This window comes from Serratia sp. M24T3 (assembly GCF_000257645.1).
Classification (GTDB): domain Bacteria; phylum Pseudomonadota; class Gammaproteobacteria; order Enterobacterales; family Enterobacteriaceae; genus Rouxiella.
On the sequence record NZ_AJHJ01000014.1, the window covers coordinates 57,672 to 99,891 of the forward strand.

Annotated in this window: 38 protein-coding genes and 1 pseudogene; 23 read left to right on the top strand and 16 right to left on the bottom strand. The window is 49.3% G+C overall.

All coding sequences use genetic code 11. The features are described 5' to 3' along the window. The first annotated feature begins 61 nt into the window (after positions 1-61). The 6 genes from SPM24T3_RS12880 (at position 62) to xdhC (ending at position 8,398) form a co-directional block, all read left to right on the top strand. Positions 62-1,249, top strand: coding sequence for an ROK family transcriptional regulator (locus SPM24T3_RS12880; protein WP_009637202.1), 1,188 nt, complete (start codon positions 62-64; stop codon positions 1,247-1,249). A 141-nt stretch (positions 1,250-1,390) separates the two neighbouring features. Then, positions 1,391-2,716 (top strand): guanine deaminase, encoded by a 1,326-nt coding sequence (guaD, locus tag SPM24T3_RS12885; RefSeq protein WP_009637203.1) that lies wholly within the window; start codon positions 1,391-1,393, stop codon positions 2,714-2,716. A gap of 128 nt (positions 2,717-2,844) precedes the next feature. Next, on the top strand, positions 2,845-3,474 hold the full coding sequence (locus SPM24T3_RS12890; protein WP_009637204.1) for a TetR family transcriptional regulator C-terminal domain-containing protein: 630 nt from the start codon (positions 2,845-2,847) through the stop codon (positions 3,472-3,474). 224 nt (positions 3,475-3,698) lie between these two features. Further along, positions 3,699-5,177 carry a xanthine dehydrogenase small subunit gene (xdhA, locus tag SPM24T3_RS12895; RefSeq protein ID WP_009637205.1) on the top strand — a complete coding sequence of 493 codons (1,479 nt, stop codon included), beginning with the start codon at positions 3,699-3,701 and terminating at the stop codon, positions 5,175-5,177. Beyond that, complete coding sequence (xdhB, locus tag SPM24T3_RS12900; protein WP_009637206.1) at positions 5,170-7,599, top strand: xanthine dehydrogenase molybdopterin binding subunit; 2,430 nt, start codon at positions 5,170-5,172, stop codon at positions 7,597-7,599. Before xdhA ends, xdhB begins: the two co-directional genes overlap by 8 nt. A 13-nt stretch (positions 7,600-7,612) precedes the next feature. Further along, positions 7,613-8,398: a xanthine dehydrogenase accessory protein XdhC gene (gene xdhC / locus SPM24T3_RS12905; RefSeq protein ID WP_009637207.1), complete on the top strand. Its 786-nt coding sequence runs from the start codon at positions 7,613-7,615 to the stop codon at positions 8,396-8,398. 68 nt (positions 8,399-8,466) lie between these two features. On the opposite strand, the gene SPM24T3_RS12910 is transcribed toward xdhC, so the two are convergent. Continuing rightward, entirely contained in the window at positions 8,467-9,402 is a 936-nt protein-coding gene (locus SPM24T3_RS12910) for an NADP-dependent oxidoreductase (RefSeq protein WP_037378472.1), read from the bottom strand. 58 nt (positions 9,403-9,460) lie between these two features. On the opposite strand from SPM24T3_RS12910, the gene SPM24T3_RS12915 reads away from it, so the two are divergent. Together SPM24T3_RS12915 and SPM24T3_RS12920 are read left to right on the top strand one after the other, a co-directional pair. Beyond that, complete coding sequence (locus SPM24T3_RS12915) at positions 9,461-10,384, top strand: LysR family transcriptional regulator (protein WP_237713046.1); 924 nt, start codon at positions 9,461-9,463, stop codon at positions 10,382-10,384. Positions 10,385-10,493: 109 nt separating this feature from the next. Then, positions 10,494-11,375 carry a helix-turn-helix transcriptional regulator gene (locus SPM24T3_RS12920; protein WP_009637210.1) on the top strand — a complete coding sequence of 294 codons (882 nt, stop codon included), beginning with the start codon at positions 10,494-10,496 and terminating at the stop codon, positions 11,373-11,375. Between the two features lies 1 nt (position 11,376). Here the strand turns inward: SPM24T3_RS12920 and SPM24T3_RS12925 are convergent, their stop codons facing one another. The 3 genes from SPM24T3_RS12925 to SPM24T3_RS12935 all read right to left on the bottom strand — a co-directional run bounded on the left by SPM24T3_RS12925 (position 11,377) and on the right by SPM24T3_RS12935 (position 14,833). Next, complete coding sequence (locus SPM24T3_RS12925) at positions 11,377-13,032, bottom strand: iron ABC transporter permease (RefSeq protein WP_009637211.1); 1,656 nt, start codon at positions 13,030-13,032, stop codon at positions 11,377-11,379. A gap of 56 nt (positions 13,033-13,088) precedes the next feature. Beyond that, on the bottom strand, positions 13,089-14,021 hold the full coding sequence (locus SPM24T3_RS12930) for an ABC transporter substrate-binding protein (protein WP_369699990.1): 933 nt from the start codon (positions 14,019-14,021) through the stop codon (positions 13,089-13,091). Between the two features lie 71 nt (positions 14,022-14,092). Then, positions 14,093-14,833, bottom strand: coding sequence for an ABC transporter ATP-binding protein (locus SPM24T3_RS12935; protein WP_009637213.1), 741 nt, complete (start codon positions 14,831-14,833; stop codon positions 14,093-14,095). On the opposite strand from SPM24T3_RS12935, the gene SPM24T3_RS12940 reads away from it, so the two are divergent. From SPM24T3_RS12940 to SPM24T3_RS12955, 4 genes are all read left to right on the top strand, one after another. Further along, the gene (locus SPM24T3_RS12940; RefSeq protein WP_009637214.1) at positions 14,832-15,077 is read left to right on the top strand and encodes a hypothetical protein; all 246 of its coding nucleotides are present in this window, start codon (positions 14,832-14,834) and stop codon (positions 15,075-15,077) included. The genes SPM24T3_RS12935 and SPM24T3_RS12940 overlap by 2 nt on opposite strands. A 57-nt stretch (positions 15,078-15,134) precedes the next feature. Next, on the top strand, positions 15,135-16,238 hold the full coding sequence (locus tag SPM24T3_RS12945; protein WP_009637215.1) for an FAD-binding oxidoreductase: 1,104 nt from the start codon (positions 15,135-15,137) through the stop codon (positions 16,236-16,238). Between the two features lie 5 nt (positions 16,239-16,243). Further along, on the top strand, positions 16,244-16,795 hold the full coding sequence (locus SPM24T3_RS12950; RefSeq protein ID WP_009637216.1) for a DNA-3-methyladenine glycosylase I: 552 nt from the start codon (positions 16,244-16,246) through the stop codon (positions 16,793-16,795). A gap of 257 nt (positions 16,796-17,052) precedes the next feature. Beyond that, positions 17,053-17,982, top strand: coding sequence for a VirK/YbjX family protein (locus SPM24T3_RS12955; RefSeq protein ID WP_009637217.1), 930 nt, complete (start codon positions 17,053-17,055; stop codon positions 17,980-17,982). A gap of 158 nt (positions 17,983-18,140) precedes the next feature. On the opposite strand, the gene SPM24T3_RS12960 is transcribed toward SPM24T3_RS12955, so the two are convergent. Beyond that, the gene (locus SPM24T3_RS12960; protein WP_009637218.1) at positions 18,141-19,109 is read right to left on the bottom strand and encodes a GlxA family transcriptional regulator; all 969 of its coding nucleotides are present in this window, start codon (positions 19,107-19,109) and stop codon (positions 18,141-18,143) included. A 131-nt stretch (positions 19,110-19,240) separates the two neighbouring features. Between SPM24T3_RS12960 and SPM24T3_RS12965 the strand changes: the two genes are divergently transcribed. Next, a complete protein-coding gene (locus SPM24T3_RS12965; RefSeq protein WP_009637219.1) occupies positions 19,241-19,882 on the top strand; it encodes an HD domain-containing protein in 642 nt (213 codons plus the stop codon). A 9-nt stretch (positions 19,883-19,891) separates the two neighbouring features. Here the strand turns inward: SPM24T3_RS12965 and yqfB are convergent, their stop codons facing one another. Further along, positions 19,892-20,209, bottom strand: coding sequence for a N(4)-acetylcytidine aminohydrolase (gene yqfB / locus SPM24T3_RS12970; protein ID WP_009637220.1), 318 nt, complete (start codon positions 20,207-20,209; stop codon positions 19,892-19,894). Between the two features lie 104 nt (positions 20,210-20,313). Next, positions 20,314-22,527: a M66 family metalloprotease gene (locus tag SPM24T3_RS12975; protein WP_009637221.1), complete on the bottom strand. Its 2,214-nt coding sequence runs from the start codon at positions 22,525-22,527 to the stop codon at positions 20,314-20,316. 620 nt (positions 22,528-23,147) lie between these two features. Between SPM24T3_RS12975 and SPM24T3_RS12980 the strand changes: the two genes are divergently transcribed. Beyond that, entirely contained in the window at positions 23,148-24,047 is a 900-nt protein-coding gene (locus SPM24T3_RS12980; RefSeq protein WP_009637222.1) for an alpha/beta fold hydrolase, read from the top strand. A 63-nt stretch (positions 24,048-24,110) separates the two neighbouring features. Here SPM24T3_RS12980 and SPM24T3_RS12985 read toward each other — a convergent pair whose 3' ends face one another. Further along, entirely contained in the window at positions 24,111-24,956 is an 846-nt protein-coding gene (locus tag SPM24T3_RS12985) for a hypothetical protein (protein ID WP_237713047.1), read from the bottom strand. A gap of 78 nt (positions 24,957-25,034) precedes the next feature. Then, positions 25,035-25,184 (bottom strand): annotated as a pseudogene (locus SPM24T3_RS26155) (RHS repeat-associated core domain-containing protein); the annotation flags it as partial. 109 nt (positions 25,185-25,293) lie between these two features. Here SPM24T3_RS26155 and SPM24T3_RS12990 point away from each other — a divergent pair. From SPM24T3_RS12990 to SPM24T3_RS13010, 5 genes are all read left to right on the top strand, one after another. After that, the gene (locus SPM24T3_RS12990; protein ID WP_157135295.1) at positions 25,294-25,833 is read left to right on the top strand and encodes a GNAT family N-acetyltransferase; all 540 of its coding nucleotides are present in this window, start codon (positions 25,294-25,296) and stop codon (positions 25,831-25,833) included. Between the two features lie 144 nt (positions 25,834-25,977). Next, positions 25,978-26,403, top strand: coding sequence for a DUF2231 domain-containing protein (locus SPM24T3_RS12995; RefSeq protein ID WP_009637225.1), 426 nt, complete (start codon positions 25,978-25,980; stop codon positions 26,401-26,403). A 12-nt stretch (positions 26,404-26,415) separates the two neighbouring features. Beyond that, positions 26,416-27,738, top strand: a complete 1,323-nt coding sequence (locus tag SPM24T3_RS13000; protein WP_009637227.1) for a sorbosone dehydrogenase family protein — start codon at positions 26,416-26,418, stop codon at positions 27,736-27,738. Positions 27,739-27,994: 256 nt separating this feature from the next. Then, positions 27,995-28,405 carry a hypothetical protein gene (locus tag SPM24T3_RS13005; RefSeq protein WP_009637228.1) on the top strand — a complete coding sequence of 137 codons (411 nt, stop codon included), beginning with the start codon at positions 27,995-27,997 and terminating at the stop codon, positions 28,403-28,405. 41 nt (positions 28,406-28,446) lie between these two features. Continuing rightward, a complete protein-coding gene (locus tag SPM24T3_RS13010) occupies positions 28,447-29,016 on the top strand; it encodes a YMGG-like glycine zipper-containing protein (protein ID WP_009637229.1) in 570 nt (189 codons plus the stop codon). A gap of 82 nt (positions 29,017-29,098) precedes the next feature. On the opposite strand, the gene SPM24T3_RS13015 is transcribed toward SPM24T3_RS13010, so the two are convergent. Then, positions 29,099-30,976 carry a potassium transporter Kup gene (locus SPM24T3_RS13015; protein WP_009637230.1) on the bottom strand — a complete coding sequence of 626 codons (1,878 nt, stop codon included), beginning with the start codon at positions 30,974-30,976 and terminating at the stop codon, positions 29,099-29,101. A 362-nt stretch (positions 30,977-31,338) separates the two neighbouring features. Then, positions 31,339-33,126, bottom strand: a complete 1,788-nt coding sequence (locus tag SPM24T3_RS13020) for a sigma-54-dependent Fis family transcriptional regulator (RefSeq protein WP_009637231.1) — start codon at positions 33,124-33,126, stop codon at positions 31,339-31,341. Positions 33,127-33,415: 289 nt separating this feature from the next. Here SPM24T3_RS13020 and SPM24T3_RS13025 point away from each other — a divergent pair, with 289 nt between their 5' ends. After that, entirely contained in the window at positions 33,416-34,936 is a 1,521-nt protein-coding gene (locus tag SPM24T3_RS13025; RefSeq protein ID WP_009637232.1) for an aldehyde dehydrogenase family protein, read from the top strand. 29 nt (positions 34,937-34,965) lie between these two features. After that, positions 34,966-35,991, top strand: a complete 1,026-nt coding sequence (gene adhP, locus SPM24T3_RS13030; RefSeq protein ID WP_009637233.1) for an alcohol dehydrogenase AdhP — start codon at positions 34,966-34,968, stop codon at positions 35,989-35,991. Positions 35,992-36,073: 82 nt separating this feature from the next. Here adhP and SPM24T3_RS13035 read toward each other — a convergent pair whose 3' ends face one another. The 4 genes from SPM24T3_RS13035 to SPM24T3_RS13050 all read right to left on the bottom strand — a co-directional run bounded on the left by SPM24T3_RS13035 (position 36,074) and on the right by SPM24T3_RS13050 (position 39,160). Beyond that, the gene (locus SPM24T3_RS13035) at positions 36,074-36,538 is read right to left on the bottom strand and encodes an SRPBCC family protein (protein ID WP_009637234.1); all 465 of its coding nucleotides are present in this window, start codon (positions 36,536-36,538) and stop codon (positions 36,074-36,076) included. Between the two features lie 605 nt (positions 36,539-37,143). Beyond that, on the bottom strand, positions 37,144-37,536 hold the full coding sequence (locus SPM24T3_RS25135; RefSeq protein WP_009637235.1) for a hypothetical protein: 393 nt from the start codon (positions 37,534-37,536) through the stop codon (positions 37,144-37,146). A 112-nt stretch (positions 37,537-37,648) separates the two neighbouring features. Next, complete coding sequence (locus SPM24T3_RS13045) at positions 37,649-38,467, bottom strand: hypothetical protein (RefSeq protein ID WP_009637236.1); 819 nt, start codon at positions 38,465-38,467, stop codon at positions 37,649-37,651. Between the two features lie 60 nt (positions 38,468-38,527). Then, on the bottom strand, positions 38,528-39,160 hold the full coding sequence (locus SPM24T3_RS13050) for a DapH/DapD/GlmU-related protein (protein WP_009637237.1): 633 nt from the start codon (positions 39,158-39,160) through the stop codon (positions 38,528-38,530). A 151-nt stretch (positions 39,161-39,311) separates the two neighbouring features. Between SPM24T3_RS13050 and SPM24T3_RS13055 the strand changes: the two genes are divergently transcribed. After that, complete coding sequence (locus SPM24T3_RS13055) at positions 39,312-39,698, top strand: DUF4440 domain-containing protein (RefSeq protein ID WP_009637238.1); 387 nt, start codon at positions 39,312-39,314, stop codon at positions 39,696-39,698. Positions 39,699-39,983: 285 nt separating this feature from the next. On the opposite strand, the gene SPM24T3_RS13060 is transcribed toward SPM24T3_RS13055, so the two are convergent. After that, a complete protein-coding gene (locus SPM24T3_RS13060; RefSeq protein WP_009637239.1) occupies positions 39,984-40,766 on the bottom strand; it encodes a DUF3750 domain-containing protein in 783 nt (260 codons plus the stop codon). A gap of 239 nt (positions 40,767-41,005) precedes the next feature. Here SPM24T3_RS13060 and SPM24T3_RS13065 point away from each other — a divergent pair, with 239 nt between their 5' ends. Then, positions 41,006-41,806 (top strand): MetQ/NlpA family ABC transporter substrate-binding protein, encoded by an 801-nt coding sequence (locus SPM24T3_RS13065; RefSeq protein WP_009637240.1) that lies wholly within the window; start codon positions 41,006-41,008, stop codon positions 41,804-41,806. Positions 41,807-42,220: the final 414 nt, after the last annotated feature.

A 42,220-nucleotide genomic window follows, 5' to 3' on the forward strand; every position in this document is an offset into this window, starting at 1 on the left:
TGATTGCTTTAATCGCCGGCAGCATACTGCATTAACGATTTTCCTTGGTGCATAGGCAGTTATGACAACTTCTGGAACTAATCTCGAACATGCGCGAGCGCACAATCGTCGGGTGGTGATTGAAGCTATTCGTCTAAATGGTGAACTGACTCGTGCAGAATTGGCGCGCATGACCTCGCTGACTCCGCAAACCGTTTCCAATATTGCCACCGAGCTGGAACAGGCCGGGATACTGTCATCCCATCTGCCGCGCCGAGTCGGGGGAAGAGGCCAGCCCGCCACGCCGTTGACCCTCAATCCAGACAGCGCTTATTCGATTGGCATTCATCTCGATCATCAGTCGCTGTTGGTGGTGTTGGTCGATTTAACCGGCAGGGTGCGCTTTCGTCGATTAGTTAAAGTTCAAAAACCGCAGCCCGAGCCGACCTTCCAATGCATTGAGCAGATATTGCAAGAAATGCGCCAAGAATTGGGGGGCGAAAATAATAAAATCGATTGGCGCAAGATGCTGGGGATTGGCATTGTGATGCCGGGTCCGTTTGGTGTTGAAGGCATTTCCTCTCTAGGGCCAACCACTTTGCACGGCTGGGACAATATCGACGTCGAAAGCCGTTTGGGCGCCATGACCGGCTGGCCAGTGACGTTGGAAAATGACGCGACCGTGGCGGCCATCGGCGAGCGTTTTCACGGCGTCGCCAAGCAGCTTAACTCATTTGTTTATCTTTATATTGGCACCGGATTAGGCGCGGGTATATTTACCGACGGGCGAATTTACACCGGCCATGCACACAACGCGGGCGAAGTGGGTCATATGGTGGTGCAACCCGGCGGACGGGCCTGTTACTGCGGTAATAATGGCTGCCTCGAACGATATCTGTCTTTGCAGGCGGCTTATGAAGGCTGCGGATTAGACCCGATTTCAGCGGTGCCGGAAGACCTGTTGGCGGTAGACGAAGCCCTGTTCGATCAATGGCTTGAGACCGCTATCGAACCGGCTTGTCAGGCGATCAATATTATTGAATGCGTCTTTGATGCCCAGTGCGTAATTATTGGCGGCATGATGCCGCAACAGCTGGTTGAAAGGCTGATGAAAAAACTCAAACCGCTGTATAGCTCGGTGCGCAGCCGTTACCCCGACAGCATGCGCCTGCGACTTGGCATGACCGGCGCAGACACCGCGGCACTCGGCGCGGCGGCTTTACCCATATTCGACGAATTTAACCCGCAGTATGAAGTGTTGCTAAAATAGACGACAAAAAAAATCCTTCCGGTTTGACCGATTGGTCAAACTAATGGCACAAGCCTTGCTTATACTCTTAAGATTATAAAACTTCCTATTAATAACCCCAGTGTTGCAAACGCTGGGTATTGCCATTAAACAGGTAAATTTATGAACCAGAGTATTACGCGCGCCATTCGAGGAAACTTCTTCGATATCACTGGGATTGCCCAGGCTCCAGCCGAAATTGAGTCCATGGCTCGTTATATTGAAGATGGCATGATGTTTCTGAGCGACGGTAAAATCAGCTGGCTCGGCAGCCGGGAAGAAGGGGAACAGCGCCTGCTGGACACCCCATACCCCGTGCCATTGGATGATTACAGCGACAGGCTTATCGTGCCCGGATTCATCGATACCCATATCCATTACCCGCAAACCGAGATGATCGGTGCCTATGGCGAACAGCTGCTGGAGTGGTTGAACAACTATACTTTCCCGACAGAAGCGCAATACCATGACATTGAATATGCTCAGAAAATGTCGAAATTCTTTATCGATCAACTGCTGAATAACGGCACCACTACCGCACTGGTGTTTGGTACCGTTCATCCACAGTCGGTCGATGCGCTGTTTACCGTCGCCGCAGCGCTGAACATGCGCCTGATTGCCGGCAAAGTCATGATGGATAAACACGCGCCCGAGGCACTGCTCGAAACACCTGAAGACAGCGAGCGCGACACTCGGACCCTGATTAAACGCTGGCATAACCATAAACGCCTGAGCTACGCCCTGACCCCGCGCTTTGTGCCGACTTCATCCGCCGAGCTGCTCGATAAGGTCAAACTTATAAAAGATGATTATCCAGACATTTATCTGCAAACTCATCTCAGCGAAAATCTTGATGAAATTTCGTGGGTTAAGTCTCTGTATCCGGCCCATGAACGCTATCTGGATGTTTATCATCATCACGGTTTAACCGGCTCGCGCTGTGTGTTCGCCCATTGTTTGCATCTGGAAGACGAAGAGTGGGACTGTCTCGGCGAGACTGATTCCAGCATTGCATTTTGCCCGACGTCCAATCTGTTTTTAGGCAGCGGATTATTTAATCTCAAGGCTTCGTGGGAGAAGAAAGTGCGACTCGGGATGGGGACTGACGTTGGTGCAGGGACTACCTTTAATATGCTGCAAACGCTGGGTGAAGCTTATAAAGTCGGGCAGCTACAACGTTATCGATTGTCGGCCTTTGAAGCCTTTTATCATGCAACGCTGGGCGGCGCGCGCGCGCTGCATCTTGATGACAAGATTGGTAATTTCGACAGCGGTAAAGAGGCGGATATGGTGGTGCTCGACCCTGGAGCCACGGCGTTGCAGCAGTTGCGCAGCAGTAATAGTAAAACGTTGGCTGAAAAGTTGTTTGTTTTGATGACATTGGGTGATGACCGCAACATTTATCGCACTTTGGTGGATGGAAAAGTGGTTTATCAGCGTACTCATTAAAAACTACTGTATAAATATCAGGGGGTGCTGAAAAGGGCATCCTCTGCGAAGATTTGATCAGTATTTAACCTCTGGCTTAATCACCGTCTCGCGCCATAACAGGGCAAAAACTCGGGAAAGATGCACCAATGATGAACAGTGAAACCAGCAATAGTCGTGTTCGCCTCGCTCGCGAACGTACCATGGAAAGTATCCATGCTGCGGCAATCGCCGAATTCAGTGAAAAGGGTTTACAAGGCGCCACCACGCAAGCGATTGCGCAGCGAGCAGGGATGAAAAAAACCCAGCTGCATTATTATATCGCCGGTAAAGAAGAGCTATATGAAGAGCTGCTGCAAAAGGTACTTTGCGTTTGGGCCGAGATTATTCAGTTCGACGATAGCCTGGTTGAACCCGAAGCGGTGCTGAGTCGCTATATCAGAAACAAGCTGAATTTCTCCTTTGAACAGCCGGAATTGTCGCGCATTTTTACCAGCGAAGTGTTGAGCGGCGGCCATTACCTGAACAAGTATTGGCCAGGGGCAATTGACAAGATTATCTGCAAAGAAAATCTTATCAATCAGTGGATTGCCGATAAGTTAATCCGCCCGCTTGATGCCCGTTTGTTTATCATGAATATCTGGGCCGTGACGCAGTATTACGCCGATTTTGCGGTACAGGTGAACCATATGTATCGGGATATCAGCAGCAATCAGCAAAATCGTGAACACATCATTGATGAAGTCACCACCCTTATCCTGCGCGGTTGCGCCGTTTAGGTTTTCTTTCGAATAAACAGTTGGGTAACCTGGCTTACCCAACCCCTCGCATTTTCGGTCTATCCTTAAACTATCTTGGCATTTCAGCAGCGCGAATAAACCCCATCAATAGATACCCTTAACAATATTGTTGGCATCAATATTGCTTGGTTTTATCTATAAATTTGACCAGTTGTACAAATCGATTGGTTTGTTGGCAGCGATAATCAGAACAGGGTACGACCATGATCCAGTTTTTGTTGAATGACCGTTTGCAGCAGGAGACAACCTTGCCGCCAGACACCACGGTTTTACAGTATTTACGGCGCGATGCAGGACGGTGCGGAACCAAAGAGGGTTGCGCGTCGGGTGACTGTGGCGCCTGTACGGTGGTCATTGCTGAACCGCAGGGTGAGGCGCTGCGTTACACGCCGATCAACGCCTGCCTGACATTTATGTCGGCCTTGCAGGGTAAGCAACTGATTACCGTAGAAGATCTGAAACACCGGGGTGAGCTGCACAGTGTGCAGCAGGCGATGGTAGACAACCACGCCTCGCAGTGCGGTTTTTGTACCCCTGGCTTTGTCATGTCGATGTTTGCACTGCAAAAGAGTGCGCAAAAAAAAATGCAGTCTGCCGCATTGGCGAGCCGTGGCGCACAGCGCGAAGAAATATTGCAGGCGCTGTCGGGTAACCTTTGCCGCTGCACCGGCTATCGTCCGATTGTCGATGCGGCACATTCCGCTTGTGAATTGCAGGCTGAAGATCAGTTCGATCGCGGCGAAAAAGTGACCCTGCAACGTCTCAGGGCGATCGCGCCGATTGCCGGTCAGGTTACTCGTGCGCAGGATGATGTCAGCCTGCTGCCGTCATCAATTGATGAGCTGGCGGCGGCTTATCTGGCGAATCCACAGGCTAGACTGGTTGCCGGTGGCACCGATTTGGCGTTGGAAGTGACACAGCGACATCAGCGTTTAACCCAGCTTATCGCCCTAAGCCACATCCCCGAACTTCAGGCGATTAGCGTGACCCCGGACAGCCTGCTGATTGGCGCAGCAGCGACGCTGAGCAGCTGTTTGCCGCTATTGGAGCACGAATTTCCGGATTTTGGCGCGCTGCTTGAGCGTTTTGCCTCACAGCAAATTCGTAATCAGGGCACCTTTGGCGGAAATATCGCCAACGCTTCACCGATTGGCGACGGCGGACCGGTGCTGTTGGCGCTGGGTGCTTCTCTGGTTTTGCGCCGTGGAAAAGAGCAGCGAACATTGCCGCTGGAACAGTTTTATCTGGGCTATAAGCAAACTGCCTTGCAGGCCGGTGAGTTCATCGAGCAGATTATTATCCCTCGCGTGGCGGCGGATTCGAGCAGAACACTCAAAGTCTACAAAGTTTCCAAACGCCTCGACGATGACATTTCGGCAGTGTGCGGCGCGTTCCACATTGAAGTGCGGGAGGGCATCGTGATCCACGCCTCGATTGCCTATGGCGGCATGGCGGCGATTGCCAAACGCGCCTCACACTGTGAGCAGCAACTGGTTGGCCAGGTTTGGCAAAGCACTACCGTTGAGCGGGCCTGTCAGGCATTAGCCGTCGATTATCAGCCTATTAGCGATTTTCGCGCCAGTCAGGAGTACCGCATGCAGGTGGCAAAAAACCTGCTGCGCCGCTGCCTGATTGAAACGACCTCTTCTGAAACTTTGATGCGGGTGACGCAATATGTCTAAATCATCACCTATCCCAACTCAGGAAACCTTGGCCGAGCTGTTCCGCGCCGGTCTGGCCAGCGGCACCGGCAAGAGCATGAAACACGAAAGCGCCGACAAACACGTCAGCGGTGAGGCAGTTTACATTGACGACCGGCTGGAATTCCCCAACCAGCTGCACCTTGTGCCGCGTCTGAGTGACGTCGCGCATGCCGAAATTCTGCGTATTGACATCGAACCTTGTTACGCCATTCCCGGCGTGGTTAAAGTCATTACTGCCGCCGATGTGCCCGGCGAGCTGGATATTGCGCCTTTGACCGAGGGTGACCCTTTACTGGCTAAAGATCGGATTGAATATTACGGGCAAATCCTGCTGGCAGTGGCGGCCACCTCACAGGAAGCTGCACGTCAGGCGGCGGCAGCGGCAATTATTGAATATCGTGAACTCGAAGCGGTATTGAGTGTTAAACAGGCTCTGGCCGAGCAGCATTGGGTTGAAGAACCGCACGTTCACAAGCGCGGAGATTCAGCTACGGCGCTGCTCAACGCCGATCATCGTTTGCAGGGCGAACTGGAAATCGGCGGTCAGGAACACTTTTATCTCGAGACGCAAATTGCCACCGTAATGCCTGGTGAAGACGGGGCGATGCTGGTCTATAGCTCGACGCAACACCCGACCGAGGTGCAGAAACTGGTCGCTTCGGTGCTTGGCCTGCCGATGCATAAAGTTGTGGTGGATATGCGTCGTATGGGCGGCGGTTTTGGCGGCAAAGAAACTCAGGCAGCGGGCACGGCTTGTCTGGCCGCGCTGGCGGCGCATCTCACTGGGCGACCGGTTAAAATGCGCCTGTCACGGCAGGATGACATGATGATCACCGGCAAGCGGCATCCTTTTTATGTCAGCTATGACGTTGGATATAATCATCAAGGATTGATTCAAGGCATCGAAATCAAACTGGCGGGCAACTGCGGTTATTCACTGGATTTATCTGGCTCCATTATTGACCGTGCCATGTTTCACGCCGATAACGCCTATTATCTCGGCGACGCGACCATCACCGGCTATCGCTGCAAAACCAATATTGCCTCGAACACCGCCTATCGCGGTTTTGGCGGACCGCAAGGCATGGTGGCAATCGAGCATATTGTCGATCACATTGCCCGTGAACGAGGTCTTGACCCGCTGACGGTGCGCAAACTGAACTATTACGGCACCCACGATCGTAACGTCACTCATTATTATCAAACCGTCGAGCAAAATCTATTGCAGGAGATGACCGCCGATCTCGAACAAAGCGCCGACTATGCCGCCCGCCGTGAAGCGATTCGAGAATTTAACGCCCGCAGCCCGTATCTGAAGAAAGGGCTGGCACTCACGCCGGTGAAATTTGGCATCTCGTTTACTGCCAGCTTCCTCAATCAGGCCGGAGCGCTGGTGCTGGTGTATACCGACGGCAGTATTCAGCTCAATCACGGCGGCACTGAAATGGGTCAGGGCCTTAACACTAAAGTCGCGCAGGTGGTGGCCGAAGTCTTTCAGGTTCCGCTGTCGCAGATTCAAATCACCGCCACCGATACCGGTAAAGTGCCGAATACTTCCCCGACAGCGGCTTCTTCCGGGGCAGATTTAAACGGTAAGGCCGCGCAAAATGCAGCGGAAATTATCAAAGGCCGCCTGACTGAAATGCTGATGCGCAACTATCAGGCGCAAGAGCAGGAAATCGCCTTTAGTAATGGCCAAGTCAGGGTTAAAGAGCAGTATTTCACTTTCCAGCAGGTGGTACAGGAAGCCTGGCTGAATCAGGTTTCGCTGTCGAGCACAGGCTTTTATAAAACGCCGAAGATTTTCTACGATCGCAGCAAGGCGGCCGGGCATCCGTTCTATTACTTTTCTTATGGCGCGGCCTGTTCGGAAGTGTTGATCGATACCCTAACCGGTGAATACAAGCTGTTGCGTGCCGATATTCTGCATGACGTGGGTGATTCGTTGAATCCGGCCATTGATATTGGGCAGGTCGAGGGCGGATTTGTGCAGGGTATGGGCTGGCTTACCTGTGAAGAATTGGTATGGAGCGGCAAAGGGCGGCTGGAAACCAGCGGCCCGGCCAGCTATAAAATCCCGGCTATTGCCGACGTGCCACAGGATTTGCGAGTTAAACTGGTGGAAAATCGCAAAAATCCCGAGGATACCGTTTTCCATTCCAAAGCCGTGGGCGAACCGCCGTTTATGCTGGGGATCTCGGTCTGGTGCGCGCTGAAAGACGCTATTGCCAGCGTGGCAGATTATCGGCTGCATCCACAGCTTGATGCGCCAGCGACGCCAGAACGTGTGCTGCGCGGCGTAACCCTGCTGCAAGATCAGATGGCGCTTTCCAGTGACGTTGTCACTCAATGGTCACTGATTTCCGCTACCCAAACCACGGCTTCAACCGCCAATCGCTGATTCTGGAGGCCTTATGCGCACCGATGATTGGATAACCCAGCTCAGTCAGTTGCAACAGCGCAAAGAATCCTGCGTGATGCTAACGCTGATCGAACATCATGGCTCAACGCCGCGTAACAGCGGCTGTAAGATGTTGGTGACTGCCGATAATCAGTATTTTACTCTTGGTGGCGGCAATCTGGAGTTTCAGGCCACGGCGATCGCACGGGAAATGATCCAGCAAGGCGCGCAGGAAAGTCGTGTTGAGCGTTTTAATCTCGGAGCCAGACTGGGGCAGTGCTGCGGTGGCGTGGCGACGGTATTGCTGGAGCCGCTTTGCCAGCAGCAGCCTCACGTGGTGGTTTACGGCGCGGGGCACGTCGGACGCGCTCTGGTGGCTATTTTGTCAACCTTGCCGTGCCGCATTAGCTGGGTAGATTCGCGTGCCAGTGAGTTTCCAGCCAGCGTTAGCCCGGAAATCAACTGCCTGGTCGATGAAGATCCAGCAGAGACGGTGCAGCAAATGCCTGCCAACAGTTATTTTATCGTGCTGACTCACGACCATCAGCTGGATCTGGCGTTGAGCGAAAAAATCCTTAAACGCAATGATTTCAGCTATTTTGGCCTGATTGGCTCTGAGACCAAACGCAAACGCTTTGACTATCGGCTTGCTGGCAAGGGAATTAGTGAAGAAAGTCTGGCACGGATGCGCTGCCCGGTAGGATTACCCGATGTCAAAGGTAAACTTCCGGCAGAAATAGCGGTGGCTATCGCCGGAGAGTTTATTGCTGCCTATTCGACGGCGGGTCAAGGGCGCTAGAAAGAGTCAGGCGATGAGTCATTAGCGCCTGACCTGGCGCAACGCCCTGAGTTGACGGCATAAACCGCCTAGTTCGCATTGCCAATCTTCAGGATTGCGCGTCCGGTCACTCCGCCATGCTGTTGCTCAATCGCTTCGGCGGCCCGAGCAAACGCGTAAATTTTACCGATTTTCAGCATCAGCAAGCCGTCGGCAAGCTGCTGTACCAGTGTTTCCAGCAGCGCGTTGTCAGGATGCATTTGCAGGAATACCGGCTCAGATGCCGTGCTGATCAACGCAGCAATATCGGGTCTGACCGCACTGACCACGCGCGCAAGCGGTTTTAGCGTCGGGCTCAGATTTTCATAACCCGCACCGGCCAAATCAAGCAATAAATCAACGTTTTTAATAGACGCAAATTCTTGCGGATGATGATAATCGATAACCTTATTGGCTCCGAGATGGCTTAAATAGTCGTGATTTTTGGCCGAGGCGGTGGCAATGACTTCGGCACCGGCCTGATGCGCCAACTGTACCGCTAGAGCCCCAACGCCGCCCGCCGCACCGTGGATAAGCACCCGCTGGCCTGCTTTAAGTTGCCCCTGTTCGAATAATCCCTGCCAGGCGGTGGTCCCGCTTACTGGCAACGCGCTGGCTGTTTCGTCAGTGACTCCGGCTGGCACTCGAACCAACTGGGCTGATTCGACAAGAATAAACTGTGCGAAAGCGCCATGGTTTCCAGTTAAACCCATTACGCGGTCGCCTATTTGAAACGTGGTTAATCCGGCAGGAACTGAATCAACAACGCCCATAAACTCGCTGCCCGAGGTGACGGGGAATTTCAGCGGGAAAAATTCACTCAAAAATCCGCTGCGGACCTTCATATCAACCGGATTAATCCCCGCACTGATAACTCGGACCACCACTTGAGAACCTGTGGCCTCCGGGATGGCGACATCTTCAATTTTAACCACCTGCTGATTACCGTATTGATGGAAACGCACTGCCTGATTGGAAATAGTCATTTTTTGTTCTCCCGTTAAGTTGAAAGCTACGATAATGGTTTTAAAAATGGTTTGATAGATGGCAAGATTGGCACAAGTCGTTCCAAAAATGGACCACACTATGGATCTCAACGGATTAAAAAGCTTTATTGCCGTCGCGGCTGCGGGCGGATTCGGAGCTGCCAGCCGCCAGACCGGGATGGCTAAATCCAGTCTTTCGCGTCATGTCAGTCAGCTTGAAGACCAGCTCGATGTGCGTTTGCTGGAACGCACGCAAACCGGCTTTCGGCTTACTGAAGAGGGCAGTTTTATGCTGGAAAAAGCCCAGCCGTTGCTCGATGAACTGAATGACTTGGCCGAGGCGCTGGGCACTCGTCGGCAAAAACCTTCCGGCAAACTCAGAATCAGCGTGCCGACCCTGATGGTGACCTCCTCTTTTGGCGCAGTGGCGGCCCGTTACGCCCGCCTGTATCCCGACGTACAGCTTGAGGTGGTGGCAGAAGACCGGCGAGTTGACCCGATCCGCGAAGGTTATGACGCCGTACTGCGCGCGCAGCCCGTCAATGATGAAGAGTTGATGGGTAAAAAAGTATTCAGCGACCGCGTTCTGTTAGTCTGCAAGCCTGAAATCAGCGGCGAGCCTTTACCGTTTATCGCTTTGGGCAATCTTTATCGTGATCAACATATACCAATAATCCTAAATGGCGAGGTTAGCCAGATTGCGACCCGTGAAGTTATCCGCCTGTCATCACCGGCAATGATTTATGACGCGGTTTTAACCGGAGTTGGCGCGGCTTTGTTGCCCATTATCATGATTGGCGATGACGTTAAAACGGGCAGGTTGATTTCTCTGGGGGAACAAATTGACGGGGAGATCAATTTCTGGTTCTTGTATCCCAGTCGCCGCCATTTAAGCCTGCGTACAAGGGCGTTAATGAATCTGCTGGTAGCGCATTTTGCTGAATATTCTGCTGGTGCAGAAGCAGGCAAGTCAGAGGTCTAGATTTTCGGCTGCGGGCATTGGAAATCAAAAGTCGGTTCGGTATTCAGTGTGAAATAGCGCTAAGATAAACTTTATTCAGAAACGTTGATCAACGTGCAGGCGGAAGGTTATGTCAGAAGACAATCGTTCAGACCAAAACAGGCTCGGCAATTATCTTAAAGACCGTCGTAGCCGGTTGGATGCCGCCAGCCTGGGATATCCGCCGTCAAGAAGGCGCACTCCGGGACTGCGCCGGGAAGAGGTGGCTCTGCGCGCAAACGTTAGCACTACCTGGTACACCTGGCTGGAACAAGGCCGCGAAGGAGCGCCATCGAGCGAAGTGCTGGAGCGTTTGGCCCGTGCGCTGGTGTTGTCAGAAATTGAGCGCGAATACTTATTTTTGCTGGCACAGAATCGGCCGCCAGCCTTGCAGCATCCTCCAGAATCAACGGTATCACCGCAGTTGCAAAGGTTGCTCGACGCGATGGAGACCATTCCCGCATTTATTAAAACCGCCGATTGGACCGTGGTGGCCTGGAATCGGGCAGCGATTACCGTTCTTGCGGATTACTCGGCCATGCCGCTTAAGCAGCGTAATGTGTTGCGTATGGTGTTTCTGAATACGGAAAAGCGCAGGCTGATGCCGGAGTGGGAAAATATTGCCGGTTTTCTGGTGGCAAATTTCAGAGCCGAAACGGCTCGCGCCGGAATGAGTGACACGGCTCGCCTGCTGATAGACGAGCTTAGCGCAGCCAGCCCTGAGTTTCAGGCGCTTTGGCTTGATCAAAATGTTCGCAATCACGGCGAAGGCACCAAGAAGATTCAGCATCCTGAGGTCGGCATTATCGCTCTCGACTACTCGTCATTTGCCGTGGATGGTAATCCCAATCTCAGCATGGTGGTCTATAACCCGGCGACTGAACACGATAAAGCCAACGTTTTGGCCTTGCTAAAGCGCTCTTCCGGGCAGCACTTTGCCTACGACACTGTGGATCGTGAAGTTTATAAATAATTCAATTCAGTTGGCGATTTTGCAGCCTGACAGCCAACAGCATCACTGCCAGAGTCAGTAACACCGCCAGGCTGGCCATTGCCATTCCGTCGCCCACCGAACCCTGTTCAAACTGCCGCCAGACAAATACCGAGACGGTTTCCACTCCGGCGGGAGCAAGCAATAGCGAGGTCACCAACTCGCGCGAAGCAACCGCAAACACCATCATCATCGAGGCGAGCAGGCTGGGCCAGACCAGCGGCAGTAGAATCAGCCGCAGCGCCTGTGCCGCGCTGGCCCCGTGAACTCTTGCCGCTGATTGAAGATTTTCGCCTATCTGCTCAATGGCCGCACTGACGTAACGCACCGGATAAGGCATCAGCAGACAACAATAGGCCAACAGCAAAATCCCCACGGTATTATAAGGTGTGACCGGCCAAAAGCTGCGGTTCCACGCCAGAATCAGCCCTACGCCAACGACAATGCCGGGTAATGCTGCTGGAAATAGCGACAACGCATCAATCCACGCCGCAAAGCGCACTCGCTGTGAGACAACCAGCCACGACGCCAGCAAACCGATCGTTCCGACAATCAGCGCAGTGGCGAGCGCCAAACCAAGACTGGTCGTTAGCGCGCTCAGCGCATCGCCCTGTAGGTCAAACAATGCATTGAAATGACGCCAGGTCAGATTGTTCATGCTCAGCCCGCCAGAGAGCGTGCGGCTAAACGCGGTCGCCAGCATTGACGCTAAAGGAACGCCCACGGCAATCAGCGCTATCAAGCAAAAAATTGCCATAACCGGAAAACGCCAAACCCCGAGTTGACGAGGGGCCACGGCAATCGGTTTACCCGAGGTGGTTGCAACATTTTTACCCTGGGTGATGGCCCGCTGCACACAGAAGGCACAACAGGCGATAGCAACCAACACCACGGAAATGCCCGCCGCGCCCGGCATATCGATAGGCCAGTCCGCCAGCCGCTGTTCGATTCCGGTGGTCAACACGGCGATACCGCTGCGGGTTCCCAAAGCTGCAGGAACGCCGTACTCCTCAATTGCCAGCGTAAAGGCCAACAGCAGGCTTGAAGCCATTGACGGCAGCGCCAGGGGTAAAGTAATTCGCCCAAAGGCCCGCCACGGACCGGCCCCGTGAACTCTTGCCACCTCGGCGAGGCGGCTCCCGCTGGCGGCCATGCTCCGCGATACGGCAAAATAGACCACCGGGAAGACGTTCAGCGTCATGACGAACACCATTCCCGGCAGCGAAAACAGGAGGTTATTTAAATCCAGGCCTACAAGCTGCTGCAGGTAGCCGTGAGATTGCAGCGCCAACATCCAGGAAAGGGCGGCAAGATAAGGGGGGAAAAGGAAAGGGATCAGAAACAATGCATCCCAAAACGCAGCGGCGGGTAAAACAAACAATCCGCGCAATGCTCCCAATGGAATGCCGATCAGCGCACTGCCAAATGCCACACCTAACCCCAGCTTGACTGTTCCGCCCAACTCGGTTGAAAACTGGGCATCGTGCAACAGTCGACCAAAGGTGCTGAACGGTGCAGAAAATACGCCACTGGCAAAGTGTGGAAAAATCGCCTGTAACAGTACAAAACTGACCGGGACTGCCACCAAAAGCAGCAGCGCGCCACCGGTAAACATCGGTAGACAGGAATTTTTATTCATCACAAACTCCGAAGCCCGACAAGTTTCCCTGTCGGGCGATGATCAGGTTTTCACCATTACTGTGCTGCAAACAGGGCCGCAAACTTGTCCAGTACCTGTTTACGATCGGCGGAACCGGCAGTCTCGGCGGGTAAAACTTTTAATGTTTTAAAAAGCGGGCGTTTGGCGTCAATGTCTTCGCGCGCGGGCATCAGCCAGGCATCGGCGACCAGTTGCTGACCCTCCGGCGACAGAACATAATCAACAAAAGCTTTGGCCTGAGCAGGCTCTTTGCTGCTTTTGAGGATCATCATCGGGCGTGGCGCAATCACTGTACCGCTGGTTGGGAAAATCACTTTTACTGCTTCCCCCGCCTCGACGCTGTTGTACGAAACATAATCCACCGCGCCAAAGACGGCGGCCTTGGCGCCTTGCAATACGGGGGTGAGTGCCTGAGCGTTAGGACCGGCAACTATCATGCCGTTAGCCTTAAGATTATCAAACAGCTTCCAGGCCTGATCGCCATAAGCATTTTGCAGACCGATCAGCAAATCCAGCGAAGCGCCGGAGAGTGAAGGGTCCGGCGTGGTCACTTTGTCTTTGAATGCCGGAAGTGCCAAGTCCTGCCAGTCGTGTGGTTCTGGAGTGCCGCTTTTAGTATTCCAGACAATACCCAGCGCCGAAATTCCCTGGGCAACATAGTAAGGATTTTTGAATTCAGCCGGGACGTGGGAAGCATTGGGGCTTTGATATGCCAGCAGCCAGTCGCGTTTTGCGAGGCTGGTTGCCGTGTCCCATGAAGCAGAAATCAGTACGTCGGCGCGCGGGTTAGCCTGTTCCGCATCGAGACGCGCCATCACTTTGCCGGTTGTCGCCTGAAAAATATCGACCTTGACGCCGGTCTGTTTTTCATAGCCCGCCGCCAGTTTTTTAGCCAGCGAGCCGGGGCCGGCAGTGTACACGGTCAGTGCCTGTGCAGCGCCGGTTGTCAGAGCAAAAGAAAGAGTCATTGCAGTTAATAAACCTGTTTTGATTACAGAAACGTTGTTCGAATTACGCATTTTTTAAAATCCACCACCGATTAGGCAACAAAAGGAGAAACGCGGGAAAGAATGGCCGGAGCAGAAGAATCGAGGCTGTCGATGCGCCTGATGGCCCCTTGTTCCATGCGCGCAATACAGTGGGCCAAAGCCTCGGCTTCATGCGGGTCATGGGTGACATACACCGCAGTGGTCCCGAGCTGGCGCAGCAGTACGGCCATTTCCTCGCACAGAGTTTCACGCAGGTTGCGGTCAAGGTTGGATAGTGGCTCATCGAATAACAGGATTTGTGGCTCGGCGACAATGGCACGGGCCAACGCCACGCGCTGTTGCTGCCCACCGGAGAGTTCGGAGGGGCGACGATGAGTAAAATCTGCCAGCCCCACGCGGTCAAGCGCCGTCAATACCCGCTGCTGACGGGCTTTGGCCGGCACACTGCGCATTTGCAGCGGAAACGATACATTCTGGCCGACGGTCATGTGCGGCCACAGGGCGTAGTCTTGAAACACCATCCCTAAATCACGTTTTTCCGGCGGCAGACTAAATCGACCATCTACCACCTTTTGCCGACCAAAAAACACTTGGCCTGCCTCGGGGTGTAACAGCCCGGCCAGCAGTTTAAGAAGGGTGCTTTTACCGCAGCCGGACGGGCCAAGCAGCGCCATAATGATCCCTTTTGGCACTTGCAGGCAGATATCGTCAAGCACTCGATTGGCCGCAAAATGATGAGTAACGTGTTTAACCTGGATTGCGGGCGGGAGAACCGTTAGCGCAGAGCACATGAAGCACCCCGCGTTTTGGCTGATTTTAAAGTTTCAAAATTATGGAGGCGCGCAGGCACCACCGGCCGGATGGCTGGCTGTTTCATGGGAACTATCCTCTTTGGGATTTATTGATTCGGCCAGACTAATGATGATTTATTACGCCAATATGACGGTGCGACTGCAGGTGAACGGTGGGATAAAAGCCTTGCACCTAGCAGGACGGTTGGCTACTTTATTGATTAAGTTAGCGATTAAATTGTGAATCTGCCTTTTAAATCGGGCACTTGGCGTTTGTGACCTATCACTTTCTGGAGTTTTAATGAAAATAATCGTTATTGGCGCCGGAATGATCGGCGCGTCTCTGACCTGGGAACTGACCGAGGCGGGTTTTACGGTTACGCTGCTAGACGCGAGCGAGGCGGGCAAAGGCACCAGCGCGAATTCTTTTGCCTGGATTAACTCTCACGGCAAGCCACCCGAAGCCTATCACCGCCTGAACGCCTCGGGTATGCAAGCCCATCGTGACCTGGCTAAACGCTTTGGACAGGCTCCATGGCTGAATCTCACCGGCTGTCTTGAATGGCAAGCGCCAGCAGAGCAACAGGCGATGAAAGACAACGTCGCTCGTTTGCAAAACTATGATTATCCGGCCGAATGGATCAGCGCAGGGCAGTTGCAACAGTATGAACCAGAAATACATCTCGACGGCACTCAAGGAGCCATTGGCTGGTTCTCGTCGGAAGGATGGGTTGATACCCAGCAGTATATTCATCTGCTTTTGCAGGCCAGCGCAGCAGAGGGGGCAAAAATCGTCACCGGCAGCAAAGTCGTGGAAATCTTGCAGGACGGTGACACTGTCACTGGAGTTAAAACCGCTGATGGCACCTTGCACCGCGCCAGTCTCACTATTAATGCCAGTGGTCGCTGGTCAGACAAACCGCCTTATCTTGGCCAGCAAGCAACCCAGCTTGCGCCGACGACCGGGATACTCATTCGCGTTCCTGCCGAATACGTGCCTGTTAACCACGTTTTGGCAACGCCGATGTTTCATTGCCGCCCCGATGGCGAAGGGGTAACGCTGCTTTGCCCAAATGAAGGGGTTTACGATATTGATGAATCGACCCCACAGTCGCGGATTGATGAGCTGGCGGCAGACATCATCCTCAAGGCTGCCGAGGTTTGGCCAAGGCTGGCGGCTATCAGGCCGGAGCAGTATAAAGCTCGCATGGGTATTCGCGCCTTGCCGGTCGATGGATATCCTATAGTTGGCCCAACGCCTGGTTTAGCGGGTTATTACACCGTGGTGACTCACAGTGGTGTGACGCTGTCACCTTTACTGGCGCGCCTGGTGACCCAGGAAATCAAAGGCAAACCCGCCGCTGAGTTAGAGCCTTACCGCCCGCAGCGCCTGCTTAAAGGATAAAACACATGAAAGAACCGGTACGCTGTGCCTGGGGCGAAAACGATCTTCTCATGCAGCAATATCACGACCGCGAATGGGGCGTGCCGGTGTATGACAGCCGCGCTTTGTGGGAAAAGCTCATGCTCGACGGATTTCAGGCCGGGCTGTCATGGCGCACAATTCTCAATAAGCGAGACGCTTTCAGAAAAGCTTTTTGCGGATTTGACCCTTACAAAGTTGCTGAATTCACTGGACAAGATGTTGAACGTCTGGTGACTAATCCTGACATTGTTCGTTCACGAGCCAAAATTAACGCGGTGATTAAAAACGCCCGGGCGTATCTACGAATGCAGGAGCAGGGGGAAGATTTTTCACAATGGATTTGGTCAAAAGTCGGCGGCAAACCCATTCAGCATCTCGGTCCGATACCCACTCAAAGCGAGCTTTCACAGGATATCTCCAAACAATTGAAAAAACGCGGTTTCAGCTTTGTAGGCCCGGTGATTGTCTATGCCTGGATGGAAGCGACCGGACTTATCAACAGCCATCATCCTGACTGTTTTCGTCGTCATCTGTAGCCCTCATTCTGACTTTCTGATTTTAGTTCCTCGTTAGATCATGAAAATTTCACACAGTCGTCATAAATCTGCTTACTTTTTACCCAATCCAATGCTTTGTTGTGGTTTTGTTTATAAAACTCGGGGAAAGTTCCCTGCGTGAGCAATAAAAGTTAAGAATTTTCCGGTGCCATACTTAAAATAACCTTAAGACATATATGAGACGAATAATTTTACCATTTTCATGGTAGCGATTTTCATTTGAGGCAAATGGCATTATGAACACCAGTGAAAGCTTACTTATTTCAGAGGCTATTTTTTTTAAAAAATTAGTCATGAATGAAGTCATGCACGATAGATATTGGGATTCAAAATCAAATAGAGCGAAATACATTATTCGCAGTTTGCTGATGCCAAAATCAACCTTCAAAGTCCTTGGTTTTCTGGCGACTAATCCAGATGCCAAGCGCCTTATGGCAAGACAACCTTCGTTGCCTTACAAGCTTCATCGCCCTTATTTGCGGGCCAATTTAAAGACAAAAGATAAAATCAAGTCAATCTGTGAAGGGTCTCGCCTGATATTCACAAGTCTTGAGAGTTCGGTTTATAAAAAAATATACTCGAGTGATGGTTTACAGCTGGCGAAAATAGAAGGAAAAAACGGCGATTACACCATCAAGATGGGAATGGAGAATAAGTTTAGCCGAGAAGGAGAACTGGTACTTAATCTAAAAAATAGCGAAGGAATCACGCTTGCCTCTTGTGCTTTTGGTTTTGTGTTTGAGAATGACATGCCGTGTTTGTTCATCGGCGCTATGCAAGGTGGCGAAAAGCTGTGTACGCCGGAGCTGATAAAAGAGGCCACCAAGTCTTGCTATGGGCTGTTCCCGAAGAGGATATTGATTGAAATAGTGTGTTTTCTCGCCAACAAGTTCGAGTGTTCAAAAATACTGGCAGTGAGCAATAAAACACACATTTTCCAAAGCGGCCGCTATAAGAAAAGAAAATCGAGCCTGATGCTGGCGGATTACGACGGCTTTTGGGAATCATTATCTGGCCACCGCAATGCTAAAAATGACTATGAATTACCGCTTGAGATCAAAAGAAAAGATATTGAAGAGGTAACCAGCAAGAAAAGGTCTGAATATCGCAAGCGCTATGTTTTGCTTGATGATTTGAAAGCAAACCTGATTGCTGTTCTTAATTAGCAATACTGTTCCACCGCTTGTCATTCCCGCTACGATCATTATTTTTGTGACCTGAAAATAAAGGATACGGGCGGGCATCGGCGCTTTGTTGTCTATTTTAAATGAACGCTGTTTGAGCAAGGGAAATATCGCAGGCTTTGAAATAAATGCGGAACCCATTAGTCAGCTTTGTTTTTGAAATAGCTGCGATACTGAGCAGGGCTAACTTTAAGCTGCCGTTGAAACGCTCGCCGTAGTATATCAATACTGCTATAACCGCATTTCGCCGCAATCTGTTTTGGTGACAGCTCGGAAGACTCCAGCAGATAGCGCGCCTGATTAATTTTCTCCTGCTCCAGCCAATCCCCTGGCGTAAGACCTATTTCCTGAGTAAATATCCGAGTAAGGTGGCGAGTGCTAACACCTAAATGCTCCGCCAAAGACTTGATTGAATTGATACTTTCCAGATTACCCGTCGCCCAGCGCTGTAAATCCTGCAATGCCGAACGGCCACTGAGTGAAGTCTTCCCCGAGCGACTGAATTGCATCTGCCCGCCGGGGCGCTTGAAAAACATCACCAACTGCGCGGCAACGTCCATCGCAACTTCACGGCCTAGATCCTCTTCCACCATCATTAATGCCAAATCCAGGCCCGAGGTCACGCCAGCCGCGGTACGTAATGGTCCTTCGGCGATATAAATCGCGTCGGCATCGACCTGAATTCCCGGATAACGGCTGGCCAACGTTTCCGCCACCGCCCAATGAGTGGTCACGCGGTGCCCTTCAAGCAGCCCTGTCGCAGCAAGCAGCAGGGCACCCGTACACACTGAACCAAAACGGCGGCTGTTTAATGCTCGATCGGTAATTGACATTAACAGCGATGCGGAAGGGGCAAACTCTGCCATATCCGGCGCACCCGCAACCAAAAAGGTATCGATGGCCAGCTGCGGTGGCTGCTCAAGACACTTCTCGGCTAGCAGGCAAATTCCTGAGGAGGTTACAATCTTCAACTCTTCAAGCGCAACAACTTCCAGCTGATAAATTTTACGCCCCATTTGCTGATTAACTTCGGCAAATACGTCCAGCGGGCCAGAGACATCGAGCAGTTGCACGCCTGGGATCGCCAGAATCTGGATAGTTTTGATCATTCGTATGCTCCGGTGTCTGAGTTCGTCATTATGTCTCTAATCGTCATAATACTACGATTGAAGACAGTCGGTGCAAGATTTATTGTTAATGCCAGAACAGTAAACATCACTTTTAACAGGCGGGAAAAATCATGACATTTAACATTAAAGGCATTCAGATACCGGATAGTCAGATGGCGCGCCAGGCAACGGAACTGGTTCGCGATACAGAGTCAGAACTGTTGTTTAATCACTCGAGCCGCGTCTACTACTGGGGGGCGTTGGCGGGTCAACAGCGCGGGTTGAAAGTCGATCACGAGCTGCTTTATATCGGCTGTATGTTTCATGATATGGGGCTGACCCACGATCATTGCAGCTGTGACAAACGTTTTGAAGTTGATGGAGCCAACGCCGCGCGCGACTTCCTGCGCCAACATCAAATTAATCAGGCTGATATTGATAAAGTTTGGACGGCAATTGCTTTGCACACCACGCCAGGGATCCCCGAGTTTATGGACCCGGTGATTGCACTGGTAACGGCGGGGGTTGAGATGGACGTATTAGGGATTAACTATGAAGGCTATTCTTCGCAAGAACGGGAGGCGGTGGTCAAAGCGCATCCGCGGACTCCGCAGTTTAAAGAAGATATTATCAACGCTTTTTATCAGGGCGTTAAAGATAAACCACAGACCACTTTTGGTAATGTGAAAGCCGACGTGATTGCCGATAAACAGCCCGATTTTGATAAGGGTAATTTCTGCTCGATTATCCGTGGCTCTCATTGGCCGTCATAACCGGGATGATTACGACGATGATTGGCAAAGCGTAAATTCAATCTTGTAGAGTTCGGTGATCCCAGGATAAATTTCGGCGATCACCGCTTTCAACTCGGCAAGTGTCATATTTTCCTGCCGGGCTTCAGCGTCAGTTAATTGGTCATACATTATTGGGGTGACGCTGATAACCTTTAGGTGGCAAAAGAAATGATTGTCTTCGTAACGAGCAACGCTGACTTTATCGCCAGCCAGATAATCGGCATCACTTTTTTCACGCAGAGTAATGGTTTTGCGACCGGCAAGAATGTCGGCTTCGAAGCGGGAGAAAAAAGTGATGTTTTTCATGGTTATCTCTACAGTTGTGGCTTGAAATTAGTTTCTAGGCGAGACAGTAAAATGCTAGTTAAGGTATGTCAAATATGCCAGAGCAGATAATACAATTCCACTATTCATAATGGTGGAATAGGGTCTTTGATTACTTCAAGCATGATTTTTATACCATAGCTACCTGCCTTCAATGGGACGTCATATCGGCCTGGTAATTTGTATAATGAGAGGTATTTATCATCAGTCATATCAATAAATACAGGCCCCTCCAAAGATGTTGCCTCTACACGTCTTAAAAATTCTTGTTTGGATAGAGGATAATTCCACGCGGCAACAACTCTATCGCTCTTAATTTTAATTGGCAGATACAAGTGGCCTATTTTAGCTGCTGCTCTCGGTGCAACAGTGGCAGATTTGATATCCCGCTTAACCAGAATATACTCACTGCCTGGTACCAACGGCTGGTTTTGGTAATCTTGTCTGAGCGACGATTCATCAGTCAGGTAGGTCCAGAACTTGTTATCCACTGGAGTAGTCGGGAAATACCCAAACGGTTTGCTTTTCAGGCTGAAATAAAGTTCATGACTTGGGTAATAATATATAGAGCCCAGCTTCTCGTCTTTATCACCCCAATCGTAAAACTTATTCACGGCAAATTTCTTAAGTTTCCATTGGGTAAAAGCAGCATCCATATCTCTTTGTGGGCAAGTAATACGCACAGATTTTGGCTGTTTACTTTCGAGAACGTTGATATGGAATTTATTCATATGTCCCGCTTGCAGACGCACGCCATCAAGGCCGAATTTATCGGTATTGCCATTGGCATAATTAATCTCCGCCCTGCATTGGCCCGTTTTCAGCGGCCGTGGCTTATAGGTGTAACCATAGCTACCGTGCAGTGCCGGATAAATGTAACTTTCCAGTTCTCCACGCGGGTCGTAATATCCCACGAGCGTCACCACAGGGACACCAAAAGCATCGGGCTTACGATATACCACGCCTTTCGGTTCGATCATTTTTCTCTGCTGTTCATTCCAGATCAAATAGCCTGAAGGTGAATGCGGTGCAATGACTGCCTTTGCTTCCAGCCATTGTTGAATACGTTTTTGGGTGTAGCCGGTATGCAGTGTATATTTAGAAAGCGGCGAGCTAGGTCCACCGCCCCCCATGGTGTCATTATTAAACTGGTAAATACCGAGGAAAGGGGGCGTAACATAGCCTTGGGTTTCATTATTACCTCCCTTATTCCAGAAGAAATTGGCAATAAAACGATTCTGAAAGCTGTCCCAGCCCCAGCCGGAATTACGATTATGGGTAGCCCATTTACCGCCGCCGGGATAATGTCCCATATTATAACCGTGGCCGAGTTCATGGCTGAATTCATTGCCAACAGTATCGTAGACTGTCGCCATACCATTACCGCCACTAAGACCATGTCGAACAACGCCATTACTATAGCGCCCCCAGGATTGATGTACTGCCACCTGGTGAAATAATCCGGGCTGCCACTGCTGTTCGCCTTTAGAGGAGTTAAAGCCGAAGTTGGAATTATCAATCCCCATTGAAATAATACCTTTGCCAATATTTTCGCGCAGATCACCCTTATAAACACCGCCAGTGTCATCACTACTGTAGGTGTATTTTTTTCCGGAAGAGAGAATGACCTGGTCTAATGTTATAGGTGCATAGTTACCGACAATAAGTTCAGATACCGGGATCTTCTGATAATAATCTTTCGCGAGTTTAAAAGATTCTTTCTCCAGAGGATTTTTATCCAATGGGCCGGGGGCTGTGAGCATACCGATACGAATATTTTGCAAAACAACCTGTGTTTCGCCACCAATATCAATCGTATTCAATTTCCCGGATCGTTGGCCTGATGTTACAAACTCAAGCGTCAGCCCAGGCTGCACCCAGTCTGCTGGAAGAATTTGACTCCACGCTTTATCGCTATAAACCACATCCGGATTTGGACTGTTGCTGGGACGGTCGGCACGAGGGAGCTGTTGCGGAGAAAGCATATACAACGATCCGAGCAGTGTCCCTGTTTTGTTTTTAGCGAGTAAAAGCAGTGAGTTCACGCTATTGTCCGTAGGGATAAGCATGACCAGGGTGTCCCGAGTGCTGGTTAGTCTAGGCATCTCCTGCTGGCTGTTGTTTTTTGCATTGATGGTATGAGTTTGAGCAAATTTCACACTGCCGGATAGTGTGCCATTCAAATCATTTTTTAAGGTACTCCCATCGAGGAAAACATTCACTTTGGCACTGACGGGTACAATTACCAGTGATGAGATTAATGTGAATGCTATTACACTTGCCAAGTATTTAACTTTCATAAAAAATATCCTTTTTGATTTAACATTTTCGCAAATAAATAATGATGCTGTTTATAATTACTCATTCATTTAATTAATGTAATTAAAAGCAATTTAAGCCATTTTTTCGTTTAGAGAATGGAAATATATGAGGCGGGAGACTTGCCTCGTTTACTCAGCCTCTATAAATTACAGCTCATAGAATATAGTTTGGATTAGCGATAAACCCTCGAAGCTCGGGGGTGCCATTTTTAAATAAATAAGCGCGCGCCCCAACTATTTACAGTAATTTTCCACTCGCCATCTCCAGCTGATTAAAGCGTAGAGTAATAACAGAGTGAACGGCTTTAGCTTATTTAAGAAATATAACTTTTATCAGTAGGTTAGCGCGTGTTGGTTGTGAGTTTTGCTGAGGGCTATTTCATCTGTATTTAAGGTTTTCTTCAGGCTCCATAGCGTTCGTCCTGAAACAGGACCCATAACAAGGCAGCAGTTTCTCCGTTCATGTCGGGTTCGGCTCCATTTTTGATTGTAAAAATCTTATCGATAAACTTTTTGTTAACCATGGGTGGCTTTTTGGTCATTCTATCGTTAAATTAGGGAATGAACATTTCCTAATTTCTTATAAGGTTTTAATGACCATGCAAAATCAAACACTTTCCATCTCCAAGGCTTTGGCTCCCAAAGGTTTCTCCCATTATTACCGCCTGGTTGATGGTGTAAGAATTCATTATGTCGCGGGAGGAAATCCCCATGGAGAAACGCTGGTTCTGTTGGCTGGATTTCCTGAAAGCTGGTATTCATGGCGCAAAATTATGCCTGCCTTAGCCGATCACTATTGGATTATTGCCCCTGATTTGCCGGGTCAGGGCGATTCAGATAAACCGCTGGAAGGTTATGACACTCAATCACTGGCAACTGCGGTTCATTCCCTGTTGCAGCAGCTTGATGTAAAAGATTATTACCTTGCAGCCCATGATGTGGGGGCTTGGGTAGCTTATCCTTATGCGGTGTTGTTTGGTGATGAAATCAAGAAACTGGCCATTCTGGATGCGGGGATACCAGGAATAACTTTACCTGATGCGCTGCCGCATTCTGGTGATAAAGGCTGGCGTACCTGGCATTTTGCGTTTCATGCTATTGCTGATTTGCCCGAAGAATTGATTGCCGGTAAAGAACGTATTTATCTTAATTGGTTCCTGAGAAGAAAAACCGCTGCTCCCGATGCTTTTACCGAGGAGGATATTAACGAATATCTGCGTATTTTTACTCAAAGCGGGGCGGTTCGCGCCGGCATGGCCTATTATCGTGCGTTGGGATTATCGTCTAGGCAAAATGCACATTTTAAAACTCTGGGAAAATTGACAACCCCGGTTCTGGCTTTCAGCGCTGAACAGGGTTCAATTGCTGATATGGCAACCCCGTTGCGGCCATACTTTGAAAATGTCGAAGGAGTTATGATTGAGAACAGCGGGCATTTTCTTCAGGAAGAGCAACCAGAGGCCATTGCAAAAGAATTCAGGAATTTCTTTAAACAATAACGGGTAGCTTGTAGTGAGAAAAAATGAGACAGAAAACCTGTCTCATTTCGCTTAAGCAATAGCTCATAAAATATAGTTTGGATTAGTGATAAATCCCTGAGGTCTAGGTATTTGATTGATGGATAAATAAGTATGCGCCCCCTTTATATGATGTGTCGGGACTGAGCTTACTGCTGCAATTTCATTCTCTGTACTATTTAGGTGTTTTAGATCTAATGCATAATCCAAGTGATCAACCTCATAAATATAGGAATGATGAGGGCCTTTTGGAAAGTAAGATGAGAATGGGGGAAAACACTGTTTCGGTTTAGCGAATTTTTTGGCACATTCGATATCATCGGTAAACGAAATAAAGTGGCTTTTTCCTGTACGCGCGCTATTCATAAAATGGTCATTATAATTTCCATTGAGTCCCTTGGCCTGAAAACCCTGTTCAAATATGGTTTCTGGGGGTCTATTATCTGAACGATATAAAGGGCCATTGAACCGTTGAGTTTTAATCCCACCTTTGTTTAATAAATTTCGCTCATTAGAGGTGAAAATATCAATTGCCAGAGTATCACCGGAGGCACCGGCCCGCTGTTGCACGGCTCCGCCTTCCATCATAAGGCCGCCAAACGGCCTGTTACTGGTGCCTTTTAGCAGACTGACCAATGAATTAGCCCCAGGTGCGACGCCTGAAAGTGCAGCCGAACTTATTCCGCTGACTGTCCCTGTTCCAAGGGCGGCCCATCCCAGTGCGGCTGCGGTTTTGGGGGCTGACTCTTCAACAAATTGTTGCGCGACTGCTAATCCGCTAGAAATCACCGCAGTCGATACGCCAGCAATTGATAGTGCGACTGCCAGTGATGAACCTCCCGAAACTGGGGTGAGTAGCGCCCCCAAAGCCGCGCCCGCGGCAATGGCCATCCAGCCCCAGAGACTGTGATGCCCTGACGGGTCAGCGCGGTTAACCGGGTCGCCATCACAATAAACATAAGGGTTTATCCCGCCTATGCCGAACGGGCTCAGGCTGTCGGGGCAGTGAAAACGCATCAATATCGGGTTATAGGCGCGGTAGCCATTGCCAAGATGCGTGGTGCCGCTCGCGGGATCTGCTCTCACGCCGTTAAAACCTAAAACGCAGTAATTATTCACTCGTTATCTCCAGCTGATTAAAGCGTAGAGTAATAACGGAGTGAGCAGCTTTAGCTTGTTGAAAAAAGGTGATTTTTATTACTAAGCGAGTGGGGGCAGGCTGTGAGTTTTGCTGAAGATTATTTTATTTGCTTTTATACTTTATTTTTTTACAGCTTGGGTATTTGAAAGGATGATGAACAACAAGTTAGGGGATTTAAATTTTATCGTTATCAAGAATCCTGCAGAAGATCTGCGTGTAACGGCGTTGATTGACGATTTGAATCAGTCGCTGGAAGTTATCACGGGTGCCAGCGGCAGTAAAAATGCCGTGCTCACCGATTTTGAGCATCATAGATCATCATTTGTTATTGGCCTGCGTGATGAAAATGCCGTTGCCTGCGGAGGTTTTAGGCCAGTTGATCGCCAAACTTGTGAAATCAAACGCATGTTTTCTATTGAGAAAGGCAAAGGGATCGGTGGGCAGCTGCTGGCTGAATTAGAACGGCAGGCGGGTGAGCTGGGTTATACAATGATTCAACTTGAAACGAGGCAAATCAACCAGGGAGCTGTAAATTTCTATCTCTCAAACGGTTACCAAATCATCGACAATTACGGTATTTATCAGGGCCGTGCGGAAGCGGTTTGTTTTGCAAAACGGCTGTGCTGAGCAGCGTTAAAATTCGAGTTATGGAAACTTATTATCACAGTTAGCCACATAAACTCATAATTTTAACTAATATTTCACAAGTGCATCCTGCATTGTGCATCATTTTTGGTGCATTGATTTTTTATTTGCATAAGGAGCTTGTGAATGACCTCTCTGCGATCCCCAAAGAATTCGGCGTTAGCCGTAGGTATTGTGGCGCTTCTTGACCCGCTGCCGATCGGCTTTTTCGCCGCAGCCTGGATATTCGATATCATTTATATCTACAGTACAGAAATTGCCTGGACTCAGGCCGCAAGCTGGCTGATTGTCTTCGGACTGTTTATTGCCATTATCCCCCGTATTATCAATCTGATACAGGTCTGGGTCGGCACTGGATATCCGCAAGGCTCACCGGTAAAAGTGCATTTTTGGGCCAGCGCGCTAGCCATCGTCTTATCTATTTTCAATGCATTTATTCACAGCCGCGATGCCTTCGCCGTGGTTCCCGCTGGCGTAACCTTATCCACTGTCGTGGTGCTGTTACTGCTGTTCGCCAATCTGCAACTCGCGCTGCGCGAACGCCTGGCTTAAGGAGGAGTGACAATGAAAAATATCTATGGATTATCAATTTTAGCGTTAACTTTGCCGCTATTGCTGACCGGCTGCGACGAGGCGGCAAAAATCTCTCCCGAGCAGCAAACCGGCAGCGACCCGGTATTACCTGCGGCAAAAAATTTCCTGCTACCGCCGATGCAAGTGCCGAGCGGCACCCCGTGGAAAGATGGAGAAACGCCAAAGGTCGCCGCAGGATTGAAGATTTCGAAAGTCGCCGATGGCTTTATGCATCCGCGCCAGATTACTGTATTACCTAACGGCGATGTGCTGGTGGTTGAAGCCAACAGTCCCGCTGGCGTTACCAGTAAACCAAAAGAAGTGATTATGGGTATGGTGCAGAAAGCTTCTGGTAAAGGTGGGCCGGGCGGCAACCGAATTACTCTGCTGAGAAATGCCAACGGAGACGGCAAAACGTGGGAGAAACATATTTTCCTCGAAAACCTGCATTCGCCTTTCGGCGTACAGTTAATCGGCGACCAACTCTATGTCGCCAATGCCGATGGCCTGATGCGCTATCGCTATCAGACGGGTGACACTAAAATAACTGATCCGGGCACTGAAATTGCTGATTTACCCGGTGGTCCTATCAACCATCACTGGACCAAGTCCCTGCTGGCCAGCCCGGACGGTACTAAGTTGTACGTTGGCGTCGGTTCGAACAGTAATATCACCGAAAATGGCATTGGCGCAGAATATCGTCGAGCAGATATTCTTGAGGTTGATGTAGCGACCGGTGCAAGCCGTATTTTTGCCAGCGGCCTGCGTAATCCGACCGGACTCCAATGGGAGCCGCAAAGCGGTAAACTGTGGGCGGTGGTCAATGAACGTGACGAAATTGGTGCCGATCTGGTGCCGGATTATATGACTTCGGTTCAGGAACACGCTTTTTATGGCTGGCCATACAGCTATTACGGGCAACATGTCGATCAGCGCGTGCGGCCGCAGCGCCCTGATTTGGTTGAAAAAGCTATCAAACCGGACTATGCGCTGAGTTCACACGTCGCACCTCTGGGCCTGTGGTTCTACACCGGAACCAATCTCCCGGCTGAATACCGCGGTGGCGCGTTTATTAGCGAGCACGGTAGCTGGAATCGCAAACCGCTCAACGGTTATCAGGTAGTTTATGTGGCGTTTAAAGACGGCAAACCCGTTGGCCAGCCAAAACCGGTGGTCACAGGATTTTTGACGGATGATCAAAAACAGGTGCGTGGATTGCCGGTAGGTTTGGCAATGGACAAGCAGGGCGCTCTGCTGATTGCCGATGATGCAGGTAATGCGGTCTGGCGGGTAACCGGTGCCGACAGTCAATAAATTAAGCTATAAAGTTTATCTGAACCACACTTGTTCAAAGACCTTATATAGAGTGACTTGCCAATAGTGTTAAGAGTGCCTGTGGAGAAATTAAAGCAGCAGGCACTCATTTATAAAGTGACATCATTTCAAACAATCTCTCCATTATTTACACCTCAACTTTACGAATGTTTTACGTCCTCCACTGATAACACTTGGCCTAAGCAGGCGTATATTAGTACTAATCATTTTTCTCATCTCCATTTGAAGGTTTGTGATGAAAAAGTTAACTCTGTTGAGTCTCTGTGCAACGTTGTTGGTGGGATTAGGCGCAACTGCCGTTTCCCAGGCAGCACCTTATCCTCATGGAGGCGGCGGTGGCTTCCACGGCGGCGGCCCTGGTGGTTATCACGGCGGTGGCGGTTATCACGGCGGCTATCATCATGGTGGTTGGGGCGGCCCACACGTATTTGTTGGCGTAGGACCTTATTGGGGGCCGGATCCTTACTATTGGGGCCCGCAACCTTATTATGCTCCGCCGCCGGTAGTTTATGTGACGCCACCTGCGCCGCAGGTTTATGTCGAAAAGCAGACGGCGAGTGCCAGTTATTATTGCCACAATCCGGTTGGTTATTATCCACAGGTGCCACGCTGTCCGACAGGCTGGCAAAAATTAGCGCCAAGATAAGACTCATTACGAGAATTTCGGCAATTTGAGGTTAAGTTAACATGAAAATTTTTGCCTACGCGCCTGTGGCTGTTGTTCTGGGTGCAGTCATGCTGTCTGGCTGCGTTAGCCCGCCATCCGGACCCGATGTCCGAGCGATGCCGGGAAGCGGTAAATCTTATGAGCAGTTTATGGCAGATGATTCAACCTGCCAAAGCTATGCTCGTGGCAACGTTAATGGGGATTCTCAACGGGCAAATAATAATGCGGTCAATACTGCGGCAGCAGCTACGGTAATCGGGGCTGCAGGCGGCGCATTGTTAGGTGCGGCTTCTGGTCATGGCGGTTCTGGCGCACTGATTGGTGCGGGTAGCGGCTTGTTAGTCGGTAGCGCGATGGGTAATGATTCCTCGATGGGCAGTTATGACGACATACAGGAACGTTATAATGACGTTTATGTCCAATGTATGTATGCCAAAGGGGAAAAGGTGCCGATGCCAGCAGGATTTAACCAATCCTATCAGTCTCAATCTTCTGATGCAGGCGTACCGCCGGATTATAATCAGCAGAGTGAGGGTGCGCCGCCAGATTATTACCCACAAGATAATCAAAGCGTACCGCCAGACTATTAACAGTTGAAGTTAACGTAACATTGCTGAAAAAGTTGGAGCCCGGAAATCATGCGATAAAATATCGCTGCCTTTCCGGGCTTTTTTATAGCGCAACCTGACGGCTGATTTCCACGACCCGATCGCTGGGCAGGCGATAATGGTCAGTAATATGAATGTTGTTGCGAACCATAAGTGAGAAAATATGCCGCTGCCACGAAGGCAGTCGTTTGCGGCCTTCACCACGAACAATGTTTTCATGTCCAACGTAGAAGGTCAGATTTTCTCTGTCGACGTCGAGATCGGCAATTTCCTTATATCCCAGCAATTGCGCAATATTAGGTTCTTCGATAAATCCATAGTGGGCAATGACGTGCCAAAAGTTAGGCGCGATTTCCTCGATCTCTAATCGCTCTTTGGCTGAAACCCTCGGAATATTTTCAATCTGGATATTCAATGAAATAACCTGAGCATGCAGTGAACCATTGCGAGTAACGTGCCAACGCATAATAGTCGGTGTCTCCGTTGATCGCGTTAAAAATACTGCAGTACCGGGTACCCGTGGAATTTGATGAGTTTCAATGTCAGTCAGAAATTCTTTAACCGGCATGGTTTTTTCACGGACCACCAGAGTGGCAATTCTGACGCCATGATGCCAAATCATCATTACGCTATAAAGTGCCAACGCCATAAGCAGTGGAACATACCCCCCTTCGAGTATCTTGACCAGGTTAGCGGTTAAAAAGCTCAAATCTACGATAAAGAATAAACCGGCAATCAATCCGCTGATGACTATTCCCCAACGCCATACTTCACGCATCGAAACATAGATTAATCCACTGGTCATAATCATGGTAAAGGAGACGGCAATCCCATAGGCAGCGGCCAGGCGGTCGGAAGACTGGAAGAAAATAGTGAGGAAAACGGTCGCAATCATGAGTAACCAGTTAATCGAGCCAATATATATTTGCCCGTAACTTTCTTCAGAAGTCTGTTTTATTCTTAACCGTGGTAACCAACCAAGCTGCATTGCCTGTCGAGTCATGGAAAAGGCCCCACTGATAATTGCCTGGCTGGCAATAATAGTCGCAAGAGTGGCTAATATCACCAGCGGAATAAGCATGCCGGGCGGGCAAAGGCGATAGAAGATATTCTGAGTGACATCAGCGCCGGATAAGATCAACGCCGATTGCCCGGCGTAGTTGAGCAGTAGGCTGGGGAAAACCAAAGCAAACCATGCAAGCCAAACAGGGCGTTTACCAAAATGGCCCATATCGGCATATAAGGCTTCTGCTCCGGTCACACAAAGGAATACGCCTCCTAATACTAAAAAGCTGCTTAGGCCATGGGAGAATAAAAATTTGAAGGCGTAATAGGGATTAACCGCGGCTAACACCGCTGGATGCTGCACAATCCCCCAGATACCAAGCCCGGCAATGACCACAAACCACAGTGCCATTATTGGACCAAAAAGTTTGCCAATCTTCGCCGTACCCATTGCCTGGATAGCAAATAGGGCGATTAGAATCGCAACGGTCACTGGCACAATATAAGATTTTGATTCCGGCAAGACTATATTGACCCCCTCAATGGCTGAGAGGACAGATATCGCCGGGGTGATGGCACCATCGCCGTAAATCAGCGCAGCACCAAATATGCCGGCGAAAACAACCCATGGCCGATTTTTCTTTTGCGTAAACAGCAAAGACATTAGTGCCAGTATTCCGCCTTCACCATTATTGCTCATACGCATGGCGAACATGGCATATTTTAATGTAGTCACAATCACTAATGTCCAGATTATTAATGATAATAATCCGAGAACCACCTCATGGGAGGAGCCGCCACCTGACAAATACAAGACTGTTTTCAAAGTATAAAGCGGGCTAGTGCCGATATCCCCGAACACGACACCCAATGCGCCCAGTGCCAGCAATTTTGTTCCTGCCGGAGCTTGATCTTCCGTTACATTGTCACTCGACATCCATTAATCCTCAACATTTTCTAAATCAAATAGTTAATTATCGATAGCTGAGTTTTTAAACTGTTTCCAGCAACCCTACATTCAGAATAGTCACTTAACACCGTGATGCTAATTTAAAGATGTTTTATAAAATTACCGTGAACACTGAGCTGTCGAGAACATCTATTTAATAAAAATATTTAATATCGCACACAGGCGCGCGCCCCACAGGACCAGTGAGGTTTATGACTTTCTTTTAACGGTGCTTGTTGAACAATATCGGGGATTGGAAATAGGGCGCTTTTCCATTGATTTTTAATTGGATTACGAGAGGAGGCTCGGCTGCACTAACGTCGAAGTCACTCTTTTTTACACTGGTATGATCACCCAGCTTGCCTTTCTCGTGCCGCACGGCGATAAAGCGTGCTGCGCGCAACGCCCAGTACTTTCGCCGCCTGGGAAATATTACCGTTGCAACCCTGCAAGGTTTCAGCGATGAACTGGTCATCATGTTGTTGCAGGGCCGAATGCGGCGCAGTGTCTTCAAGCTGATATTTACCGGGCAGGCTGTCGCAGTCAATAAGTTGTCCATCATCAGCCAGTGCCATCAGTACCTTAAGCAGGCTACGCAATTGGCGCACATTTCCCGGCCATGGGTGTTTCGCCAGCCGGTTTATCAAGGCCGGTGCGAGCTGAATATCTCTCTGCTCGCTGCCCAACTCACGCCACAGCTGCAAAATAAACGACTGAAGCGAAGGCCATTCGCGCAGTGGGGGAATAGTGATTGAAAATTCTTGCAGCCGATAGAACAGGTCTTCACGGAATTTACCTTCCTCAACCAGTTGAGTCAGATTACGGTGGGTCGCGCAGATCACGGCAAAATTAACCGGCCAGCTATGGCTCGATCCCAGCGGGGCGACCTCTTTTTCCTGCAATACACGCAGCAATCGGGTTTGCAGTGCCAGTGGCATATCACCAATTTCATCGAGAAACAGCACGCCGCCGTCGGCTTCCCGAATTTTGCCGACATAGCCATTTTTACTGGCCCCGGTAAACGCACCTGCCTGATAGCCGAACAGCTCGGATTCAATCAATGACTCGGGAATGGCCGCGCAGTTTATCGCCACAAACTTCCCTTGATGCCATTGACTCTGCTGATACAAAGCGCGACTGACATACTCTTTACCGCTACCTGTTTCACCTAAAATACACAGCGAGATCCCGGCATTTAGCAAACGCACCAATTTCTGATTTTCGTTGCGCAGCGAGTACGAATAATCGGGGGGGTTAATGGCGCTGGATGGCTGATAGACGCGGGTTGGCGCGCGTAAGCGAAAATAATAGCGTTGCAGATTGTGTGTGATGAGCGGTTGCGCAACGCTGTTGGCGCTTTGAATATTATGCGGAAAAAGTTGCTGGAAAGTGGTGTTGCCAAAATTTTCTCTACATAGACTCAGCTCCCTCATCGCCATACGGTTTGCGGCCATTAGAATATTGTCTGAAAAAATAAGCAGCATCTCGTCAGCATTATCAATACCTTGCACCTGCGGATGGAGACTCATTAGCCACTGGTCAGTGTGCAAACTCTGTTTCATCCACAGATATTCAATATGTTTCGCCGCTTCTTTCACCCAGGCCAGCGTGTTGGGATGGGGAAAGTTGGCCGGTCCCGAGATATCCAGCACTCCGGCAATTTGACCATCGGGTGATTGCAGAGTCATCGCAGCACAGTACAGCCCTTGATTACTGGTCAGATAATGCTGATCGGCATAGATTTCACAGCTATCGTCAATGGCCAGCGCAGTGCCAATTGCATTGGTTCCTCGTCCGCCTTCGCTCCACAAATTTCCCGGTTCCAGAGCAAAACGCTGGGCTTTTTGCATTGCTTGCATATCGCCAAAAGTGTTTAGCACCAGCCCGCTGGCATCAGAAAGAACCACTACCGACTGCTTATCTGCAGTCTTTTCGGCCAGCGCTTTTACGCCGGGTTGGGCCACGCGTTGCAAGGCGGCATTATTGGCCAGCAGGTCAGCGAGTTCACCTTGTTGAATGCGCGGAAAATCGTCGGCCAAACGGTCGATGCCATAGAGTTGGCTGCGGAACCAGGATTCACTGAGCAGCGGATTGGCGTCCTGAGCGGTGGTATTGGCAACTGACGAATTTCCCTGCATTGGCAACCTCATGCTTGTATCGAAAGTGTTTCAATAGTGTAGCCAATGAGTTTTTCAAGTGTTGCGATTTGCAACACAGATACGAAAACTTTCTATCCTTGAAAATATCTGAAAATTAGTGATGAATTTATTTTATTGATTTACATCAGCTTTTAATTGAATTCAGCTTTAGATCATTGTTGGCACGATGGATGCTACACACATCATGCCATCGCGAATTTGTAGAGTGCTTGCAGCGCTGATGGCCAATCTCAGAAAGTAGTACCCTACATAAAACAAGGAGTTTGCGATGCGTTACGCACATCCCGGAAAACCGGATGCTTTGGTTACTCTCAAAGCAACCTATGGCAATTACATCGGTGGCAAATTCGTAGAACCGCAAAGCGGTCAATACTTTATGAACACTTCACCCGTTGATGGCAGTGATATTGGTCAGTTCCCGCGCTCCGATGCCAAAGACATTGATGCTGCTCTCGATGCTGCTCATCAAGCCGCTGACGCCTGGGGGAAAACCAGTGTTCAACATCGTTCCAATCTGCTTTTACAGTTAGCCGATCGTATTGAAGAAAACCTTGAGTATCTGGCGGTGGCGGAAAGTTGGGATAACGGTAAGCCTATCCGTGAAACCCTCAATGCTGACTTGCCACTGGCGGTGGATCATTTCCGCTATTTCGCTGGTTGCCTGCGTGCTCAAGAAGGCAGTGCTGCAGAAATTGACGAAAAAACAGTTGCTTATCATTTCCATGAGCCGCTGGGGGTTGTGGGGCAGATCATTCCGTGGAACTTCCCACTGTTAATGGCTGCGTGGAAACTGGCCCCGGCGCTGGCTGCGGGTAACTGTGTGGTGCTTAAACCCGCAGAGCAAACGCCGCTGGGCATTACCTTGCTGCTCGAATTGGCCGGTGATCTGTTCCCCGCAGGCGTGCTGAACGTTGTACAAGGTTATGGTAAAGAGGCAGGCGAAGCGCTGGCAACCAGCAAACGGATCGCCAAAATTGCTTTCACCGGCTCGACGCCGGTGGGACGACACATCATGGCCTGTGCCGCGGAAAATATTATTCCGTGCACCGTCGAACTGGGTGGTAAATCACCGAATATCTACTTTGCCGACGTGATGAACGCCGAACCCGAGTTTATCGAGAAAGCGGTTGAAGGGCTGGTGCTGGGCTTCTTCAATCAGGGCGAGGTCTGTACCTGTCCTTCACGCGCGCTGATTCAGGAGTCTATTTACGAAGAGTTTATGGAGCGCGTGATTGCCAAGGTGGCAAATATTCGCCGTGGTGACCCGCTGGATACCGACACGATGATTGGCGCTCAGGCATCCCGCCAGCAGTTCGACAAAATCCTCTCCTATATTGATATTGCCAAAGAAGAGGGCGGTCATATTCTTACCGGCGGTGAACGCGCCTCGATTGGTGCAGGATTCGACAACGGTTTCTACATCCAGCCGACTCTCATCAAGGGCGAAAACCAGATGCGTTCCTTCCAGGAGGAAATATTTGGGCCAGTTATCGGCGTTACCACCTTTAAAGACGAGGCGGAAGCGTTGGAAATCGCTAATCAGACACAGTTTGGTCTCGGCGCAGGGGTGTGGACTCGTGACACTAACCTGGCTTATCGCATGGGCCGCAACATAAAAGCGGGTCGTGTCTGGACCAACTGCTATCACATGTATCCGGCTCATGCAGCCTTTGGTGGCTACAAGCAGTCAGGCGTGGGACGCGAAACCCACAAAATGGCGCTCAGCCAATATCAGCAGATTAAAAACCTGCTGGTCAGCTACGACATTACACCGTTAGGTCTTTTCTAAGACTCTCTTTACCTGTAAGGAAAATACAGATGAAAACGATGAAAGCCGCAGTAGTTAAAGCCTTTGGTGAGCCATTAGTGATTGAGCAGGTGCCAATCCCGGAAGTCGGGCCGGGCCAGGTACTGGTGAAAATTGTTGCTACCGGTGTATGTCATACCGACCTTCACGCCGCAGAAGGCGACTGGCCGATAAAACCGCAGCCGCCGTTTATTCCGGGCCACGAGGGCGCGGGGTACGTGGTGGCAGTAGGTAATGGCGTAAAGCATATTCAGGAGGGGGATCGCGTCGGCGTGCCGTGGCTATACTCCGCCTGTGGCCATTGCGATCATTGTCTAGAAAATTGGGAAACCCTGTGCCTTTCGCAGCAAAACTCTGGCTATTCCGTTAACGGCAGTTTTGCAGAATATTGCCTGGCAGATGCTAACTATGTCGGCATCTTGCCAGATAATATCGGTTTTAATGAAATTGCGCCGATACTCTGCGCCGGCGTTACGGTTTATAAAGGTCTGAAAATGACGGATACAAAACCGGGCGACTGGGTCGTGGTTTCCGGAATTGGCGGCCTTGGCCATATGGCAATTCAGTATGCGGTTGCGATGGGGCTGAATGTTGCCGCGGTAGACATCGACGATGACAAACTCGCTTTTGCCAAACGTCTTGGCGCCAGCGTAGTGGCCAACGCCAAAAATGTCGATCCGGCCAAAGTGTTTCAGGAGGAGTTTGGCGGGGCTCACGGCGTGCTGGTCACGGCGGTATCGCCAAAGGCATTTGAGCAGGCGATTGGTACGATGCGTCGCGGTGGAACCATGGTGTTAAATGGCCTGCCACCGGGTAAATTTGACCTGTCTATTTTTGATATGGTGCTCGATGGCATCACTGTTCGTGGGTCAATTGTCGGCACGCGTAAGGATCTGCAGGAGGCGTTAGATTTTGCCGGTCGCCACAAGGTAGCCGCCAATATTGCCGTCGAACCGCTGAGCAATATCAATGATATCTTTGCCCGTATGCATGCCGGCAAAATTGAAGGGCGCATTGTGGTAGATTTAGCGCTTTAAGACTGTCGCTTTCATTCAAGAAAAATCAAAAGGCTCTCTTTCGGGAGCCTTTTCTCATGGTTGGTGTGTGCATTTATTCGCATTACAATTTTTTGGCGTATTCAACCAATTGGTCGGTGACAATTCCCCAGCCGACATAAAATCCCATATCTTCATGAGCCTGGCGAGATTCTGCACTGCGATGCCGCGCAACGGCGGTGTATTTAGTGCTGTTTTCTCCCGCATCTTCCAGCAGAAGAATCGCTGTCATAAATGGGTTCTCGCTGGGCTTCCATCCTTCGCTGAAAGCATCTGTAAATACCAGTTTTTCATTTTCGATAATTTCCAGATAGACGCCATTATTGTTCATTACCTTGCCATCCACCTCAAAAGTGGTGTTAAAACGCCCGCCGGGGGTGAGATTGATGTCGCACTCAGTGACTTTATGCGGTCTGGGAACAAAGAAATTCTTGATGTGCCGGGGCGTTGTCCAGCATTGCCAAATCAACGAACGAGGAACCTCAAGGATTTTCTCCAGCTTGAGATCTGTCTTCGGGTCAAAGTTCATTTCTCATATCCTCTTAAGATTGTTTACACAGTAATACGGCTTTTCAGTATTAGAATATACGCCTGATATCGGCCTGGAAGGGTGCGGCAGGTCTGGAATTAGATCGATTTTTGACTCTTTGGAGAGTCGTGATTTGTTTCATATCATAAGCATGACATTCATCTTGAACCTGATTTCAGTTATATTGTCAGATATGTCACAAAACAATTGATAGGAAGACGTCGCCACATGATTAAGCGTTTCACACTTGTTGTATTCACAGCAGCGTTTGCGTTGACCGGATGTGCCAAGATTACTGCTGCCGGTTCAGCTGCTAAATCTGCCGCAAACTCTGTTCTGATACCAACTCTGCCAAACACGCCAGATTTTTCTAGCGGTCCAACTTTGGTTACCGTGAAACATGTTGCGACCCTGGGTGACGACGGCGAGCCGCTGTATGTCACCATTGACGGCACAGATGCGGGAATTCTTGCCATGGGCCAAACCGTGTCACTGCATGTGGAAGCGGGTAAGCATAAGGTTGGCGGCTACGCGCGCTCATTGATTGGTCGAGTCACGCTTTCGCCGGTTGAAGTCACTACCAGCACTCACTCTGACCAGCATGTTCAATACGCGGTGACCAATACTTCACCAGCATTTACCGTGCGTCCCGCTACGCCTAAAGTTGTCGTCGCCCCAGTTGCCGCGCCAGCACCAGTGGCAGCACCGGCAGTTACAGCGCCTGCGGCCACGACGACGCCAGCAACCGCGACTCCAACGGCCACAGCCCCAGCGACAACCACAGCTCCGGCAGCGGCTTCCACCACCGCGACGCCGTCAACAGCAACGTCTTCTTCGACCACAACCACGACGCCATCTACCAGCACAAGCACAACGTCAGGTTCAACGACTGCGTCACCGCCTTCCACAACTACGCCTTCCACAACAACGCCTTCCACAACAACAACAACGCCATCCAGCAGCACAGGCTCATCGACTGCGACACCTTCGACAGACACGGTTCCAACTGCGCCTAGCCTTTAAGGATCAGTATGTTATCTGTTGCCAACCCCCTGTAGTTCTGGGCAGGGGGTTTGATGAGGCATTACTATTGGGAAATTTAATTGAGTGTTATGGGCATGTATCTTGCCCAGCTAAATATATTGCCCTGGCGACAAGATAATCAGCGGTATTTAAAAGTATTTTATAACGTTCATTTTTCCACGTGCTTAAAAATTCATCATGGCTGTTAAACTCACAGCCTACGCCTGCTAAAGAATTTTCGATTATGGATTCTGATGTATTAATCTCGTTATCGGTGTCTATTATGTGCTTAATAGATGCAGTAGAACTGTTGAGGTAATTTATGGTTTTTTTGGCTATAACTTCAGCGTTATCTTCTGGCAAATTAATATAAAAATAGTCCATGGTATTACAAAAAATGTGAGAAAGTTCATGCATGATTGTTATAGCCATTTCGGTAGAACTTCTTGAATCCAAAGCTTCTATGTTTATGAATATTCTTTTCTGCGGATCTAGTTTATCAACTCTTGCAACAATGAAGTTTTTGCTAGAACAATCAATTTTAAACAGCGTGAAAGCAGGATCAAGGAGTTCGGACATACCGGTGTAGAGTTCAAATATCTGCTTTTTCTCATACCTTCGTTCTTTACTATTGAATTCAGCCAAGCCTATGACATCAGAAGCCCTTGAATTTAGTACGTTCATTGCGCCATCAAGCCAATATTGAGCAATGCTTACGGCTTCATTGATTTTATTTCTTGATTGCGGCGTAAAATTATTCAACCCGCGAATTAACAGCTTTCCGTCATTATCTTTTATGATATTTTTTTCATAGCTATCTTGAGGTTTTAATATCGGCAATACTGAATTTTGTTGATTAAAAGGGTTAGCGCTGTTATTAACTGCTGTAACTCCTGATGCTTTCATAATCCCTTACCTTGAAAAGTGATCCAATATTTATTTTATCGCATTAATCACGAGCGCTTTTTATTTTCCGTGTCGATTACAGAATTGCTCGATATTATCTGACTGGAAATCAGCTAGATTTGCCATCAATTTATCTAATGGCCAGTTCCACCAGGCAATCTGTTGCAACTTTTCTGCGATTTGCGGACTAAAGCGGGAGCGCAGTAGTTTAGCCGGAACGCCGCCAACGATAGAGTAGGGAGCAACGTTTTTCGTCACCACGGCCCCTGCAGCCAGCACCGCGCCATCGCCAATCGTGACACCGGGTAGAACAATAACTCCGTGACCAATCCAGACATCATTGCCAATAACCACGCGAGCCTCTCTTCGTTCAGCAAAAAATCCATGGTCGCGCTTGGCCTCAGGATCGTAATATTCAGGGCAATAGGTAAAACGATGCTGTGACGCACGATCCATAGGATGATTCGGTGCGCCAATACGAACCTGGTTGGCGATAGCGGTAAAGCGACCAATTTCGGTATCTGCAATACAACAGTGTTCGCCAACGTAAGAAAAATCTCCCAGCGAACAGTACTCGAGATAACTGTGTGCGAGGATTTCGCACTGTCGGCCGATATGCGTTTCCCGCATACGAACGCTGGTGTCGATAACGGTTTGCCCAAGTTTGGCAGGGGTAATGGCTGCAAGTGACATTGTAACTCCATTAGAAAATTAGAAATCGGGAAAATGATTTCGGTACCTATAAGCACGCTTGAATCTCGATATTAGCTGATCAAAATGACAGCAAATTGACATGGCTTAAAATGTAGTAAAATTCACGTAGCGCGGTCAAAAAGGAGCATGGATGAATAGGCAAAAGCTGGTGGATAAAATTATCGAGCTGGAAAAAAAACTGCATCATTGCGAAGTCCGGCGAAACGCCAAGTTGCTCAATGAATTGCTGCACCCAGAGTTTATTGAGATTGGTCGTTCGGGAATCCGTTACGACAGAAATGCGGTGATAAAAAGTCTGGAGCGGCAAGCTGAGCAGCCAGAAATTCACAGCACTGATTTTAAATTGAGTCTGATTGAAGCAAATGTGGCGTTGCTGACTTATAAAAGCTTCTATTTGGATGAAGCGGGCAGCAAGATACGGCAAACTTTACGGACATCAATCTGGCAACAGAGCAGTGAGGATGAACAATGGCAAATGCGATTTCATCAGGGTACGCCAGCGGCCAGCAGTGAATGACTGGGTTTTAGGTGGATAAGCGCGATAAAGGAGAACGTTCAGCAAAAGTGCCGAAATTGAAGATAACAGATATTGGGCCCAGTAAAGCCCAAAACCTCAGAATCCACGTAACGACACCTTGGTGCGCATAATGTATATTATGTTAAATAGGATATTTGGATTACGAATGAACTCCCTTACCTATCTGATATCGTGCAAACTGCTGCATCAAACTCTGGGGATTTGAAGAACGGAAACCAGAGTTTGTTTTCCGCTGGGCCAAAGCTATGACCCAGCACTTGACTACTAAATATCTTTAACCGCGACACCTGAGTGGCTGTCGTAACCCACTCGGCCAATAAACGGTAAACGCAGCGCCGGTGATGTAAACTCAACGCCAAGATTTAATCCCAAAATATTGAACTCAATGCCCTCCTGCGCGCCTACCGTGAATCCTAATAATCCGAGCAGTGAAACTTGCACTCCCTTTCCTGATGGTGGTAACCCGATTGGGCGTGTCAACGGGCGGTAATCTTTACCTATCGCATTTGAAGGTAAATCGAGTCCTAAATCAGGAACCGCGCGGCCGATATGTGCCATAAAGGTATTACTATTCGGGCCTGGATAAGCATGATAAGTGCGTGGGAATGGATAGCTTTTAATGGCTGCTTCAATCTCTGGGATCATTGCCTCGGCCCCCGGCCCACGATGGTCAACCAGAATTCGAGGTTTAGAACCGAACCAATAGCCATCGGGCACAGCATAATTTTGGCGGACAACATTTCCACTGCCCCAACCAATAACGTCATAGCGGGTGTACTGTGTTTCCCCTACTCTTTTGAAAATAATCCACGGATGTACGGCAAATAAACCACGCCAGCCGTAGGTGGGCGCAGTATAGATTTGAACGATCGCTGTATTACGGAACTTAATCGGATCTGGAGCCAGAGATGCCGAATCCCGGCGGGTAGTTGCCCAATTATGGCCAATCGGATCTTCTTTAGTTTGAGACGCTTTTGCATAACTGTAGCCAAATGAAATAAGCAAAATGCAGAGATAACCCAGGCCGATCCACTTGATGTATGTCATAAATTGTTGTTGATTCCTCGCGGTAATTCACTAAACCCTAGAGCAAAAAAATCCATGCCGCAAGCAAGCTGAATTATCATCAGCCAAGCATAGGAAGTTCTTATGGACTGGCGTGCTCCACAATCAATTTAGATGAACATATTTCACTACATATCAATGGATAAGCTGCAATAAAACTCTGTATAGTAGTAATTGGGTTCTAGCGAATATATAAGCTTAAATTATAGAGAAGTGTAATTATGAAAAAATTGCTGTTATCTGCCTTGGTAACCACCTCGGTTTTGATGCTGTCTGCCTGTAAACAAAGCGATGACAATGATGTCAAAGTGGCTATCAATACCGGTCCAGACCAGGCTATTTGGCAGGTAGTACAAAAAGTGGCTAAAGATAAATATAATCTGAACGTAGAGGTCATTCCTTTCAATGACTACGTTCTGCCGAACGAGTCTTTAAATAGCAAAGATGTTGATGCCAATGCATTCCAAAGCCTGCCTTACCTTGAGGCACAGTCTAAGGAACGGGGATATCATTTCGCTATTCTGACCAAGACCTTTATTTTCCCAATTGCTGCTTACTCTAAAAAAATCAAAAACGTTAAAGATTTACCTGATGGCGCAACCATTACTATCTCTAACGAGGCAACCACATTAGGTCGCAGCCTGTTGCTATTGCAAGCCCAGGGTCTGATCAAACTCAAAGATGGCGTAGGCTATTTGCCGACCACTTTGGACATTACCGAGAACCCCAAGAAACTTAAACTGGTTGAAGTTGATACCCCTCAGTTGACCCGCACGCTGGATGACCCTAACGTCACCCTATCCATTATCAACACTAACTTTTCCTCACAGGTAGGCCTTTCCGCCTCTCGTGATGGCCTGTTTATGGAAGGTGCAGCCTCACCTTACGTGAATGCATTGGTAGCACGCGCCGATGACAAAGACAGTAAGAAACTTCATGAGCTGACAGAAGCTTTCCAGACCCCTGAAGTTGCAGAAAAAGCCAAAGAAGTTTACAAAGGCGATGCTATTAAAGCCTGGTAAAAAATAAATACAAGGGGCAAGCCCTTCAAATAAGTTACTTGAAGCCTGGTTTTCCACGCCCCTTAATTCGCTTAGTAAAAGAGAAAATCTTCAACTGCGTCTTGCTAAGACGGTGGATAATGTAATAATAATGCACGAAACTGTTGTTTTCATGCGAATATTCTTATAAGACAGTATATTAATCTTGTTAATGTAATTTAATATTTTTGCATGCTAGTATCTCACTAGATTGATTGATAGCCATAAACAGATGCATAAATCAACGAAAGAGATCAAAAAATGAGAACATCCTTTGTTATATTGACATGGAATCGAGGAGAGATGCTTCCTGTATGTCTTGAGGCTTTGTATGATGCTATCAACGATAAGAAGCAATCTGAGATCATTATCTTCAACAATGCATCAACTGATTGA

What these genes read in the sequence shown, in the direction of transcription:
- SPM24T3_RS12880 (WP_009637202.1), top strand. Translation starts at nt 62, where the DNA reads ATGACAACTTCTGGAACTAATCTCGAACATGCGCGAGCGCACAATCGT.
- guaD (WP_009637203.1), top strand. Translation starts at nt 1,391, where the DNA reads ATGAACCAGAGTATTACGCGCGCCATTCGAGGAAACTTCTTCGATATC.
- SPM24T3_RS12890 (WP_009637204.1), top strand. Translation starts at nt 2,845, where the DNA reads ATGATGAACAGTGAAACCAGCAATAGTCGTGTTCGCCTCGCTCGCGAA.
- xdhA (WP_009637205.1), top strand. Translation starts at nt 3,699, where the DNA reads ATGATCCAGTTTTTGTTGAATGACCGTTTGCAGCAGGAGACAACCTTG.
- xdhB (WP_009637206.1), top strand. Translation starts at nt 5,170, where the DNA reads ATGTCTAAATCATCACCTATCCCAACTCAGGAAACCTTGGCCGAGCTG.
- xdhC (WP_009637207.1), top strand. Translation starts at nt 7,613, where the DNA reads ATGCGCACCGATGATTGGATAACCCAGCTCAGTCAGTTGCAACAGCGC.
- SPM24T3_RS12910 (WP_037378472.1), bottom strand. Translation starts at nt 9,402, where the DNA reads ATGACTATTTCCAATCAGGCAGTGCGTTTCCATCAATACGGTAATCAG.
- SPM24T3_RS12915 (WP_237713046.1), top strand. Translation starts at nt 9,461, where the DNA reads ATGGCAAGATTGGCACAAGTCGTTCCAAAAATGGACCACACTATGGAT.
- SPM24T3_RS12920 (WP_009637210.1), top strand. Translation starts at nt 10,494, where the DNA reads ATGTCAGAAGACAATCGTTCAGACCAAAACAGGCTCGGCAATTATCTT.
- SPM24T3_RS12925 (WP_009637211.1), bottom strand. Translation starts at nt 13,032, where the DNA reads ATGAATAAAAATTCCTGTCTACCGATGTTTACCGGTGGCGCGCTGCTG.
- SPM24T3_RS12930 (WP_369699990.1), bottom strand. Translation starts at nt 14,021, where the DNA reads ATGACTCTTTCTTTTGCTCTGACAACCGGCGCTGCACAGGCACTGACC.
- SPM24T3_RS12940 (WP_009637214.1), top strand. Translation starts at nt 14,832, where the DNA reads ATGAAGCACCCCGCGTTTTGGCTGATTTTAAAGTTTCAAAATTATGGA.
- SPM24T3_RS12935 (WP_009637213.1), bottom strand. Translation starts at nt 14,833, where the DNA reads ATGTGCTCTGCGCTAACGGTTCTCCCGCCCGCAATCCAGGTTAAACAC.
- SPM24T3_RS12945 (WP_009637215.1), top strand. Translation starts at nt 15,135, where the DNA reads ATGAAAATAATCGTTATTGGCGCCGGAATGATCGGCGCGTCTCTGACC.
- SPM24T3_RS12950 (WP_009637216.1), top strand. Translation starts at nt 16,244, where the DNA reads ATGAAAGAACCGGTACGCTGTGCCTGGGGCGAAAACGATCTTCTCATG.
- SPM24T3_RS12955 (WP_009637217.1), top strand. Translation starts at nt 17,053, where the DNA reads ATGAACACCAGTGAAAGCTTACTTATTTCAGAGGCTATTTTTTTTAAA.
- SPM24T3_RS12960 (WP_009637218.1), bottom strand. Translation starts at nt 19,109, where the DNA reads ATGATCAAAACTATCCAGATTCTGGCGATCCCAGGCGTGCAACTGCTC.
- SPM24T3_RS12965 (WP_009637219.1), top strand. Translation starts at nt 19,241, where the DNA reads ATGACATTTAACATTAAAGGCATTCAGATACCGGATAGTCAGATGGCG.
- yqfB (WP_009637220.1), bottom strand. Translation starts at nt 20,209, where the DNA reads ATGAAAAACATCACTTTTTTCTCCCGCTTCGAAGCCGACATTCTTGCC.
- SPM24T3_RS12975 (WP_009637221.1), bottom strand. Translation starts at nt 22,527, where the DNA reads ATGAAAGTTAAATACTTGGCAAGTGTAATAGCATTCACATTAATCTCA.
- SPM24T3_RS12980 (WP_009637222.1), top strand. Translation starts at nt 23,148, where the DNA reads ATGCAAAATCAAACACTTTCCATCTCCAAGGCTTTGGCTCCCAAAGGT.
- SPM24T3_RS12985 (WP_237713047.1), bottom strand. Translation starts at nt 24,956, where the DNA reads ATGGCCATTGCCGCGGGCGCGGCTTTGGGGGCGCTACTCACCCCAGTT.
- SPM24T3_RS12995 (WP_009637225.1), top strand. Translation starts at nt 25,978, where the DNA reads ATGACCTCTCTGCGATCCCCAAAGAATTCGGCGTTAGCCGTAGGTATT.
- SPM24T3_RS13000 (WP_009637227.1), top strand. Translation starts at nt 26,416, where the DNA reads ATGAAAAATATCTATGGATTATCAATTTTAGCGTTAACTTTGCCGCTA.
- SPM24T3_RS13005 (WP_009637228.1), top strand. Translation starts at nt 27,995, where the DNA reads ATGAAAAAGTTAACTCTGTTGAGTCTCTGTGCAACGTTGTTGGTGGGA.
- SPM24T3_RS13010 (WP_009637229.1), top strand. Translation starts at nt 28,447, where the DNA reads ATGAAAATTTTTGCCTACGCGCCTGTGGCTGTTGTTCTGGGTGCAGTC.
- SPM24T3_RS13015 (WP_009637230.1), bottom strand. Translation starts at nt 30,976, where the DNA reads ATGTCGAGTGACAATGTAACGGAAGATCAAGCTCCGGCAGGAACAAAA.
- SPM24T3_RS13020 (WP_009637231.1), bottom strand. Translation starts at nt 33,126, where the DNA reads ATGCAGGGAAATTCGTCAGTTGCCAATACCACCGCTCAGGACGCCAAT.
- SPM24T3_RS13025 (WP_009637232.1), top strand. Translation starts at nt 33,416, where the DNA reads ATGCGTTACGCACATCCCGGAAAACCGGATGCTTTGGTTACTCTCAAA.
- adhP (WP_009637233.1), top strand. Translation starts at nt 34,966, where the DNA reads ATGAAAACGATGAAAGCCGCAGTAGTTAAAGCCTTTGGTGAGCCATTA.
- SPM24T3_RS13035 (WP_009637234.1), bottom strand. Translation starts at nt 36,538, where the DNA reads ATGAACTTTGACCCGAAGACAGATCTCAAGCTGGAGAAAATCCTTGAG.
- SPM24T3_RS13045 (WP_009637236.1), bottom strand. Translation starts at nt 38,467, where the DNA reads ATGAAAGCATCAGGAGTTACAGCAGTTAATAACAGCGCTAACCCTTTT.
- SPM24T3_RS13050 (WP_009637237.1), bottom strand. Translation starts at nt 39,160, where the DNA reads ATGTCACTTGCAGCCATTACCCCTGCCAAACTTGGGCAAACCGTTATC.
- SPM24T3_RS13055 (WP_009637238.1), top strand. Translation starts at nt 39,312, where the DNA reads ATGAATAGGCAAAAGCTGGTGGATAAAATTATCGAGCTGGAAAAAAAA.
- SPM24T3_RS13060 (WP_009637239.1), bottom strand. Translation starts at nt 40,766, where the DNA reads ATGACATACATCAAGTGGATCGGCCTGGGTTATCTCTGCATTTTGCTT.
- SPM24T3_RS13065 (WP_009637240.1), top strand. Translation starts at nt 41,006, where the DNA reads ATGAAAAAATTGCTGTTATCTGCCTTGGTAACCACCTCGGTTTTGATG.